Genomic DNA, 57,179 nt, shown 5'->3' with positions numbered 1-57,179 from the left:
CACCACGTCCTCCACTGACCACAACCTCTGGATAGGCACACACATAGTCCTCCAGATCCACTAACACACGGCGTCGCGTGTTTGGAGGAACGATAAGGGGTTGCTGAGCACTCCAAAGCTGTTGCCAAGCTATCGCCTCCTCTATGAGGTGATCGGCCTGACGCACCGGCAGGGAACTCGTTTGTAAAGAGGGCACCGCAGCCACATGCCGCACCCGTCCTCGTTCCCAACACCTCTCCATCATGGGCGGTAAGGCGGCTGGCAACAGCAGGTGCATTGGGGCATGGTCGTTCACGTACCGCCGCGCATCTACCCCTGGCTCCAACGTCTCCACCGGCTGCCATCCCTCGCCTTCACCGCGTTCGAACCCCCAGGAAAACGCCGTACCCTCTAGAAGCAGGTTATCTCCTGTGCCCCAGGCTGCCAGCGGGTCTATGAAGGTATAGCCCCCCAACCGTTTGGCCTCCCACACTGCCCTTCCAGTGCCGATAAGGTCGTAGAACGCCTCCTCTTGTGGGGAGAGTAAGAAGCCATGGTGAAGGCTCATTTGGGCATAGGGCGCCCGCGGCCCCAAAGTCCACACGCGCGCCACCAATATGTGCGGCCCGGCGGAGAGGGTCTCTTCATAGGTCTCGAAGAACCAGTGCTGCACATCGCCTCGCTCGCTTCCCCGACCGATGCGCACTCCATCGAGAAACAGATCGTAACGCTCATCGGCGGTTACGTGGAAGCGCAACGTGGCCGGTTCGTTAAGTTCAAAGCGACACCGATAGGCCACGACAAACGGTGGGGCGCCGGGGTTTGGCAGCGTTATCCACCGGCATGGCCACGTGCCGAAATCGGGCCAACCCTTGTCGGCATGAAGCTGCGCATAGGGATCGTCGAAAAGAGAGATACGTCCCATAAAACCTCCTTGAAGGCTATTCACTGCGAACGATCATCCAGAGGCCCCAAGCGGAGAACAGCACGTTTTGCGACCAAGCGGCCACTAAAGGCGGCAGCAAAGGCGGGCTGCCCTGCGGGCCGGGAGAGCCCAAAATACGGGCTAGGAGCAGCGTGTTCCAGTAGACGAAGACAAGGCAGATGGAGAGCAGTGTACCTCCAAATCCGCCAGAACGCCCAAATCGCATGGCAATGGGAGGGCAGCAAAGCGCCATCACCAGGCAAGAGAAGGGCACCGACAGCTTAAAATAGTAGTCCAAAATAAGCCGATAGTCCGTGATATGCCTTGCACGCTCCGCCGCGATCTGCTGGCCGAGCTGGTGAAGGGTCAGCATCGAGGAAGTGGCTAGTTGTCCCATAGGCATCTGCAGCACCATGCCGTTTTGAAATGCTTGAGGGTCTGCTGGAATGGTGTAACGAACCGTCTGCGGCCAGCTTAGCAATGGGCGATCGGGATGTTCGGGGTCAAAGGAGATAATGAGCGGTCGGTAGAGAGTCCAGACGCCGTTTTGATAGCGCCCGGAAGAGGCGATCGCCACAAACGGCTGTGTGCTGCCGATAAGGCGCGCGCTGGCGTTGATCTCTACATCGTGTAGCTCGATGTAGCCCTTATGGGCTATCATAGAGCCCACTCCCACCACATAGTTCTGGTCGGAAGAGACGAACGATTGGCCGGCTAGAGGAGTAAGCGATTTGAGATGGGTAATCAGCTCGCCTACGACCTCCTGGTAGCGGATAATCGAGGCCGGCACGACCGTCTCTCCAAAGTAGAAGTCCACCACCGAGACCACAAACCCTATAAGAAAAATGGGGGTAAAGATGCGCATCACGCTGACGCCTGCCGAACGCAACACGGTGATCTCGGAATCACGGCTTAGGCGGCTTACCGCCAACGAGGCCCCTACCGCCATAGCGACCGGCATCGTCATATGCACCAGAAACGGAATAAAAAAGAGCGTGATGCGCACGATATAGGCAAGCGGCACCTGAAATTGAAGGAAAACCTGCGCGTTGTTGTAAAGCACGGAGCCGGTGAGCAGCAGAACGATAGTGGCCTGCCCGATGAGGAAGGGCACCGTCATTTCGCGTAGCAGGTAGCGCGCAAGAATGCGCATAGGGATTCTCTTTGTTCAGAAGATATGTTGATCCACGTTGAAGGCATCGCATATCATGCGAAGCTCGTGGGTGGAGAGACCATCGGCAAGCCCGTGGTTGGTCAGGTTCATGTACTCGTAGCGCGCACCGGTTTCCGCATACTCAATGAGGTCGCAAGCGCGTTTTACCGAGACATCGGAGCGCGCTAACACACCATGTTTGCCCCACACTACGATGCGATGATCACGCATCATGCGCACATTTCCCAGCATCAGTTCCGGTGAACCCGGAAGCATAAAGGGTAGAAACCCGATGCCATCGGGAATATTAACGATGGATTCGGGTTGCCAGCGTAGAACATGACGGCTGAGATAGAGCGAATCCTGATAACGGGCAATGTGGCTTAGATAGACGAGATGGAAGGGCTGGGCGTGCACCAGCGCATGGAAATTCAGGTCATTCCGCGTGACCTGGTCTCGATGTACGGCAATATGCGAGTTCAGTTCGGATGTCGGTGTTTTGAAAAGGCGCTCCCGTGCTGTATAGAGCGTCCCTTGTCGTCCTCCCTCCTCAATACGCAGATAGGCGAGGTTTCCGTGCGGGTTACGAATGATCTCGCGCAGCCTTCTACCGGCGCCTGTCACCAAAAAGCCGTGACCAACAAGCTCTGGGGCTGCTGTTGGAAGGGTAAAAGGCTCGCTGATAGGAAATTCGTCTGTGGGGTCTAGTTCCCAACCCAGATAGACGGAAATATTGCCGGCCGAGCCTTCACTGGCTTCGATCTCGGCCAACCGCTGTCCGGCCTCTCCGATGAGGGTCATGAGAGTGGATAAGGAAGGATAAGGTTCTGGAATACGCATACGTCATCGTCCTCAATGATAGTCATTTCATTCAACTTGAAAATCGAACGCGAGGATGTCGGCGGTGTTCGGCAGAATAAGCTTTTGCACGACCTCTTGGTGCGCCGGATGCGGTCCGTAGTTTTCGAGAGCTTGACGGTTAACAAAGCGCACACGAAGCGCGTGCGTGTAGCCTTTCGATCTGCCGGAGAAATCGCGCCCGCAGTTCAGCTCGAGGATGCCCTCAATCTGCTGGGGGAGAGCTCGCAATCGGCGCATCACCTCTTCTATCGTTGTCTCCGAAACGCCCTCTTTCCATCGAAACAGCACGAGGTGTTCGATCACTCTCACTTCCTCACTGAAAGGTTCGACTCTTCTATTTTACCATCTTCTCATGAAAGTTGCGGCGAGCGTCCTACCTTTAGCAGAGCATACACAATAAAATAAATAAAAGAAGTAGATAGTTTCATATAAAACAAGCTTTCTATTTGAGAATAAGCCGATGTCTCTGAAAAAGGGATAACAGATGTGGCTGGACTCTAGCGATAAGCTCGCTGTGATAGACTGTCAAAGGTGGCTAGGAGCGGGGTGTTGGGACTTCTAGAAGGCATATGGTTACATGAGCGTCAACAGATGTCTCGTCTGATATCTACATAGAGATTGCGATCGGTGGTAAGAATATCTTAGTTTACAGGCCTTATGATAGTAAGGCAACCACGTAAATACGTATTGATCATAGTGGGTGCGTCGAAGTCGCTTTGGAAGAGAGGCCTCTGGTACAGACCCTCGTTTGGCTAGGTGGCGTCGGCGAGGTAACCTAGGGAACCTGCTACGGCGCGTGGCTCTACTACCTCTCTTCCGAGTGCTATGCACGGCTTGATTTGAGAGGTAACTTGCTATGGAAAAGGAACGTATTGAGACGATCCGTGTTGTGGCCGACCGTATTGCCGGTGAGATCCTAGCGCAGAACGACAAAAAACTTCTCCAGAATCTCTGGTGGAGTTCGCGCTATGACCATCTACGTGCGCTGCTCATTCGCGCCGGCGTACGCCGCGCAGAAAGGGGGCAACAGCCCCTCATCGGCTTCGAAGAGTTCGTCACTGTTTTTGAGCACGAAGAGGATGTAGAGCGCCCTGATTGGCGTTTGGCGCGCGACCTCGTGTTGATCCGCATCATCGAACAGTTGCACCAAAAAGGGTGGTTCCAGCAGCACCCAGATGCCTTACCAAAAGAGGCCACGCAGCTCCCTGTGCTCGACGAGAGCGATATAAGAGATATGAGAAGCAGGGAAGAGTTGATCGGGTAGTAGGGCGCAGGACCCTGCACCGCTACATTTGCATCTGTTTGGTCAGGCTAGCGGGTATGGCGCGGCTAGCCCTGTTGCTGGTCGGGCCGCTGTACTGGCTATACGGCTCAGCGGAGGTTTACCTGTCGTGCCAGAGCCGAGCCGCCGCCTTTAGGCGCGGTTGTTTGCATGCTAGATCGCCCCCGTGCAAAAATGATGCAGGAAACGCTAACCCCGCGTCGAAATAGAAAAGGGATCGAAACGCTTCTATCTCAGGAGAAGGTACCTATGCCCGATATGTTCGTGAACCTGCTGAAACTGCCACCTGTGGATCCGCTCATCCAAAAACTACGGGAAGAGGGTGTGGTGATTCGCCGAGCGCACCCTTTTGAAATAACGCCCATCCGCAAGTTCATCGAAACTCACTTCTCCATCGGATGGGCCGACGAAGTGACTCCCTGCTACGCCCGACAGCCCGTTACTCTCTTTATCGCCCTCCGTGATGGCAAGGTGATCGGCTTCGCGGCCTATGAAGCTACACGACGAAACTTCTTCGGGCCCACTGGGGTAGCGGAAGCGGAACGAGGAAAACAGATCGGCAAAGCCCTGCTTCTCGCCTGTCTTCACGGTATGCGAGAGATGGGCTACGTCTACGCCATTATCGGCGGAGTAGGGCCTGCAGATTTTTATGCGCGTGTGGCCGGAGCCACCCTTATTCCAGATAGCAGCCCTGGCATCTACACGGATATGATTAAGGACGACGAAAACGAGAGTAACTGCTAGAGAAGCATTAAGGAGAACTGCCATGTATACGAGCGCCCTTAAAGAGTGGGCAGCTGCCGGTAAACATCCCCTTTGGTCTTCTGCCGAACTATCGCAGCAGGCGGCACCCACTTCCACCCTCCGTGCCCTTTTGCCCTATCCCAGCAAAGCGTGTGGAGCGAGCATTATCGTGTTCCCTGGCGGGGGCTACGTTACCCTCGCCCCCCACGAATCGGACCCCGTGGCAGAATGGCTGACCACCCTCGGCGTCGTTGGATTTGTGCTCGACTATCGCCTTGCCCCCCACGCCAAGCACCCCGCTATGCTCGAAGATGCCACGCGCGCTGTACGCACCGTGAGGGCCAATGCCTCCCAATGGGGGCTAGACCCCCATCGCATCGGCGTGCTGGGCTTTTCTGCCGGCGGCCACCTGGCAACGACCCTTGCCACCCACTTTGATGCCGGAACCCCCAACCATGCTGACCCCATCGAGCAGGTCTCCTCACGTCCCGATCTCGTCATCGCCATCTATCCGGTGGTGAGCCTAGTAGAGAGCTACGCCCATGCCTGGTGCCGCAAGTGCCTTCTAGGTGATGACCCGCCGCAAGAACTGCTCGAAGACCTCTCCCCAGAGCGGCGTGTAACCTCTGAAACACCTCCCATGTTCTTGGTGCATAGCGTAGATGATAACGGCGTTCCTCCGGCGCATAGCCTGAAACTGGCCTTGGCTTTAAGTGAGGCGAACGTGCCCTACGAGCTTCATATCTACCAGGGTGGTGGGCATGGATATGGCCTTGCACGGCAAACACCCTATGCGCAGGATTGGCCGTGGCGCTGTGCACGCTGGTTGCAAGAGACCGGATTCACGGGTTTGCGGAGAAAATAGTGTGGCCGTTGAAAACCCCTCTTCTTCAGCTCCTCGATCCTCCTGGCGTGCTAGTGGCCTCACCCCACGAGCCCTTCTTCTAGGGTTGGTATTTACTGCCCTCTGCGACCTTTGGATCCACTGGGCCGAACTCGTTCTGGGTGAAAGAGGCCATACCGCCCTCGCCAACACCAGTATTCCGGTGGGGGCCTTCAACGTTCTCTTCTTTTTGGTGGTTTGCAACCTTCTGCTGTCTAAGTTCTGCCGTCCCCTAGCCCTCTCGAAGGCGGAGCTACTGGTTATCTACGTTATGCTCATCGTCTCCACGGTGGTCTCCTCGTCGGGAGGTATCCACTTCATCATTCCCACCGTTACTGCCGCGTTTTGGTATGCCGACAGCAGCAACCAATGGGCCTCCAAATTCCTCCGCTATATCCCCGGCTGGATCGCGCAAAAAAATCAGCTGGCCCTTAAAGGCTTCTATATCGGCAACGCCCATGTGCCTTGGGCCTTGTGGCGTGTGCAGCTGTTCTCTTGGTGGCTTTTTCTTGCCCTCTTTACCATGGCCACCCTCTGTCTCATGGCAATTCTGAGGCGCCAGTGGGTTGACCGCGAGCGCCTTGCGTTTCCTACAGTGGCTGTGCCGTTGGCCGTTATTCGAGAGCCGGCAAACCTATTGAGCAATGGGGTCTTTTGGATAGGCTTTCTTATTCCCTTCTCCATAGATGTCATGAACACTCTGCACCTCAATCTGCCCGCCTTCCCTTACTTTCCTACGCGAACCACCGACCAGCCCGACCTTCATAATCTGTTTACCTCGCCCCCATGGAGCGCCATCGGATTTACGCCGCTCTCCCTCTACCCCTTCGTCATCGGTATCGCTTTTTTGCTCTCCACCGATATGACCTTTAGCTGTTGGTTTTTCTGGCTCGTGAGCAAGCTGGAGCTGGTGTTTGGGGCTGCTGCAGGCATCAATGCGGGCGCCTCCGGAAGCGCTCAAAGCACTTGGCCCTATACGGGTCATCAAGGAGCTGGAGCTTTCATCGCGCTCACACTCGTGGGGTTGTGGTTCGCGCGGGGCTATCTGAAGGAGGTGCTGCGGATTGCGCTACACGGCGGCAACGATGCGGAGGAACCCTTGCCTTACCGATGGGCGCTTTTGGGATTTGTGATGTGTTTGGTCGGAATGATCGCATGGAGCCTGCACGCTGGAATGCATCTGTTACCGGCGAGTCTCATTGTGAGCTTGGCACTGGTCTATATCCTTGCTGCCACGCGCATCCGCGCGGAGACCGGCGATGCGTGGCTATTTGGGCCTACGGTCACCCCCTACGATGTCATGACCACAACCTTCGGTACCGCCTTTTATCAACCGGTAGACCTTACTATCATGGCCTTTCTACGCAGCGCCATCGCCAGCTACGACCTGCGTTGCATGGCCATGCCCAACCAGCTCGACGCCTTCAAAATGGCAGATGTGGTGGGCGTGGAGAAACGTCGGCTCACCGTGGCCATGGTGATCTCCACTCTGCTGGGCATCTTTATCTCCATGGCCATTGCGCTCATGGTGTGGTATGCGTTTGGAGCCGGAGCAAAAACCGACCCGTGGCGCACCTACATGGGACGCATGCCTTTTGACCAGCTCGCCAACGTGTTGAGCACACCACTAAAACCAGATACGCGAGGTTTTATTGCCATGGGCGTTGGTTTCCTCATTACCACCGCCCTTATGATGATGCGCATGCGCTATACCTGGTGGGTTTTTCATCCGGTGGGCTATGCCATCGCCAACACGCCCACCATGAACCAGATTTGGTTTCCTTTCCTCATTGCCTGGCTCTGTAAGGTGCTTATCCTTCGCTACGGCGGCATAGACCGCTACCGGCGCGCCCTCCCCTTTTTCTATGGTCTGATTGTCGGCGACTTCCTTGCGGGTGGACTAACGACTCTTGTTGGGTGTCTCACGGGTATCAATGTCTACCCTATAAACTGGTGATCAGTCTGCGTACTCCAGTTCCCCGTGTTTGTTGCGCAGAAGCACGCAAGAGGTGGCTTCAGCTGTCTGTAGGACGAGGGTGCTGCCATCCACCATATCTAGTTCTAGGGTGGTACCGGATTGACGTACGGCCTTCACCGTGCCCCCTGTCGGTAGGTTTTGCGGCACCTCGGCAACCCGAACGGTCATCTTCGAGCCGTCGGTAAACGTTATCAGTAGTTGAACGCTTTGAGGCTGTAGGGAGGCTATCGTACGCCCCTGAATAAGGCTCGTCAACTTTTGGTTACGTGCCATCTTTTACTCTCCTCCTGCTTTTACGTATCCCTGTCGAATCGCCTGGTCTTCCGTCATATACTCGCCGCGTTTGGTGTTCCCGTAGTAGCGCGAGCCAGGCAGAAAATATTTTCCAGAACGGGTGTTCACCCACACGCGCACGACTCCATTTGATGGAGTGCTGGGGGCGCCGTCTGCATCAACATCTGGGGTGCTAACCGGGGCTGGAGTGGTGGCCACCGGAGCCGCAAACCCGGCACGCGTTCTGCCTGAGGCCGCTTGCATAAACTGACGGTACTCCTGCGGACTAAGAGGACGATCGGTATGAAAAACCTGCTTATAGGTGGCGATCCAGTCGGTAGCGATATCGTGCTGCGCAACGGCCAAATCCATCTCGCCGCTGCACACCTCCCGATGAAGCTCGTTTTCAAGCTGATCTTTAATGTGAGCGTTCCAAGGACGCGTGATGTAAGACTGCGGCCATAGATTTTTGATGCTGTTGGAGCCGCCAAGCTCCAGGCTGATCAGATGGTCTATCTCATACTCGCCGGGTTGGTGATGATAGATGCCGTATTCCTGATAGACCTGTCGCTTGACCTCTACGGGCACGTTTCTTACCTTACGGGCATACCCCGGCGTACAGATGTCCTGTACCGTAACGGGCAAAGCATCGCCCGGTGTCAGCTGGGGGTTGGGCAAAAACTGTGCGTATTGGCTTCGGTCGGCTTCCACCACTGAATTGGGAAGGCCAGCTGGACTGGAGAGAGGCGTTCGAGGATGTCCACCACACCCTGCCAATAAAAATGCGAAAGCAAGGCTATACGCCCCCCACGCCTCGAAAGGGCGAGCAAGGTTTAGGAAGCCGGTTCTGATTTTTTTCTTGTTTAACCGCACGTCGATCCCCCTTCGTTGACACCAAGGATACCCTAAATTGGTCTCCCTATATTCTATCGCTTCGCTGCCAAGAGGATCAAAACCGATAGGCCTTTTAAGGTAACATGTCCCTATAAAACCTTCTTTCTTTAGAGTGTTTTTATGTTCGATCCAGATGTCATCGCGCTCATTGCAGAAAGAAAGATACAGGAGGCCATCGAGCAGGGCAAATTCGATAATCTCCCAGGAAAGGGCAAGCCGCTAGTGTTGGAAGAGGAGGCAATCGTGCCTCCGCACCTGCGCGTGGCCAACCACGCGCTGCGGAATGTGGGCGCGTTGCCGGAATGGGTTCAACTTTTGAAAGAGATCGTCTCGCTTAAGAGGGAGATAGCTCTGCTGCGCGCGCAGTTGATCACACAAAGTCGGCGACGACGTTTTGTGCTGAGTTCAGCACGAATACGGCCGGCTACGCGCGAGGCGTACCTTCAATGGTGCGTTCAAATGCGCGCTCTTTACCAGCAGCGCCTCTGCGAGGTAAACCTGCTAGTGCTGCGATTCTCTCTTATAGCGCCCCCCTCCCAAGTAGATAGGGCGCTTCCCTATCGCGTTGTGGTGGAGATGGAGGCGTTTGACACCGAGTTCCTTCCCTGTCCCCTTACAGCCCTCCCCGAGCTGTCTTCGGCAATACCTCTCGAGAGGAAAGCGCCCGATATTAAAGAGGGGTTTCTGCGGCGGCTCATGCGAATACGCTACCGCCATCTGCAGAAGCCTTCTAAGTAGGTAGAGAATGAGGAAAGAATTTAAGCTATACTCCGGCTCATTTGCTGGGTTACCTTTGGAGGGTAGGGCGGCCAGCGACCTGTTTAGCAGAGGCCCTATGGTTAGGCGTTCTCTCCTCACCAGCCGTCGAGCGGCCACCCGTAAAGACCTTCTTCGCTAGGATAGAGTCTCCATAAAAAAGTCTATCATTGTGTTATAGAGATGCTCTGCCATTCCCTCTAGGCCGTGGTGTTTATCTGGATAGACCATCATACGGAACGTTTTGCCAGCCTGCTGTAGAGCCTCTGCCAGACGCATGCTATTCTGAAAGTGCACATTATCGTCTGCTGTACCGTGTATCAAGAGAAAATGGCCCGTTAGTCGTTCGGCATAAGTGATCGGGCTTGAGCGCACGTAGCCATCGGGGTTGTCGGCTGGACGTCGCATATACCTTTCAGTATAGATGCTGTCGTAGAGAGTCCAATGAGTTACCGGTGCTACCGCAATGGCCGATCGAAACACGGAGGCTCCACGAAGAATGCAGAGGCTGGCCACATAGCCTCCATAGCTCCAGCCCCAAATGCCGATGCGCTTTGGGTCAACGTAGGGCAGGCTTCCGAGCCATTTCGCCCCTGCGATCTGGTCTTCAACCTCATAGTGCCCAAGATTTTGGTAGACGATCTTTTCAAAATCTCGCCCGCGCATGCCGGTACCTCTTCCATCTACCATGGCGCAGAGGAAGCCTTTTGAGGCAAAAAGCTGTTCAAAACCGTTGCTACCTCCGTAGGCGTCACGCACCGTTTGTGAGCCAGGCCCTCCGTAGACCGACATCACCACCGGGTAACGTTTATTAGCGTCGAAATCGGCCGGTTTAAGGAGAGCCGCATAAAGCTCTAGACCGTCGGAGGTTTTAAAGGTACGCAACTCCCAGCTTCCAAGAGGGATGTTTTTCAGCTGTGGCATAGGGTTTTCGTGCACGGTGGAGACCGGACGTCCGCTAGCTTGGTGGAGGGTTATTTTGGGCGGAGAGGCGATGCTAGAGAAGGTATCGAGGTAGTGTCGTCCATCGGGAGCAAACAGAGGAGAGTGGGTGCCGGCCTCGTCGCTTAACTGCATTATCTCGCCGCCTCCGTCCAACAACACACTGTAGATATGCCGTTGGGTAGGGTTGGGGCGCGCCGCAGTAAAAAAGGCGATGCGATGAAGAGAATCTATACCCACAACGCGATCTACGTCCCAACTGCCGGACGTGAGTTGGCGTAGAAGAGTGCCCTTTACGTCGTAAAGATAGAGATGTTGATAACCGCTGCGGTCGGACGGCCAGAGGAATTGATCGGAGTTCCCTACAAAGAAGACATCGCCAGGCGACTCGACCCAAGTGGAGGAAACCTCGCTAAAGAGCGTTTTCGTCTCGCCGGTAGCTGGGTCGGCCAGGAGCAGATCGATTCGATTTTGATGGCGCGGTATCCGCTGCAGAAGCAGCTGGTGTTGGGGTGTCCATTGCATTTGCGCGATATAGATATCGGGGTCGGAGCCGGTGGAAACCCAGCGTGTGGCAGGAACAACGGCGCTATCTAGTCCATCAAGAGCAATGACCCCTATCTTAACCAACGGGTTTGGGTCGCCTGCCTTTGGGTAGCGCGTGCGCACGGGCTCCATATGCAGGCGGGAATATTGCGGCAGATCGATTTCCGGCACTTGGGTCTCATCTATCTGGTAGTAGGCTATATAGCGGCCATCCGGTGAAAAAGCCCAACCATCTACAAGGCCCAGCTCCTCTTCGTAGACCCATCCAAAACGCCCATTGTAGATGAAGGGTGCCGCAGTGTTGGTGAGACGAAACTCCTTGCCGGAAGCGCACTCCAAGAGATAGATGTCGCCATGGCGCACATAACCGATATGCTTGCCATCGGGAGCCCACTTCACACCATAGTGCTCTTCAGAAGAGGCCAGTACCCGTTCCATTTTGCCGGAGGAAATGTCATAGATAAAAACCTCTCTATCACCACGGTCTGAGCGCCAATGAGGGATACGTGCAAAAAGCAGCCGACTTTCATCCGGCGACCACTGGTAGCCCACAATCTCCAACGTACGTGTCTCGGTTTTTTCGGGATCCGAAATCTTGAGGGCTTCCGGAGGCACTACCATCTTTCGTTCGCCGGTGACGATGTCATAGAGCCACACGGTGGTCGTGGTGGAATCGGGTGCATAGTCTAAAAAGCTAAAGCGGCGGCCATCTCGCAGCCAATGGGGCTGGCGCAGCACGCTAACCTCGAAGATTCGGTCGCGCGTGATGGCCTCTAACGTGAGTACCGGTGCGTTCGTCTCTGCCACAAGATCTCCTCCCTCGATGACAAATTATATTTTTCTTACACCCCAATCTTTCCTGCAGATATCAAAATTCCGAATTGGGCAGAAGAATGAAAGGAGCGAGGAGAGAGATGCGAGAGGCGAGAATCTCTCTCTTCTCTGGCCTCACCTCTTAGGGAAGGGGCAAGGAGGAAGAACAGCTTACTGTAAGGAGTTAGCAACGATAGCGAACTCGCTAGGAGTAAGATGACCGATGTAGATTATGGCGATGGCGCTGCCATCGGGGGCACGTTGAAGCCAGCGTGCCTCCATACCACGTAAAACGGCAGGTGGGCCGTAGCGCGCTCGTGGGTTGGGGCGCAGCACGCGTCGCTCGGTAAGGCTGAAGTAGTTGAGGCCCCGACTGTAGCGCAACACCACGCTAGGGTTATTCGGAGTGTCGGAAAGCCATATGCCGCTTAGCACGTAGCCTTCCGGCAGCTGGGTGGGCCTAAGGATGGGGAAGGGCACATGAGGCTGCGCCGCCTCGATGCTGGGAAACTGCGGACGTTCGGAGGGGAACAGCGGCTTCACGTCGGCCACGCGAGGCAAACTCGAGGGCGAAAACATCTGTGGGGTTACGCCCGCTTCCTCCCCAATAGCAATATTCACCATATAGGTGGCCGAGATCATTCCACGCGCGTTCCAAACCTCCTTGCGCAACACAATACCTGTTTGGCGATCAATCCAGAATTTGCGTTGGGGGATTCCCATCGGTTGTCCAGGCACATTTTCCAAGATGGTGACGATGGCACAATCGCGTCCGGCGACGTTCTCCTCTCCAGTCACCACGGCCTGCAGGCGACCGCTGCGAATGCCTTGTACCAGTTGGCGTATCTCCTTCTGTTCCTGATTTGTCGGCAAAGTCGCCACATCGAGGCGATGCTCACGAGCGTGATAGTCGAAGAAATGCCCTGGTAGAATGAGCATGATGTCGCCGGCAAACTGAGGTGGGGCGAGATATTGTATGCGTATGCGCCCATGCGTATCGGCCCAAATCTGCTGTTCAGAGTATCTGTCGCCGATCTGCGTTCGCTGCAAGCCGGAATAGGGGGCGCTTGGGTGAAACATCTGCTTTAGGAGCGCAATAGCTTGTTGATCTACCTGGCGCGATGGCTTAACAGAAGGCCGAAAGCGGGGTGGGCTGGCTTTTGGGCGGCGGTATTGCGGAACGCGGTAGGGCTTTTGCGCTGTGGCCGGCCTATAGAAAAACAGAGGGCTGCCAAGAAGGGCTAGAACGACCAGCACAAACCCTCTACGACAGAGCCAACGGGCGCCCTTTGCTGAGGGGAGCGGACTCAGCGGCCCGCTCCCCGAACGGTTCTGTGGATGTGTATGGGGGATAGCCATCGTCGCTACTCCGAACCGTTCCCTTCGCTATCCAAGCTAAGTGGGGCTGCAAGACGCTCGGCTGTAGGATCATCTAGCGGGTCGCTGGCAGCGGTAGCTACATGGCGTTCTAATGCCTGTTGTAGATGCGCTGCCGTATTGGTGGTAGCCATGGTGTTAGACGAGGATGTGGAGGTGGGCCGCCCCACCATAAAGAACACCAGAAGCCCCACCGCGGCCAGCCCGGCTCCCACAACGGAGACTCGGCGCAGGCTGAAGGCGCTGCATAATGCCTGCCACCCATCACGCCAATGTGCCAACGCGGAGCGCTGAGTTTGGGGCACGGGGCCGAGTGCATCGAGCTGGGCATGCAGTTTCCGCATAAAATCGTCAGGTGTGCTATGACGTTCTGCCGAACGCAGCGCCCCTACCAAGGCTTTCATCTGTTGTGCCTGCGCCGCACACTCACGACAATCGGCCAGATGGCACTCTACCTCCCAGGTTTGGCGGGCTGAGAGGATTCCATCGGTATAATCCGATAAAAGTCCCTGAATCCGTTCACAATCTCGATGATTCCCACTAGCAAAAGGTCTATTCATTTCGTTCGATCCCCCATCCTATACCCAAATCGATCTTACCCAATTCTATACTGTTATGTTCAAATAAGGCTCCAGCTTTCGCCGAAGCGCAGCACGAGCGTTGAAAAGTCGAGACTTTATCGTGCCTAACGGGCAGCCGGCAATCGCGGCGATCTCTTCGTAGGAGAGCCCTTCTACATCGTAGAGCAGCACCACCATGCGTAGCTTTTCCGGCAGCTCCTGAAGCGCTTTCTCCAACTTTTCGCCTAGCTCTTTATTCAACAAAAGACGTTGCGGATCGAAGGTTGCATCGGGAACGTCGCGCTGAGGGCCCTCTTCTTCCTCTTCGTTGTCAGGAGAAAGCGAAGTTACCAACCCTTGAGTACGCTTCGCACGGCGGCAATGATCAATACAGAGGTTGGTGGCAATGCGAAAGAGCCAGGTGTTAAGACTTGCTCGGCTTTGGAAGGAGTGTAAGCTGAGATAGGCGCGCACAAAGGTTTCCTGGGTAAGGTCTTCCGCATCCGTTGCATGACGCACCATACGATAGATGTAGTTGTAGACCTTATCCTTATAGCGCAGGACGATCTCGTTGAAGGCGGCTCGGTCGTTGGCCTTTGCGCGCTGTACCAGCGCCGTATCTGCGTGCATAACACTCCCCACTGCCGTCATTACCGGTTCACTCCCGTTTCCAATGCCTATGCGTTGTTTCTGTACCTTTAGACGTAGGGGGTACCGGATTGTTCAGCTTTTTATCGTTGTATTGGCGATCGCCTTTCGACTAGCAAACTGCTCGGCCTCAATGTAGGTGCCCGTTTGGAGCTCTAACACGGCGATCTGTGTACGCACACTTGGGTGCAGCAGCGCGTGCAGCTCCACATCCTCTACTGAAGGCGGTTGCAGCTCCTTGGGCAGCTTTTTAGCATAGTCGGTGCCTGGATGAAAGTAGATTTCGTTGGTGGCGCCCTCAAGCCGTTGTAAAAGCTTCACCACATAGTTGAGATGCATGTTACCGCTTTGCAGTTGGCCGTAGACGCGATCACAGTAAAAGAACGACGGCTGCCGATCATTATCGGCAAGAACCGCATGAAGAATGCGGAGGGCACGACGTCGCAGAAGCCTTAGGAAGAGGGCGGCTCCGATATTAAGGTTTACGTGGTCGCCGCCGTTGCGCCAATGGGCGAAGAACTCTTCAAAGGGCAGGCGAATGCGATAGATGTTGTAGGCGCGACATAGGGCGAGAAAGGGGTCGAGAACAGCCGGGTGAAGATGCATATGCTGGTGTCCATCCACATGCGACCAAGGCAGCCCGGTGGCGGCGAAGCGAGCGAACTGCGCCTCCATTTCATGGTAAAGCTCTTTCTGAGCGGCCTTCGAGAGGGCATAGCGCAGACCAACGCGAAGAGGGTCGGCTCCAAAGCGTCCGTTGGAGTTAACGATGTGCGGGATAGATTTGGGGGGCAGCAGCGCATGATCGCAAGAGACCACAATATGCAGCCCTACGCCCAGAGTAGGATGAGTTTGGGCTATTTGAAGCGCCTCGTGAAAACCCGGCTCGGTCACCATGAGGCTAGCGCTGGTAAGAACCCCCTGCGTATGGGCACGCAATACAGCGTCGTTTACCCGAGGGCTTAAGCCGAAATCATCGGCGTTAAGAATAAGAAAACGTTGCATCAAGAGCCCCGGATGGGCGACATTTAGGCTTGAGAGGCAGAGGGTGTGGACTTCGTTTCACGCTCGCGTTGCCGCACCTGTTCTTTACGCTCTTTCAGGTAGTTGAAGAACTCGCGCCCCTCTCGTAGGCGGCGCACAAACATCTGCCGATCGGTAAGCATTTCGGCCACGATGCGCGCGATGGGGCCGGGACGGAAGTAGAACTGGCGATACATGCGCTCAACGGCATCTTCGATCTCTGCGGCGGACATCGTTTCGTACTGAAGAGTGGCCACCTGGATGCCGGAGCCAGCCACCAGGCTATCTCGCGCGATCCAGCCGTTGGCGATGGCTTGGTCGTAAAGCTCGGTGCCGGGGTAGGGCGCTGCGATAGAGACCTGAATGGTGTGGGGATCGAGCTCTTTGGCGAAACGAATGGTCTCCTCCACGGTCTCTTTGGTCTCTATGGGAAGCCCGATGATGAAGGTGCCATGAACCTTAATACCCAGCTTTTTGCAGTTCTTCATGAATTCGCGGGCCATCTCTAGCTTGATGCCCTTTTTGATGCGGTTGAGAATCTGCTGATTGCCGCTTTCAAAGCCCACTAACAGGAGGCGCAGCCCATTATCTCGAAGCTGTTTGAGAGTATCATAGTCCACATGGGCGCGAGCGTTGCAACTCCATGTGAGCTTGAGCCGCTTCATGTGCTTGCTGATCTCCACGGCACGCGCACGGTCTATGGTAAAGGTGTCGTCGTCAAACATGTATTCGCGCACCTTGCTGCCCCAAATCGCTTTGGCCATCTCCATCTCACGTCCCACAACTTCGGGACTTTTCGCACGGTATTTATGACCACCAATGGTTTGCGGCCAGAGGCAGAAGGTACACTTGGCTGGGCAACCGCGACCGGTATAGAATGAGATGTAAGGATGGAGGAGGTAGCCGATAAAATATTTGGTGATATCGAGGTTTTCCGCGTAGACGGGGAAGACGGAGGGCATCTTGTCCCAGTCCTCTATCAGCTCGCGGTCGGGTGTACGGCGAAGTGTGCCGTCCGGCTCACGCCAAGAGAGCCCTTTTATCTCCTCCCAAGGTTTGCCCTGAGCCAGTTCAAGGCAGGTAAAGTCGAACTCATGTCGGCACACGAAGTCGATCACAGGGTTTTCTCGAAGGGTCTGTTCTGGTAGCACAGCCACATGGGCGCCGATGAAGCCGACCTTGAGGTTGGGGTTTTGTTCTTTCATACGGCGGGCGCACTCCACGTCGTTAGGCAAGGAGGGTGTGCTGGTGTGCATAATGACAAGCTCGTAATCCTTGGCGATCTTCAGCACATCTTCCACCGTAATACCGTGAGGAGGCGCATCAATAAGCTTGCTGCCGGGCACAAGAGCGGCCGGTTGAGCTAGCCAGGTTGGGTACCAAAACGAGGTGATCTCGCGTTTGGCTTGATATCGTGAACCAGCACCGCCGTCGAACCCCTCAAAAGAGGGGGGGTTCAGGAACAACGTCTTCTTCACCGTAACGGCTCTCTCCTCTCTATCCCAAAATAGAACTTTTCTCTTTCTCTATTATTTAGCATACCCTTAAGAGCGGGCGAAGCGCAACAAAGCCAGCCTGTCTCCTGGCAGCTGTGTGTGAGTTTCAACCCACATTGGTGCCTGGTGCGGGTGTGTTTCCCTAAGGATAAGGGGCGAGATACATCTCGCCCCTACCGTAGTTGGGTAGACCGTTCTATTTTGCGTTCGGATCGATCTTTTCTATCTGCCGATGCTGCACAATCCACGGCTCAAGCGCTTTCGCAATGGCCAGTTCTACGGCGCGCTGCTCGTGCGGCGTTTTAGGGCCACCGCTCACCACGGTGAAAAGCGAACTGATGAAGAAGGTTCCCAGAGCCTTCAGCACATCCTCTTTAGCCGTATCGTCCATGGATAGATCATGAACGTCGAGAGCAACCGTCCGATTTTTTACGTCTATAATGCGGAAGCTCACCGTGCAGGTGGACTTGGTTTTTGGTCCCAAACCCACCCAAATACTGCGTGAATGCCAGGACGCCATAGGTACCATTACCCAGTCTGCTCCTAAGGCCATACCCACGCGCAGCATGGAAGCCGGAGTGGGCATAAAATCAAACTTTGGCTCGTACTCCTCATTATTGTTGACTTGCAGCCAAGCGGCCGTGACGCGCGCTTCCGGTATCTCTTCAATACCCATCTTATTGAGCAGCTTGTGGAGGAAGTTCTGAGCGGTCTCATGGGAAGTTTTTGTGCCCCACTGAAACGTCCATGGAAATACCGCGATCTTTTCGATCTGTACCGGTTTGACATCGGTGGTGCCGGTAATCGGGATGGGGGTTCCCGAATCGCTCTTTGCATTCTCTGAAGGAGGGGTCGCCCCCGATAATACGGCGGACATGGAGAGAATGCCCGCGACACATAGGACGGTGGTGAACCCCCGTTCGAAAATTGCGAGATGTTTCATTCTGATTTTCTCCTTAAGTTTTGTAGATGCCATTGTCTGTTCTGATCTCCTATCTGTTTTTAGTTTGGGCTTGCGCCCCACACCGGTTCGATGCAACTTCCTATGCGGCCGGCTTGGGGCGGCTTTAAGCTAATGGTTGTACAAAATGGGCTTGTTGGGCAGTCGCCAACCTTTGACGTCTGGCGCTCCTTGCACGGATTGGAGCTTCGTGAGGATATTGCGGAACTGTTCCTCCTTCAACCCCATTCCGTGGCACAAGATGTCGCGCAGGGCGTATTCTGCAGAAAGCCAATTCGGAACCCTTGTGGTGAACTCCCTAATGGGGCAGCCAACGATCTCGCGCGCTTGAGTGTTGGGGGCAGTGAGCGTTCGAACCTCGATCTCATAGGTTGAATCGCTCATTTGGTACACCGCGATCTGAATCTGAAGGCCCGTACTGCCGGTCTCTTTGTGGGCTCCGGCAAGCTCGGCACTGCGAACCTTGACAGGGTAACGTTTGTGCATTCCTTTCTTCTCCTTTTGTTTGTCCGTTGTGCCGCGCGCAGGTACCTCTAAACTGCGCGGGCTCAAAAAGAGCGCAGACGCCCTGTTCGCCTGCATCGTTCTGCTTCCACTAGGCCAGGAAGAAAAGATAAGATTCTCCGAGGTAAGCTTTATAATTACAATGCGCTCGACGTGCAAAAAGAGGAAAATCGGGGTGTAAGGTGCTAAATTGTTAGTAGGAAGTTGCGAAGCTGCCGTAAAGAAGGTAAGACTCTTTGTGCCTCACTCTATGAGGCCTTGCTAGCCAGTAAAGGAGCCTTTTGAGAAAGATGCCGCTAGAAGAGGTCTATGTCCCTCAGATGGGAGAGGGATTGCAAGAAGTGGTTATCATTAAGTTGCATAAGAAGCCGGGCGATGTCGTGAAGCGAGATGAGCCTTTCTACACGATGGAGACCGATAAAGCCTCTCTCGAAGTGGAGTCGCCCTACGATGGTGTTTTGCGCGAATGGCTGGCAGAAGAGGGGGCTGTGCTGCCTATCGGGGCTCCCATCGCCCGCATCGAAGTGCTCGCCACGGCGACGGTAACATCTTCTCCTCTATCTCAGCCCTCAGAGACGGAAAGACAACAACCCCCTACGGTGACGATTCCTCCCCGCACGCGCGCCTACTGCAAGGAACATGGCATTTCTGAAGAGGAGATGCGCCGCATCCCCACACCTACCGGGAAGCTGTTGCCGGAGCATGTGGACGCCTACTTGCAAGCAAAGCAGCTGCAGCCATCGGCGCAAACGCGCAACATCTCTCTGGAAGATGACTATGTCGATCGCCCTCTCAGCGTGCGTCAGCGCACCTTCATTCACCGTCTGCTGCGTAGCCAGCAAACGGTAGTGCCTGCTTCGGCTAGGCGCGTAGTAGAGTGGGGCCGCATTCGACGTTTCGTAGACCGCCTGCGAGCAGAGGAGGAGCTTAGCGAGAACCCTGCCGAGAAGGCGCTAAAACCCACTGCTTTTCAAACGTTTGCCTATTGCGTGGCGCAAGCGCTAAAAGAGCATCCGCGTTTCCGCTCTACTCTCATCAGCGAGGCCACCTTGCGCGAATACCGGCATGCCAATCTCGGTATTGCAGTGGCCCTGCCGGAGGGTGAGCTCGTGACGGCTGTGGTGCCTAGGGCGGATACCCTCTCGTTTACCGACTTCCTACGTGTTGCTCAAGAGCGCATTGAAAGGGCACGTGGCGGGGAGGACCAGGCTGCAGAGACAACGCATTTTCTCTTGAGCTATCTAGGCCCCTACGACATTCTCGATGCCACGCCCGTTTTGGTGGCCCCAGCGGTAGGTGTGCTTTTCATTGGCTCGGCCTATACGCTAGAAGAAAAACAGGTGGCCAATATCTCCTTGACCTTTGACCATCGCATTGTTCAGGGGGTAGATGCTGCGCTGTTTCTACAAACCGTCGCCCGCAACGTCGAGGCCATTGAGGAGATAGTGCTATGAATCTTTCTCAAAAGCTTAGCCGCTATGCCGACCGCTTAACCTACGAGCTTTTGCCGTCTGAGACGGTTCATGCGGTGAAGCGCCATTTTATAGATACGTTGGGCTGCGCTCTGGGCGCCTACGACAGCGAACCGGCCTCCATTGCGCGGTCTGTGGCCGGCACCGTTAGTAGCGCCTTGCCCGCCACCGTCATTGGCGCAGGTCTTAGTAGCTCGCCCGAGATGGCCGCCTTTGCTAACGGGGTCGCCTTTCGCTATCTGGACTATAACGATACCTATCTCTCTAAAGAGCCGGCTCATCCCAGCGATAACTTCGCCGCTGTTCTCGCCATTGCGGAGCCGATGGGGCGCACCGGTAAGGAGTTGATCGTCGCTGCGGTTCTGGCCTATGAAATTCAGTGCCGCCTGTGCGATGCCGCCTCCATTCGAGCGCGAGGATGGGATCATGTAACCTACGGTTCGTTCTCAACGAGTTTGGCGGCCGGAAAGCTGCTGCATCTCAATGAGGAGCAGCTGACTCATGCGCAGGCCATCGCCGCTGTCTCTCATAATGCGCTGCGCCAAACCCGCGTGGGCACCCTCTCGCACTGGAAGGGATGCGCTTTTGCCAACGTGAGTCGAAACGGGGTTTTCGCTGCCATGTTGGCGCGTCACGGTATGACCGGCCCCTCCGATATCTTTGAAGGCGAGATGGGGTTTTGGAGGCAGATATCCGGCCCCTTCAACCTCTCTCTGCCTGATCCGCCTGCACCCCCCTTCAAAATACAAGATGTCTGCATCAAGTTCTATCCCGCCGAGTATCACTCTCAGAGCGCCATAGATGCCGCGTTGTTGTTGCGACCGCAAATCGGCTCGATAGAAGCCATCGAAAAGATCACTATCTCGACCTTTCGGGCGGCCGCCGAAATCATCGGCAGTGAGCCAGCGAAATGGCACCCCACCACTCGCGAAACCGCCGATCATAGCCTGCCCTACTGTGTGGCCGTAGCCCTAAAGGAAGGCCGTGTAACGCTCGACTCGTTCGATGCGGCTCATCTCAATGACCCTGTGCTGCGCGAACTGACCCAAAAGATCGCCGTGGAGGTGGATTCTGCCCTCGATGCCCGCTATCCGGAGGGCATTCCTAACCGGCTACGGATTCGTCTGCGGAATGGGCAGGTGTTAGAAAAGGAGGTAACTTTTCCCAAAGGGCACGCGCGCAATCCCTTAACAGACGAGGAGATTGAGGAGAAATTCCGTCGCTTGGCCGCTCCCGTTCTTTCGGAGGAGCGTATCGCGATGGTGCTAAAACGATGTTGGAACCTCGAAAACGAGACCGATCTCAGCGGTCTTCTGGCCCTATTGACGGTTGAAAACGTATGACGCTCTCGCCTGGTGCGCTGCTACGCGCACGGCTTCAGAAAGGCCTGCTGGTTTTGCCCGGCGTTTTCAACGCCATTACGGCGTTGTTGGCTGAGCAGGTCGGCTTTGAGGCTCTCTACCTCAGCGGAGCTGGGGTAACCAACAGCCTTCTCGGCATGCCCGACATAGCGCTTATTACGCTCACAGAGATGGCACAGCAGGCGCGCTACGTGGCGCGGGCGGTGAAGCTCCCCGTTATTGCCGATGCGGATACGGGCTACGGGGAGGTGCTGAATGTCGCCCGCACGGTGGAGGAGTTTGAGCAGGCCGGCTTGGCCGGCTTGCACTTGGAAGACCAGGTGGCGCCAAAGCGATGTGGCCATCTCGATGGGAAACAGGTGATCCCTGCGGAGGAGATGGTGAAGAAGATCCGTGCGGCCGTCCGGGCGCGCTCCGACCCAAGCTTTTTCCTCATTGCCCGCACCGATGCCCGTTCTGTGAACGGTCTTGAGGATGCCATCGCTCGCGCAAAGCGCTATCTGGATGCGGGAGCCGATGCCATCTTTCCCGAATCGCTGCAGAGTCGAGCGGAGTTTGAGACGTTCGCTAAAGCGATATCGGCCCCGCTTCTAGCCAATATGACCGAATTTGGTAAAACGCCCTATCTCCGTGCTCAGGAGTTTGCCGAGATGGGCTATATCATGGTGATCTTTCCCATGACGGCCTTTCGCGTGATGATGCACGCGGCTCGCGAGGCGCTGCGCACCCTGAAAGAGACAGGTACCCAACAAAGCTTGCTCGACCGCATGCAGACCAGGAAGGAGCTTTACGAGTTGCTGCGCTATGCGGATTACGAACGCCTCGATAGGGAGATCGCCGAAGGCGATAGTTAGGCCCAGGACGTCTTCAAAAGGTTATTGGTGTTACAGAATGGGCTTTTCGGCAGCCGCCAATCTTCGACGTCCGGCGCTCCTTGCACGGATTGAGGCTTCGTTTTCTAGAGTCTCTAGTTTTTAGTAGGGCAGGAACTTGCGGTACGGCTATTCCCCATCAAATCCGTTCCGTGGCATAAGATGTCCTGCAAGGCGTATTCTGTAGAAAGCCTATTCGGAACCTTCGCAGTAATCTCCCTAATAAGGCTGCTCACGATCTCACGCGCTTTGGTGTTGGGGCAGTGAGCGTTCGAACCTCGAAACTAAAAACTTAAAACTAAAAATCCACTTCAAGAAGAGCGTGCTTGCTTGATCGCTTGGCAAAAGGTAGAGGGCGAAGAGGCCCAGTAGGTATAATCTCCTGGCGCACTTTTAGACGAGCCATTGACGTAAGAGAGAAGTAGACCACTGTTTGGGGATGCGGAGGCGAAAGAGAGCGCGGATGATGTCGGACACAACGCGGCGTAAGCTGAAGGCGGCCCTGCTTTCGGTGTTCACGAGCGGGTTCCTCACGGCTCTAAAGCTTCTTGTGGGGCTACAGAGCGGTTCTGTAGGCGTTCTCTCCGAATCGCTGCATTCTGGCACCGATCTCCTAGCCGGCTGCATTGCGCTCTTTTCCGTCACGACTTCCGACCGTCCGCCTGACAAGGAGCATCCCTATGGGCATGGAAAACTCGAAAGTCTGGCTAGCCTCTTAGAAGGAGGCCTTATTCTTTTAGGGGCGTTTTGGGTAGGGCGTGAAGCCTGGCAACATCTCCTTCATCCGGCGACCCTCCATCCGGCAACGACCGACGCCTTAGCCGTGATGGCTCTGTCAACTCTTTCCGATTTTGGGGCGTCGGCCTATCTCAAGCGTACGGCTCAAAAAACCGATTCACCTGTGCTAGCAGCCGATGCCCTTCATCTCTTCTCGGATGCGCTTGCCTCCGCTACCGTGCTCATTGCTCTTACCCTGGTGCGCCTCACCGGTTGGTATCGTCTTGACTCGCTGTTAGGGTTGGCCATTGTGAGCTGGATCATCCTTACCGCCTTTAAACTCTGGTGGGAGGCCTTTCAACTGCTCATGGATACCCGTTTGCCAGAACAGGAGGAGGCGGCTATTCGCCGCATTCTCGAAGCGGACTCGCGTGTCCTAGGGTATCATAAGCTTCGTACGCGAAAGATGGGCTCCCGACGCGACGCTGATGTGCATGTACAGATAGAAGATGAGTGTAGCTTGGTGGAGGCACACGCGCTTACGGAGGAGTTGGAGGATCGCATTCGTGCGGCTCTGCCCTCTATTCACATCAATATCCATATCGAGCCATATCACATGGAAATAGCTCACCAGCGCAGCGCCCATCAGCAGGATGAAGAGCGGGCCCTACAGCAACAGTATCTGCGTCTCGAAGCAGAGACCAATCGGACAAAAGAATAGATTTTATGCGACACTGGTTTCTTTTCATACATCACCTGTTTCTGCTACTTCGCCTGCTCCCGTGGCGCCTTATTCATCTAGCCCTCTCTCTGGGTGCTCTCGTGATATGGGCGGTGGCCTTAGGGCTTCTGGTTTGGGGGCGAAAGTTCTATCGTCAACTCTCTTCCATCCTTTTCACCAAAGAGGAGATGGAGAATCTCCCTACGCTCTCCATCCTTGTTCCGGCTTGCAACGAGGAGGCCACGATCGAGCGCGCCATGCGAAGCCTGCTTGCCTTAGATTATCCCTGTCTCGAGATCATTGCGGTAAACGATCGCTCTACCGATGCAACCGGCCTCATTCTTGAGCGGTTGGCCAAGGAGGACTCACGATTGCGCGTGTTTCATGTGGATCGTTTGCCGGTAGGGTGGCTTGGCAAGAACCATGCGCTTCATGTGGCGAGTGCTCAAGCAAAGGGGGAGTGGCTGCTCTTCACGGATGCCGATGTAGTGTATGCCCCGCAAACGCTTCGTAAAGCGGTGGCCTACGCTCGTCGTCGCCAGATCGATCACCTCGTTTTAGCCCCACGATGTGAAACATATAACTTTTGGGAGCGACTTTTTGTAAGCTATTTTAGCCTCATGTTCAGCTTTCGCACACGCCCTTGGGCTTTAGCCGATGCACGCAGCGGTGCCTATGTGGGGCTGGGAGCTTTTAATCTTGTACGGGCGGAGGCCTATCACCGTTTTGGCGGCCACAAAGCTCTCGCCATGGAGGTGATAGACGATGTGAAGCTCGGTAAAATGATACGCGCCTACGGCTTTCGAAGCGCCCTTATGCAGGGGAGCGATCTCATCTCCGTCCGTTGGGTGGTGGGGTTGCGCGGTATTGTAGACGGGCTTACCAAAAACGCCTTTGCCGGCTTCGATTTCAATTTGCCGCTTACCTTCGGCTCGAGTCTGCTGCTTATCTATATTGCGCTCTATCCGATTCTAGCGCTGATGCTGCCAGGCCATCTCACCCACCTGTTTGGGCTTGGCAGCTTCATCGCAATGATGCTGGGGGCGCGAACCACTCGCGCTGTTTCCGGCGCTGGGACCGAGTACGGGCTTGGCTATCCGCTTGCAGCGCTCTTACTGGTCTATGTCATTCTTCGCTCCACCTGGTGGACTTACCGACAAAATGGGGTGGTTTGGCGTGGTACCCTCTATCCTCTCGATGAGCTACGGCGTGGTGTGGTGTAACGACGGCCGAGGATTTTAGGCACATGTCGGAACTGGCAAAACTTGAAACCGAGGCGCGAAACCCCGCTACCTTTGACCTTGATAGGCTCGAGCCCCTAGCTCTCGTGGAGGCCCTGCATCGCGAAAACTACAAGGTGGCCGAGGCGGTTGAGCCGTTGCTACCGCACATCGCCCAACTGGTGGAAGTTGTGGCCCAACGTCTTACCAACGGGGGACGGCTGTTTTATGTTGGTGCTGGCACGAGCGGCCGGTTGGGTGTGCTGGATGCGAGCGAGTGCCATCCGACTTTTGGAGTGCCTCAGGAGATGGTGCAGGGCATTATTGCTGGCGGGCCGAAAGCCCTTACCACACCCGTTGAAGGAGCTGAGGACGATAGGGAAGCGGGAGCTGCCGAGATACGCGCACGAGGTATAGGGCCTAAGGATGTGGTGGTAGGCATCGCCGCGAGCGGTCGCACTCCCTTTGTGATCGGTGCGCTTGAGGCGGCTCAGGCAAGCGGAGCCGTTACTGCGGCTGTTGTAAATGTGCGTGAGGCCGTTATGAGCCGATATGCCCAGTTCACCCTGGCGGCCATCACCGGCCCTGAAGCGCTTACGGGCTCCACACGGCTGAAGGCCGGCACAGCGCAGAAGATGATCCTAAACCTTATCACCACCGGCGCCATGGTGCGCATGGGTAAAGCCTATCAGAACCTCATGGTAGATCTTAAGGCGACCAATACCAAACTGCGCGATAGGGCCATTCGTATCGTTGTTGAGGCTTCCGGCACCGATAGAGAGCAGGCCGAGCGAGCGCTAGAGGCCTGTGATTGGGAGTGTAAAACGGCCATCGTTATGCTTCGAAGCCGTGTGGATGCCGCCACCGCAAGGGCGCGCCTTCAAGCCGCTGGCGGACGTGTGCGGGAAGCACTGGGCGAATAGATATCTCACGACAGCATCCGTTTAGTTGTGCCTATGTCTCCCTGCTGTTGAAGCGCTGAGAAGCCGCTATTAGGTATTATTAGCATTGGAGGTAAACGACCGCGCTCTAAAGGCGGCGGCTTTGCTCTAGCGCAACAGATAAAGCTGCCTCCAAGCTATATCGCTGGTTTACAGCGGCCCGAAGGGCATAGGGCTGGCCGCGATCCTATCCGTCGGCCAAGCCACGGAATGGGCAGACAAAAGACGCCTGTGTTTTGCAGTGCTTTTTCGCACTGCGTCCGCAAACCGGACAGGTGTGAAGGTAGGGGTGCAGGGCCCTGCGCTCCTACCTAACGACGAAGGGAGGGCGCGCATCCCCTGCGCGCACATTTTATGAAAGGGAGCAAAGATGTCGCCTGGGTGCCTGTGTCTAAAGAGCTGTTCCATGCGACGACTTTAGAGGTCGCTAGGCACCTTCTGGGCGTGTTATTGATACGGCAAGAGCCTCAAGCCCTGCTTGTTGGGCGTATCTGTGAGGTGGAGGCCTATACGCAGGAAGACCCGGCAAGCCACTCTTATCGCGGGCTCACAGGTCGCAATCGGTGGATGTTTGGGCCTCCAGGGCGGGCCTATGTCTATCGAATCTACGGCATGCACCACTGCTTCAACGTAGTGACGGGCGAAGAAGGAAGGGGGGAGGCCGTTTTAATACGCGCTGTTGAGCCGCTTTGCGGACAGGAACAGATGGCACTTCGCCGGCGTCTAAGCGAGAAAGGCGTTATTCTATCGGAACTGCTTACACAAAAACCGTTGCTACGTGCGCTGTGTAGCGGCCCAGCACGCCTGTGTGAGGCCTTCGGAATAGATACCACCTTCAACGGAGTGGATCTGACAGACCCACATAGTCCGCTCTTTTTGGCCAAGGAGCGCGAGCCAGAGGTGGTGAACGCGCCCATTATTGCCACTGGTCGTATAGGGATAAGGCAGGGGCGTGATCGGCAATGGCGTTTTCTGCGGGCCGATAGTCCGTTTATATCGCGCCCTCCGAAGCGGGAAGAGAGAGAAGCCCTATGTTAAGCACGATGTTATTTGCACCGCCCTGGTGGGTTGCGTTTCTCTTAATGGCGCTCTGCGCTGGTTTGGCATATTTGGGGCGACTGCTATCGTGGGATGGGGCGATCGCGGCTGTCCTATGTGGCACCATCATCTACGGTGATGGAGGGGCACGAGCCATTTTGCCTCTGCTTGCTTTTTTCCTTAGTGCCTCGCTTCTCTCTAAATGGGCCAAACCGAAAGCGCGTCTCCACAGTGTGGCACTGGGGGCAAAAGGAGAGCGACGCGATGCGGTGCAGGTGCTTGCAAATGGAGGCGTTCCCACTCTCATAGCCCTCTATTTTCATTTCTATGCGCGTCACCATCTGCCGGCCTATCGCCTAGAGGCCGTCCAACTTCTTTTTCTCAGCAGCATCGCTGCAGTGAACGCGGATACGTGGGCTACGGAGATCGGTACTTTCTTTGGGGTGAAGCCGCGGTCTTTGCGCAACTGGCAGCCCGTGGCACCAGGGATTTCGGGCGCGATCTCTTGGCCAGGCACTTTGGGGGGGCTGCTGGGAGCAATATTTATTCCGCTGGTGTCATGGCCGTTGTGGCACCTTAATGTGGCGGAGTTTGTTTTAGTGACCTGGGCGGGGTTCATGGGATGTGGTATAGATAGTTTGCTAGGAGCGAGCTTACAGGCTCAGTATCGCGATGCGATTACCGGGCGAGAGACGGAGCGCCCTCGCTCGGCGGATGGCCAGCCCAATGCAAAGATTCGTGGATGGCATTGGGTAACCAACGATGTGGTTAATTTTTTTGCAGCTTGTGGTGCTGTGCTCTGTGCCTATTATCTCATTCGAGCGGCAGCCCCACTGTTTCCTCCCTACTAAACTCCTACTGCCCGGCAACCTGGCTTAAGATAAGCAGCAGAAGGGTAGGCGATATCGAGGCCAGAAGGCGTTAGCTTTCTGGGAAGTCGGCAAAGGTGGGCAAGTAGGTACGCCATACGGCATTTTGCCGCCCCAAGATATACTTCGTAAGGCTTATGTAGGGCGTGTAGCGCGGTCTACGTGGAGGGCGAATAAGCCGCATGCCGACCTGATGCGGCAACTTATCCGACTTGCGAATGTTGCAACGACGGCAGCAGGTAACAAGGTTTTCCCATGTGGCTTGACCTCCAGCGCGACGCGGTATGACGTGATCTATGGTGAGCTCTTTGGTCACGGTGCCGCAATACTGGCAGGTATAGTTGTCTCTGGCGAAGATGGTACGTCGAGTGAGCTTAAGCTCGGGCAGGGGGCGACGCACATGGTGACGCAGTTTCACGACCGAGGGAACCGCAAAGGTGCGCTCAGCACCCACAATGGTCTGTCCATCTTCGGTATGCAGGATGTCTGCTTTTCCTAAAAAGACGAGGGCAATGGCGCGCCGTACCGAACAGACATTCAACGGCTCATAGTCACTGTTGAGAACGAGCACCTCTTGGTTCATCTCGGTATTCCTAAATCCTTTCTAATCGGTATTTTTCTTAAGAACTGTTCCCCCTAGAAAACTATAAGACCCGCACCGTCGAGATTTACGGAGCGGGTCTTATTGACTCATATTAAGGCGCATGGCGATGCAAGTGATGACTTAGGTAGCGTAAATAGCGCAGACGATCCGCCCCGGCACGATATCGCGGTTTTTGCGAACCGGTATGTTCCCGCCGACGGTCAGAAGGGCTGTCTAAAGTTGTCGCTTTATAGGCCGCCATCATGTTTTGCACTCAATGCGTACGGTGTTTTTCTCTTAAGAGACAGATCGATAATATCTACGCTCTATTTTCGGCATCTATCTCACTTTTAGTATATCAGACTATAACGAACCTGTCAATAGTTCCCGCTCATCCAACTTAAAGGCGATGCTCCTCAATGGATAAGAGAGGTAAGGAAGTCGGTAAGCTAATCTCCCCCGAGCGGGTTTTGCCCTCCTTAAGAACGCCATGAAGCTCTCCGGGACTGGCAGTCTCTGGATGAATCCGTAGCGGCCGATCATTGGCAATATCAGGGCTATTCGGTTGAGAGAGCGCTCACCGAGTGGGAGGCGCGGAACTAGAAGGCGGAGGCCTAAGGTAACCTTCGGAAGCGAGAAGTACCTGCCGACCTTTCGGCAATCTGTTCTCTAGCAGTCCAACAGTGAGGGCGGCGAGGGCTTCTCCTAAGCCCGTCGAAGGCGGAGCAACCAACCCTTCGCAGCGACCCATCGCAAAGAGAGAACGCATCGTTGGTGTGTCACCATAGCCAACAACCGGCTTGGTGCGTAGCTTAGGGGAAGCCACTAAAGCCCGCTGCAGCTTAGGCATCTGTGAGGGATCGAGGCAGGTAAATCCCTGAAAGGTAACTAGGGATGCGCTTGCCGGTGGCATTTGCGTCGAGTTTTCCACCTCGAGCTGGCCGGTGGTAATAGAGATAAACCCCTCCATCGAGGACAGAGCGGGACCGATGGCCAACACTTTGCCCCCATTTGGCAAGAGGTCCATCATAGCCAGACCGCACATTCGTCCCGCGGAGAGGGCATCGGTTCCCACAAAGCCATCGAAGTCTGAGGTGCCTGCAGCCTGGCGAAGCTTTTGCACGGCCATTGAGACGATTCGACCGTTGTTGGCGTCGCAGAAAACGCAGATCGCTCCTCCTTTGTGGGCTTGGACTGTGATAGCGCTCAAGGATGTGGCGGGGGCTACAACGCAGAGAGCGTTAGGACGAGAGGCCAAAGCGGCCGAAAGATTTGCACTGGTTACGGGGATCACTTTTAGGGCGTGGCATAGGGCTAAAAACCCTTGAGTAAGCGCCGGGAGGTCGAGGCTGGAGCTTTGGGAGGGCAGTACGAGTGCAATGCGCCATGGCATAGGGGCCGGCGGCATCAATTCAAGATCTCTAGGGGGAATCTGAACCGATTCCAAAGGATCTTTCTCTTCGGCCGTCGAGCTTTTGATAGGGGATGTCCAGGTAAGATCGGGCACGACCAACCGATTCACATCGAGGCGACAGCCGGTTAACAGGATAAGAAAGTAGGCACCGGTCAGCAGTCCGATTTTTTTCGGCCAAAGCCAGGCGACATGTCCGCTTTGGGTTATGCCAGGCTTCCGAAAGCGGACATGTCGGTGAAACATGGATTTTTTCCTTATTCGCGTGCCCAGAACATCGCCCCTGGCTTTTCCTGAACCACGGCCACTTTCAGGGTCTGTAGCGCTTTAGTAAGCCCTTCGCGGGTGCTCATCATGCCATCCTCATGCTCAATGGAGAGCACATAGTCGTAACCCACCATGCGGAGGGTGGTAACAAAATCGTTCCACCACTGTTGGCTATGCCCATAGCCTACGGAGCGGAACACCCAACTGCGCTCTGCGATGGCACCATAGCTTTTGACATCGAGATTGCCGTTGATGGCCGAATTGATGGGATCTATGCGCGTGTCTTTGGCATGAACATGAAAGATAGCACCCTTGGGGCCAAGATAGCGCACGGCGTTGAGCGGCTCAATGCCTTGCCACCAGAAGTGCGATGGGTCGAAGTTGCAGCCTATCTGCTCACCGGCCGCCTCGCGCAGCTTGATCACAGTCTCCGGATTGTAGACGATGAAGCCGGGATGGGCCTCAATGGCAAACTTCACGTTGTGCTGTTTCAAGAAGGTGTTCTGTTCCTTCCAGTAAGGGATGGCCACCTTGTTCCACTGGTAGTCCAGGATATCACGATACTCATCGGGCCAGGCACAGGTGACCCAGTTGGGGTTTTTGTCGTCGGGCCCACCGGCAGGGCAACCGCTGAATCCGTTGACCACGCCGACTCCTAGCTTCTCTGCAAGCAACACCGCGTTGCGAAAGGCGTTGTGGTGCTCTTGCGCGATTGTCTTATCGGGGTGAAGCGGGTTGCCGTGTACGGAGATAGCGGATATCTCTAAACCGCGGCTTTCGCACATCTTTAGCAGCCGTTTGCGGGCACCTTCATCTTCGATAAGGGTTTGAACGCCGCCAAGGTCATTAAGATGGCGAGAACCGGGATAAGCGCCGCCACCGAACTCCACCGTTTGAATGCCGGCCTCAGCGATATAATCAAGCGCCTGCTCAATGGGGCGATCGTGGAAAAGAGCCGTAAAAATTCCGATTTTCATTGGGTTTCTCCTCCTTGCAAAAGAGTGTTGGCAAAACCCTATTTCGGCATTTTCGTAGAAATATCCTTCATTCAGCCAGAAAGGAGCAACGAGAGCGCGCTCGATGCTATTTCCAACCGATGAGGTTGGCGTCGCCGGTTTCGTCTCTTGGAGTAACCCGCTGTTGTGTGATAGCTAGAGAGGTGAGCGGCTCTTCGATGAGGGAACCACTAATCAGCACTTTCGCCGTATCCCAAAGCACTTTTGCATCCTGCAGCAGGGAGCGCTGGGTTACATAGTTCACATCCATTTGGCACTTGATGGGCAGCAGCTCTTCGATATAAAACTGCTCGCGCTCCTCCACGTTCACTAGCAGCTCTTCCTCGTTACGAAACATCAGTTGAGTTGGACCCGTGATGCCCGGGCGGACAGCTAAGACAATATCGCGTTGCTCGGGCGGGAACTTCTCCACGAATCGAGGAACCTGGGGGCGGGGGCCTACTAAACTCATATCTCCTTTCACCACGTTGATGAGTTGAGGCAGTTCATCGAGTTTTGTGCGACGTAGGAAGCGGCCTAAAGGGGTGATGCGCGAATCGTTGGCAGCAGTGCAAAGAGGCCCGTTTTGATCGGCCCCGGCATACATCGTGCGAAATTTGTAAAGCTCGAAGATGCGGTTGTGCCGTCCAACGCGTTTTTGCCGATAGAAAACGCCTCCGGGAGAGGAGACATAGACGGCGATTGCGATACAGAGGAGGGGAATGGCCAACAGAACCAACAGAGTCAAACCAACACTAACGTCGAGAAGACGCTTAACGAACTCATATTCGGGCTTGGGGGGAAGCGGATTTTGGCTGTTACTTCTTTCTAACCCGTCCATGCCTGAAGTTCTCCTCTCTCGACCTACTAGGTTCTGACCCGTATTTTTGCGGGGTTTACAGGCACAAATAGCACCTACCTAGGTTGACTTTCGCCCCATGGGTATTTGCTCAGACTGACTACAGTGCAGCGCCTTTAAGAGGGATGCACCATGCGAAGTGTACTAGATACGATCGTTTCTAGGCCACATCCCTAGATTATGACATTTTCCCCTAAAAATTATAGACGTTTCTAAGGCTAGTCGTCAACCTCACTGGCGGCCCCTCCTGCACATTAAGTGGATCGAGGTTCGTAGGCGGAAGATAGAGCCTATTTTTACGCTTTATGGGCGGCTTTTCGGTAAAATATCTTTCCATATGGGGTTCCACAAATATCTTTTGCTGCTAGGTGCCGCCTTTATCGCCGGAGCTGTGAATGCCGTGGCGGGCGGAGGTACCTTGCTAACCTTCCCCGCTCTTCTGTTCTGTGGAGAGCTGGCCAATGTGGCTAATGCTACAAGCACCGTTGCCTTATGGCCCGGCATCTGCAGTAGCCTTTTTGGGTATCGTAAGGAGCTAACCAATGTGGGGCCGGCATTGTGGTTTCTCGGCGTTCCTAGCCTCATCGGTGGTGGACTGGGCGCGTTGCTGTTTGCCCACACCAATAACGCGCTCTTTAGCCATCTCGTGCCTTATCTCATTTTTATGGCTACTCTGCTTTTTATGGCGCAGAACCCTCTGTCTAACTGGATAAAGCGTCAGAGCGAGAGGCGCCAACAGGGCGCTTTGGTAGCAAAGGAAAAGCGCGATATTCCGCTTTCCTGGTATGGGGTAAGCTTTTTTCAATTTTTTATCGCTATTTATGGCGGTTACTTTGGAGCGGGTATAGGCATCCTGATGTTGGCCGGGCTTAGCCTCATGGGCTTTACCAATATTCATCAGATGAACGCGCTTAAAAACATCAATGCCATTCTCATCAACTTTGTGGCCATTCTCGTTTTTATAGTCGAGCGCACCTCACCAGGACAGGGGGTAGGCCCTCACCACGATCGGCTTATCCATTGGCCTATTGCTCTGTTAATGATGAGCGGCTCCATTGCTGGTGGCTACCTCGGAGCTGATACGGCTCGACGTATGGGACAGCAAAACGTGAGGCGGCTCATTATCGTTATCGGGCTTCTGCTTACGCTGTGGCTGCTGATTCATCCGCCCGGGGGCAACGTTCCCGCTGGCCACTAGCGGTTCACGGGAGAGGTTTCTGCAATGATATCTTCTTTCCACACGCAAGAGGGATTTGGGTTACCACCGCCCATGCTAGCACAAGAGATAGCGAATGGCCGTAGTGTCCTGGCCAACGCCTCTCCAGCTCGATTGCGGGCGGAGCTGTACCACGCGAAAGGTAGCCTCAACCGCCTTCTTATTCTGCTTTGGCACAAGGACGAGCGGGTTCGCACGGCTGCCGCCCTAGCGCTCTCAGGCGGCGATGGTCATCGAGCCTACATTCCCAGAAATGGACACTTTGCCGGAGCCTTGCTGCGCCGTCTTACCGGCCAGAACATCGCCCCAACTCCGCAGGAGCGTTTAGAGCAGGTGGCACAAGCCCTCCATGATCTGTTAGAACAGAGCGCGAATGACTTGCGCGGTATGGCCAACATGCACTATTCCTTTCTAAGCTGTGCGCTCTATTTGGCGTTGCTAGGAACGTGTCGAGATACCATGGCGAGCGTGCGAAGGCTGCGTGTGGCTACAGCGCACAAGGGGCTGTGTAGGCTGCTCTATGAGCTAAAGCAACCGAGCGTTATGCGGCGGCTCAATGCGCAGGATGCGGCGGCGTTGGCCAATGAAGCTGCTCTAGCGCTTGCGGCCATGCCCCCGCAGGAGCTGCCGGGTTTCTGGCACGGCCTCATGCAAGGCGAGAAGCGCCGTCGCTTGGCCTATGCCGAAGCTCTGTCCGCCTTTTCCGATCGCCGTGCCGTACCTTATCTTCTCCAGACCTTAGAGGGGGCACATCTCGATATCGTCATCCCGCTTGTGCGCTGTCTTGCCCGACTTGGCGATCCTCAAGCGCTTCCGGCACTGGAGAGACTAGCGCAAGGCCGGAATCGGGCGCTGCGTCAAGAAGCAGCTGCCGCTATGGGGCAGATTTTGCGTGGTCTAGAAAAGCGTCCGAGCCGTCTATTGCTACGCCCTGCTGCCCCACCCGATTTTGAGAGGCAGCTATTGCGCCCCCTAAAAGAGCGGCGCGAGACCTTGTTGGAACCAGAAGAGTTATTGCGTTCGCACCCGCAAGAGGAGCAATAGGGGAGAAGATGGAAAAATCGGGGTGACTGGATTTGAACCAGCGACCTCAGCGTCCCGAACGCTGCGCTCTACCAAACTGAGCCACACCCCGAAAGACCCTATGAAACCGTTGACGATCTTGAAGTATATAGTTTTCATGCCTTCTTTGTCAAGAGGACATGGGGCACTCAAGTTAGCCCTTGAGGTACTTGGCAAACCAATCTAGTGTTCTTTGAAAGGCCAGTTTGGCAGCTTCCGGCCGATAGGTATCGCGGGTATCGTTATTGAAGGCATGGCCGGCCCCCGGGTATTCATAGATTTCGGCTGTTTTATGTGCAGCCGCCAGAGCCTCCTGTAGCTTTTTAACTTCCGAAGGAGGGATCGCCTGGTCCTCTTCACCGAAGTGGCCCATGAGGGGAACCTGCATTTTTGAAACCACATCAATGGGGTATTGAGGCTGATTCGGAGTAGGTGTGCCGGAGATGCGCCCATAGTAAGCCACCACCGCGTTGAGAGTGGGGTCTTCGGCCGCCAAAAGCATAGCGAAACGCCCACCCCAACAAAAACCGACAACCCCTACTTTTTGATTAGATGTGGGTAGCTGACGCAAATAGCGAGCGGCACCCTTAAGGTCATCTAAGATCTGTTGGTCGGGGATTTTATTAACGAATTCCAAAAGCGCTCCAAAGCCGGATGGTGGATGCCCTTCTCGCGTAAACAGATCGGGAGCCAAGGCGTTGTAACCGGCTGAAGCGATGCGACAGGCCACATCGCGAATATGCTCGGTCAAGCCAAAGATCTCATGGATAACGATAACGCTGCCGCGTTTTTGCTCCTCTTTAGGTTGCACGAGAAGACCGCGAAAATGAACGTTTTGTGCTTTGTCCTCTACCTCGATCTCGTGTTTGATCAGATTCGGGTCGTGAAGCCCCTGACCAGGTGCATCTTGGGCGCCGGCCCCCTGTGCCACCACTCCGACAACCATCGCACCGGTTCCTCCCAACAACGTTCGGCGGGAGACCTTGCCTTTCCATTCACTCTGTCGCGTCATGTCGAACTCCTCTATGGATTATGTTGCTCTCTTCGCTGCCCACGATGCTCTCTGTTGAGCATCTCCTCATGCGGTAGGCGTAAGCGTTGCATCTGCTGAAGCTGTTGGTCGTCCGGCCGCGCCTGAACGATCAGCGTGGTTGAGAAAGGCTTACCGTCTCGCTCTGCTCGTATTTGAAGTTTTTGGCCTACGGGTAGTGTTTCGCTGAGGGCTGGAATCTCAAAGCGCCCTCGTAAGGGGCGTCCATCTATAGCGGTAATCCAATCGCCTGGACGTAGCCCCGCAACATCGGCAGGACCGCCGATAAACACGGTGTCAATCTGTATGCCGTGCTCATCCGCCTTTCCCGGTATGAAGCCAAACCAGCCGAGGGGGGGCAGCGGACGAATATCCACAGCGAGTTTGGCCACCTCGGCTTTAAGGGTATCTGCCGGCAGGGCAAAACCGATGGCGGTGATTCTCCCAAGCATAGGGTCTATAGTGCCATTAGGAGGAGGGCCGGGTGCTTGAAATGGGTGAATGAAATCGTTTGGAGGCCCATTTAGCGCCCCAACCACCATGCCTATCACATGCGCCTGGGCGTCAATAACCGGAGCGCCACTGGCGCCTGGCCCAACCACCCCTTGCAGTTGAAGGAGATTGTTGTAGTGGAAACGACCGTCCGGAGAGCGTGCCCACAAGTTATGGGCCGTTACCATACCCAGGGTAGGCACTTGTGAAAAGCCAGCCTGGTTGCCAAACACAAGCACCAGACAACCAGGTGGTGCGGCGCTGTCCTCGCCCCAATCGAGGGTTGGAATGTCGGTGTCTCTGGGCAGGCGAAGAACGGCCACATTATTTTTATAGTCTACATTCATGCCGACGGCAGGCACCCATTTCCCTGAGTCTGTGATAACAATGGGATGGGCCATACAGCCGACTACTTCTGCCGTTGTAACGACTAGGTCTTTTTGAATGAAAAATCCACTACCCGTAAGCCTTATCGGTGGCATATCGTTGGCATAGACTGCATCGGCTTGTGCAGAGGTGGGTTTAGACGACTTAAAATCGCGTCCTTTTGGCGGGGGTGGAGGGCCTGGAGAGAAGAATGGAAAGGAGCCCGGCTCTGGAGAAAAACCTTGCGGAGGAGGAAAAGGAGGTTTGTCTGGGCCACCGAACGGACGTGCCCAGCCACGAATGGTTACCACACAAACGCGGGTTTTAGATATGAGTTGCGCAAGCTCATCGGAAAGCTCTTGCAGGATATGCGTGTCGGTAGACGAGCCTTGTTGAGGGGGAGGGGACTGTGGCGCTGCAAAACTTCGCTCTAATAACAGCGGCCTCCCCAACACCAACAGCGTGAGCAAAGCAACAAACACAAAACGCTTTCGACGCATGGTTGCAAGAGCACCTGCTTTCAAAAAAGTTTAATAGATCGTCTGTCGGTCTGGCGAGTCGGGCTGTAGACTCGTTAGAACAAACTGGGCTTCTGCCGTTGTATTTTGAGTAGCGGAAGGTGCCTTGGCCACCTGGCTCGATGTCATTGCAGAGGCCTCGGACTTACTTGCTAGCACAGGGGCGTTGGAAGTTGGAACGACAGACGAATGACGTTTAAAAGGCTTCGTTGTCGGCACGTTTTTAGGAGCACTGCTATGCTTGTGCGGATGATGTTCTTCCGATTTGGTGCTCTGATGCCTCTTTACAGGTGGCGCTGTTACCGTGTCGTCTTCAGCTGTGGAGATGGTTGGGTTATCTAATCCAAGCAAGCTACTAGCAACGGTGTCGGAGTGAGGAGGTGCGATAATGCTTGGCTCCGAAGTGAGACCGGGTGAGGGAACAGAGGTGCTTGCAAGCCCCGTCGGTTTTGGAGTCCGCTCATGCGGGAGAAGACGCCCGGCCAAAAAGCCCGGTAAAAGGAAAAGCAGGGCGAGCAGCACCACAGGTACCGTGTGCCTTTTGGAGGTTGCCGGAATCAGCTCTTCTTGTACGAGGCGTGCACGCAGGGTATGCCAACCGGAGCGCGGTTCGGGCACTTCGGAGGAATAAGCGATTCGAAGCCATTGGTGTGTCTCTTTCATGCTTTCAAGTTCGACACGGCAGCTTTCGCATGCGGCAAGATGGCGTTCAACATCCTCCATACGCTCTTCAGGCAAGCGCCCTGTAAGATAGTCCCACAACAGCAGTTGGGTGGAGCGGCAAGTTAAATTTTCAAAATCTCGCATGGTTTATCCTCTCCCGTCTCCATTAGGCTTTCAAAAGCGATTCGAGCCTCTCCCTAAAGGCGCGTCGTGCACGAAACAGACGGAGTTTGATGCTGGAGATAGAGCAATCGAGGATTTGGGCTATCTCTTGATAGCTCAAATCCTCAAAGTCACGCAACACAATAACCTCTCGATGTGCCGCCGGCAGGGCGGCCAGCACGCGACGCACGCGTTCTTGGAGGTCTTGTTGCACAATGATATCGGCCGGGTCACGGCCCCAAAGGGAGTTGTCGGGCCGATTGGCGAGCTGGTCGTCAAAGGGAACTTCACGCCGTCGCATGCGTGTTTTATAGCGATCACGACAGAGGTTGCTGGCGATCTTGATGAGCCAAGTCAACAGGTTGCACTCCCCACGAAAATGTGGCAACATACGAAAGGCACGCACGAAGGTTTCCTGCATCACGTCGTCGGCCTCATCGGCATCGTTGAGCATGCGGTAGGCATAGCGATAGACGGCGCGCGAGCAGCGGGCATAAAGCTCTTCAAAAGCCTCCATACTGCCCTCGCGGCATCTTTGCGCCAGCTCTTGTTCTGATAGCCCTGACTTCACTTTTCATCCTCCCAATATCGCAGGCACACTTGGGATCGCAGGCCGCTTACCTGCAGTTCGAAGCACCTTTCAAAATAGATAGACGATGCGGGCCCCTCGAAGTTATCTTGATGTGCCAACTTTTTACGAAAATCTCTTTTCTCTAGCTTGCATAGATGTCCATAATTTTATGCAGCAGCCGAACGGCCTCTGGTTTAGGACGCTGGAAACTATTGCGGCCGATGATGGAGCCAAAGCCGCCCCCTTCACGGATAGCACGTATCTCTTCTAGGAGCTTTTCCTCCGTTTCAAAAGCCCCACCGGAGAAAATAACGATGCGCCGCCCTTTGAAGGCGCAGTCCACCACATGGCGCACCCTGTCGGCTAGCGTCTCAATAGGGATTTTTTGCGCCTCATAGACCTTTCGTGCCGCCTCCTGCTCGATATAGGCGGTTGGCAATTTCACCTTAATAATGTGCGCACCTAGTTGTGCGGCAATATGGGCCGCATAGCCCACCACATCTATGGCGGTCTGGCCCTGTTGGCTTAGCCCGGAGCCGCGCGGGTAAGACCAGATGACCACGGCAAGCCCATGGCGTTTGGCCTCCTCAGCACAGGCACGGATTTGACTGTACATCTCGAGCCGATGGGCTGAACCCGGGTAGATAGTAAACCCAATGGCCACACACCCAAGCCGCAGGGCATCGGCCACACTGGCCGTGAGAGCCTGGTTGGGGTCCGCTTCGTCGTACAGTACATCATGGTCGTTGAGCTTGAGAATGAGTGGAATCTCACCGGCATATTCGCGTGCACCGGCTTCGAGGAAGCCCAAAGGGGCGGCATAGGCATTGCAGCCGGCCTCAATGGCCAGCTCAAAATGGTAGCGCGGGTCGTAGGCCGGTGGGTTCGGGCCGAAACTGCGCGCAGGCCCATGTTCAAAGCCCTGATCTACCGGAAGAATCACCAGTCGTCCCGTTCCCGCCAAACGCCCATGGTTCAACAACCGCGCCAGGTTGGTGAGGGTACCGGGGTTATCGCTGCTGTACCAGCTTAAGATCTCTTTCACACGCTCCGTCATCCTGTTCTCCTACTCGCTCCTTTCTACAGATGCACCATCGCCTCTTTCTGTTAATACGTCTTAAAACTGCATGTTTCCTTCAGGCTGAGGGAGGTATTTTCCGAGTCAAAGGACTTGGATTAGATAACTCAGGGTAGGCGCGTAGCCTTAGTGAAACACAACACCCGCACGTAAAACGTGCGGGTGACGACACGACTATCTATTCGAGATAAACGCTCGCTTTACGCTGAACTTCTTATCATGGGGAGGAGCGAGGTTTTTGGGGTTTGTCTGCAGAGGTTTTTAGATTCAATAGCCGCTGAACCATCTGGACGGCTTGTGACACATCTTGGGCTTGCCCCACATAACGATGGTCTCTATCGAGAATGCGGATATCCGGTATTCCCTGCACTCCAAAACGGGTTGCTACCTTGCCATCGTCATCAGCCAAGAGAGGGTAGGTAAGGCCATGGCGTTTCTTGAAGCTTAGGAGCTGCTCCTGTGTTGGATTAGCCCCTTCGGGAACGGCGATGCCAAGCACCTGCACGCCTCTCTTTTTAAAAGCTTGCCAAATCTCTTTTTCCACATGAGGAGCCTCCTCATTGCAGGTTCCTCAGTAGTAGCCATAAAAATCGAGCACGACGATCTTGTTTTTGAACTGGGAAAGGCTTACCTGTTTGCCTTCCGCATTGCGAAGGCTAAAATCCACTTTATCGCCAGCTTTGTAGGGACTATCGGGTTTGGCCAGTGAACTGAGTGCTAAAAGCATCACCAAAACACCACCCCATAGTGCACCTAAAGTCCCTTTTGAGTAGCTCTTTGTCTGCATGGCTCACTTCCCTCCTATGGCTATCGGTTTGGCTGCATCGGCTGTCGTTTTCGGACTAAAGGCCTCTTTTACCGCTGTCGTTGCCTGCATAATGCTCATGCCGTTGAGGCGGTCTCGCAGGAAGGCGAGAGCGGCCTGCAGCTGTCGGTCGTGGGCTTTATCGTTAAGGCCTTGCCAATTCGGCTCCGGCAGCACCTCGATATCGGGCAGAATGCCGCCAGTACCGGGAATACGGTTGTGATTTTCATCCTGCTGATAATTGATATCGTAGTGCTTTGGGGGGTAGTAGAGCGCGGTGGTAAGCCTGAGACAGGAGCCGTCGTCGAGTTGAAAAAGCGTTTGCACGCAGCCTTTCCCATAGGTGCGCTGCCCGATGATAGTTCCTGCTCCATAATCCTTAATAGCACCGGTAACGATTTCGGAGGCGGAGGCACTAGAATCGTTCACCAAAACGACAAGCGGCACACGATGTTTGTAGGTGGTATCCACGTTTTCGAGTTTTCGGCCCTGCTCCTCACCGTCCCCTTCATGGATGATCACCACGTTATTGTGGAGAGCAGGCACGCTGTTTTTCGGAATAAAGATGGAGGCGATCTCCACAGCCTTTTCCAGCAGCCCACCTGGGTCGGAGCGGAGATCGAAAACAAGGGCCCGCATGCCTTGAGCTTGAAGGGCCGAGAAGGCTTTGTTGAGCTGTTCCAGGCTCTTTTCGTTGAACTCGGAGAGGTAGATGTGACCGATTTTGTATTTTGGATCCTCCATCCAATACTTAACAACAGGCGGTTCCACACGTGCACGAGTGATAGTAAATTCGATGGTCTTGTTTCCACGCGTCACCGTGATGTGCACTTTGGTCCCTGCCGGTCCTTTGATCAGTTTCACCACATCGTTGATATCCATGCCAACAACGGAGGTGTTGTTAACGCGAGTGATGATATCACCCGCTTTCATTCCAACATGTTCGGCCGGGCCGCCTTCGATCACCTCATCTACGATCACGCGTGGTGGGTCGGCTCGGAGCATGGTGCCAATACCCTCAAAATCGCCACGAGTGGTTGTCTCTTGAAACTGCAGCCACTCGTCTGGGTCGAGGAAGCTAGTAAAGGGGTCGTGAAGTGTCAACAGCATGCCACGAATGGCATCGTAGGTGAGTTGGCGGGTTTTGTTTTCGCCTATACTGCCATAGTAGTATTTGCGTAGCAGCGATAGTCCTTCGGCGTACATCGCCTCGGCATCGGCCGAGTTTTTTGCATTCTGTGGGTTTTGCGTGGCATCGTCGCTCTGGAGGAAGCGAGCCGAATGGAACCCTGGTTGAAGGGCAGACTGCGAAAGGCTTTTGCTGGCAAAACCGGCCAACAATGCCAGAAAAACAACACTAACGACTAGAGGACTCACGATCTCTCGTTTCATAGGTTTTTCCTTCACGACCTCTTTGCTTTCGGCCTATTCTGCACGTTGGATGGCCGCATCGGTATCCACTTGGTTGGGCGTTAAAGAGATATCCGGTGTTAGCCCACGGCTTAGGTCGGTACCTGTTGCCGTTAAAAGGTGCGCTGTGGCGATCTCTATGGCGGCCCCATCAGGGAGCGGGGCGTAGAGTTGCAGCACATCATCACCCTCGGTATGGGTGCCCACGATTTGAGCGTGAGCGAGATCATGTAGGGCTGCTGCCACAAACTCGGCGATATTAGCTGTGCCGGCGTCTACAAGCACGGTGATCTTTTGGACAGGGAGCTTTTTGGAAGCCGCTATCATGATGGGCGAGCGGTCATTAGGGTGCTTTTCTATAATTCCAGCTTTTCCGCCACCGGTGAGCTCTCCGATAAGAGTCTGTGCTGCGTGCCATCCGTCAAGATTAGGCGTGTTGATAGCCTCCACCCCTCCTGGGTTTTGACGTAGGTCAACGATCAGTTGTTTGAGGGGGCCTATATTTGCCAAGGCCTGTTGGAAGGCTTTTTCGCTCTCCTGGTTGAAAAGTTGGATGCGCAGATAGCCTATTCCGTCGCCAAGAAGGCGGTAGGATACCGAGGGCACCACGGTAAGTGCGGTGGTAACGGTTTTTGTAAGGGGGGCAGCCTCACCGGGGCGTACAATGGTGAGCTGGTGGGTTTGTCCGATTCCTGTAGTGAGAAGTTCTATGGCTTTAGAGAGGGAGTAGCCATCTTTGAATTTATTGGCAACGACCTCAAGTTCTTTCTGTTTGTCCGCGTCGCTTTTGCCGGTTTCATCTTGAATGCGGTTCACATCGTCGAGGATAGAGTAGGCGATAATCCAGTGCCCATCAATATGGGTAATGCGGTCGCCATCTTGCAGACCGGCCTTTTGCGCAGGGCTATTGGGCATAACATCGGTAACGGTGAGGTAACGATAGTCTACGTCCTTCTGTTTGGTTTGCAGGACATTCAGCACGACCCCGATACCGTAAAAACGGCCTTGCAGAGCATCGGTATGTGCTTGCCCTAACGAAGGTTTCAGGAAGTCCGTTTTGGGATCGTTGAGGGAGGCAAACATGCCTGAGAGGGCACCGTCGCCCAAGGAGGTCTCCGTGCCGTAGCTACGCACGTAGTCGTGCCGCACATGTTCAAGCACACTTTCGAAAACCTCAGCTGGGGGAACGTTTACGTCTTGTAAGGCGAAACGCCCATCTGCTAGCTCGATGCTGGCAAGGTGCCGTCGGTCTGTCGCGATCAGCCGCTGTAGACTCCACAAAGAGGTGTCTGCGTGCGAGGCCATTTGGCGCCCAACCCAAAAAGCGCCTGCCGTTACTCCAACCAAACCCGTAACTGCACCGAGACGGCGCAAAAACTTTTTCACTCGTGCCTCCCTTCACAGTCTTGACAATGGACGCGACGCTGTTAGCTTTACCTGTCCTAAGAGATTAGACTGTAGAAGTAGCTTCATTGTTTAGGTTATTTTTATTATACTCCGGCTTTTGAGTAGAAGTTCTCAGTGTACGGATCGAGACTTTAGGCTTTCAAAAAGGGCACTATAGCGCTGGGCGACCTTCTGACAGGTGAAGTGTTGTACCACATAGTCTCTACCGGCACGCCCCATTTTTTCAGCTAAAGCGCGATCTTCATAAAGCCCTTGCAGCGCAGAAGCGAGCGCTTTGGCGTCTTCGGGAGGGATGCATAACCCGCAGCCTGCCGTCTGAATCACGCGATGCGTGTCGCTTTCTGGGTCAACACCAGCGATAACGGGACGCCCCACCCCCATGATGGTAAAAAGTTTGCTAGGAACCGAATCCTCCGTAAGTCCTCTACGTAATGGGATCAGTCCCACATCGGCTGCGGAGTAGAGCTCTGGTACGCGTTCGTACGGTTGAAGGGGCAGAAAGATCACGTTGTTAAGCCCTAGGGCATGAGCGCGTTCTACAAGGGCCGTTTTAGAGGCTCCATCGCCAACAATGACGATGCGGAGGTCTTGCAGATTTTGAAGGCAGAGAGCTGCTTCTAATAACGTCTCCAGGCCCTGCGAAAGCCCGACGTTTCCGGCAAAAAGCGCCACGAACTTATCATCGAGGTCATGCTCTTTGCTGAAGGCGTTGTGGCGTGGTAGAGGTCGTACAAAGTTCTCATCAATGAAGTTGGGAATGACCTCAACTTTCCACTCAGGAACCCCTTTGCGCAGGAGATTGGCCTTAAAACAGTCTGAAATAACGCTGACCGCAGCTGCTTTTCGATAGACAAAGCGTTCCACCTGTTCAAAAAAACGGATGACCGCTCTGTTTTGCAACACACCAAGGCGAACGGCTACATCAGGATAGATGTCTTGAACGTTGTAGATAAATGGTACGCCTTTAATGCGGCTCAATGCCCACGCGGTGATACCGTTTGTGAGCGGAGGGGAGGGAGCAAGGATGGCATCGAAGCGCCCAATGAGCAATCCTGCAATGCCAGAGGTGAGGTTAAAGGAGAGATAGTTTAGCAGCCTGCCCCAAAAACTTGTCTTTTTCGAAGGCACATAGAGATAGACACGATAGACTCGCATAGAGCCTATTTGCTCTCGCATCCACAGTTTGCCTCGATAGGCTGGCCAGATGCAGTTTTGGTCGTAATGAGGCATACCGGTAATCACGAAAACTTCATGCCCCTGGCGTGTCAGCTCCTCTCCTAAAAGCGTCATAAGAATGGCATTGGTGGCGCTTTCTGGTCGGAAATAGGTTGTCAGCAGGAGAATGCGCACCGGTCTACCCTTTCCTATTCGAGTTGTATAATACGGCTTTATAGAGCGCCAAAGTCTCTTCAGCAGCCTTTTTCCAAGAGAAGCGTGCTACATTAGCATACCCTTTCTGACGTAAAGCCTTGCGAATCGAATCGTCATCAAGGGCTGTCCTTAAAGCGGATAGAAGCGATGTCTGGGAGTGCGGATCGAAGTAGAGAGCGCCTTCACCCGCGACTTCAGGTAAGGATGCCACCTGAGAACATACAACTGGGACGCCAGCCTGCTGCGCTTCTAGGATAGGAAGGCCAAACCCTTCATATTTCGAGGGAAAAACGAAGAGCGTTGCGCCGTCTAAAAGCGCACTTACGACGTCGTCAGCCACATAGCCTGTGCGGATTACTCGATCTCCTAACCCAAGTTGCTCGATTTTTTGTTCTACCTCTGAGCCGGGTGGCGTATGCCCTACTAGCACAAGAGGATAAGAATAGATAGATGCGATTTTTGAGAAGCCTTCCAGTAAAAATGGGATGTTTTTATGTGGGCTAAGGCTGCTAAAGGCTAAGAGATAGGGGCCGTCCAAGCCGAATTGTTGGCGTACCTCCTGCAGTTTCTGCTTCGGACAGGGTGGACGCGCTTTAGGTGCTTCGTGTATCACACAGATCTGTTCTTTCTTAAGGCCGATATGCACTATGAGCTCTTGGCGTGTAAATTCAGATACGGCGATCACGCGAGCAGCCCGCCGTGCTATCCGAGGCACCAAGAAGGCTAGCATAAGGCGTCGGGATGCTTCCATCTGATTTCCAAAAGCGATATAGTTCAGATCGTGAACGGTGACGATGTGAGGGCAGGCAGGCCATAGAGGCCCAACATATCCACAGGAATGCAGCAGCTCAATGCCCTCCCTCTTTATGCGTTGGGGCAGTTGGAGCTGCTCATAAAGATAGCGCGCTCTTCGGCTACTTGCCCGTACGGGGCAGACAACTTTACGAACGTTCGGTGCATCGGTAAGTTGGAGGTTCTCAGCTTCCAAATTGACGAAAAGGCAGTACTCATTGTCTTTGTCAATGGAGGCTAGTCCCTGGATTAACCCCTCCGCGTAGGTCTGCGTTCCGCCCACATGGTTCGGTAGAAGATAGAGCAGATTAATTCCGATACGCATTTTACGAGTGACCCTCTTCATAAGGGGCAGATATCCGTTGTGGGGAAAGGTTTACATCCTGAATGGGGCGACCATGACGCTTACGCCGACGATTCCACAGATAGCGGCCAAAGCAGAAAATCAAAGGGGGGGTTAGGGCGATGCTAAAAGCTGCCACACGCTTAAGCCCCTTCCAGTGAGATCGGATAAGTGGCTCCTTGATAAAATATTTGATGTTATAGAGGCGCTCGGCTCTGCGGGCACAAAGAAAACGCAGTGTGCCGATTCCCATTGCTTTACAAAAGGACGTGCACGCGTCTCGACAGACTTCCGGGCCGTAAAGAGGCTTTAGCCTATCTGTTAACTCGTTCCATCCTCGGAACACCTCCCAATAGCGATCCGACCAGGAAAAAACCTCGGCGCTGCCTACGCGATTACGTACCACGGGCTCCGCAAGCACAAAGAGCGTTTTGCCGACGAGCATCTCCATAATAACACCGACATGGGCGTAATAGGTTCCGATGTAGCGTTCTGGATCTACCTTTCGGAAAGGCTCGGTTCTTAGCACACAGCTTCCGATAAAACCGATCGTCCAGCCATACTGTCGGAAGAATGTCGGTGCCTCCATAGCGGTATCTCGTTCCAAAGGAAGCACCTTCTCACAGAGTACCGTCTCCACGGTAGGATCCACATAACGATAGTTCACCACCAAAAAGGGAAGATTTGTCGCTTTTGATAGCACATCTAAAACGTTGGCGATGCCTGTTGGTTCCATGCGATCGTCCTCTCCCAAAAGCCAAACATATTCGCAGGGACAGAGGTTCGCCGCATGAAGAATGTTGCGATCAAGCCCTAGTCGGGATAGGTTGGGAGAGTAGAAGAGAAGAGGATAGCGTTGTTGGAGGCGTGTTACAACGAGGCGATTAGGCGAATTTGGCGCATCGTCAGCAATAAAAATGGGGACGTTGAAGGGACGTGCCGATTCGATAACAGATAGAAGGCACCGCTCTAGCTGCTCTGGACGCTGGTAGGCCGGGATGCAAACACCCAGCTTTTTATTGCCAGCGCTTCCTAACATGGTGTATCTCCAGTGGCAGGAAGGGAGCTGGGGATGATATTCTCTCTTCCTGTAGGGTGTCTGTAGAGGATACGCAGTCTACAGATAATTTCTACAATACCAACAATGAAACCAAAGAAAAGTACATCGAGAGGAAAGTCGAAGAAGGTTAGGAACGCAGGCGCTGCAATAAGAAGAAACGCGTAAAGTAGCATGCGCGGGGACTGTTGGGTTCGCGTTAGGTCGAGATAAGGCAGTCGAGGGAGCACCATTACGTAGAGAAGAGCCGTCAACACGTTCGTTGGGCTTAACAAGCCCGATAACACCACGCCAATCCAGCCAAAATCGGCGAAGTAGGAGACCGTGGCGAAGGCTGGGGTAAATCCTTTGCTGGCCTGTCCCGGGTAGAAGATATCGTTGATCAGGGTGATGCCGTAGGAATACGGTTTATTTGGATAGAGCGCGCGAGGCACAATACGCCAAAAGCTTGAGAGGAATATCTCTCCATGATAGAGCGGTATTTGACCGTTAAGGTAACGTTGATAGTACATTGCGGCATTAACAAAATAGTCGGAATAGGTAGCGATCTTCTCTATTCCAAGTCCATGCATAGAACTGATAAAAATGTAAGCGAAGAGGGTAGTTGAGATGAGGACAAGTAAAAAGAAAGTTGCTCTGAAGTATCGGAACTTACGCAGAGATAATATGGTGAGAAAGTAGGCGGTATAGAGAAGAATGTAGTCTTTGGTGCCTAACAGATACACCCCAAATAGATAAAGAGGAAGGCGTTTAAAGAGAGAGGTAGAAGAGGTTGTATAAACGGTTCCTAACACCGTAGCAAGTGAGAGAAAAGTGATGCAGAGAGCATACCACTGTCCAGCTCCGGCACGATGGAACTGATAGCCCATTCTAGGGTTGAGAATCCATGGGACTACACCATAACTGTGGCGCGCAAGCAGCACAAAACAGAGGCAAAACAGAGCAAAAAACAGATCGGCGGCGAGGCGCATACGCTTTGGGCGTGCAGCTAGGCCTCCTGAACGCATAAGTCGCTCAAGGTACCCGCGAAATGGCTGGGCCGATAACAGGCGCACCAATAGAGTGAGCATCAAAAAAGCGAGTCCGTCATGCACGTTTTGAACGAGCAGCGCATACTGGAAATAAGGGTTAAAAAGCCCGTCTTTTAAGAGAAAGAGCGGCCCACTGAGAGTAGTCACAATCTCTGGTGGAATAGTGAAGAGCGCATAGATAGTAAGCAGATTGAGTGTCCCCAATCGGAAGTAGATACTGAAGTAGATTGGAGGAAGCAGAGTCAGGAAAAGCCAAAGGAGGAGGTTCCCCACATAAAGCAGGCTCATCATGGGTCATATCGCTCCTTTGGGGCTTTTCCCATACGACCCTTTAAAAAATCTACAACCCCATTCATCATCGCCCGAATCTGCCTTCTCTCCCCTTTTATAAGCCTCAGAACTCCCCAGGGGAGGCGTGTAATGAAGAAGTAGATAAAAAAGAAAACAAGGGCTGCAGGATTTTGTTGGTGCTTGCGCATGAAGTAAAGGCGGTTACGGGTACAGTAGTACACGGTAAGGGGAGACATTTTTCCCCCGCTCGTACTGCTCTCCTTGTGGTAGACAACGGCTTGGGGCACAAATTTGACTTTTGCTCCAAGGCGTACGGCGCGAGTAATGAGGTCTGTATCGTCGTAGTAGATGAAGTAAGCTGCATCATAGGCGCCGATACGTTTCAAGAGTTCACTTGGAAAGAGAGTGGCACAGGTGCTTGTCATCTTCCCATAGACGATCTGTGAGGTATGAGTATCGTCTAGATGGTTGTAAAAAAAGTCTCGATGCACCCCTCGCCAGTAGTCAAAGTCGCCAAAATGGTTATTGATGCGTTTGGGATCGTCATGATAGAGGATTTTCGGAACAACGATGGTATCCGGCTCCGCAGCCGCCACAAGATGAGTAAGAAAATGCGAATCGACTTCCGTGTCATTATTGAGCAGTAACACGTAATCGCATTGCTGCGCAAGACACCACGTAATGCCGGCCTCATTTCCGCCGGTGATGCCCGTGTTTTCTGCAAGGCGTATGAGATGGACATTGGGGTAGTGAGCAGCGACCCAATCGGCAGAGCCGTCGGTGGAGGCGTTATCAACAAGCACAATCTTGACCGAGGGATAGGCGACCGCTGTGAGAGACTGCAGGCATGCAGGCAAATAGTTACCTCCATTATAGTTTACAAGCACGATACCTATGACAGGTAAGGTGCGGGTAGACAGGTGAGCTTCGAGCGGTTGGACGATCGCTTCCGGCTGTTGGTTCATGCTAACCTCGCATCAATCCACGCTGACGCATCTGCTCAAGCGAAGCCTCGTAGCCTTGTGCCTCTTCATGATGGGCTTCTGCCCAGTGTAAGAAGTTTTGTAGCCCTGCAGGAAATGAGCATCGTGGCTCGTAATCGAGAAGCTCTTTGGCCAGCCTAAGGTCTGCGATATTGTGGCGGATGTCTCCTAGACGATAGGAACCTGTTATCTTAATGGCCGACCGATTGCCGAAAAAGTGATTGATGCGTTCGGCAACTTCACGCAACGTTGTCGGCTGACCGCTCCCTACATTCACGGTATAAAGGCCCTCTTGAGAGGTCTTTAAAGCGTTTACAACGGCATGCACCACATCCTCAACGTATACAAAGTCGCGGCTCTCTTCTCCGTCCTCAAATACATAGATCGGCTTTCCCTGCCGTGCCTGCCCTGCAAACACGGCGAGCACGCCTGTATAGGGATTGCTGAGCGACTGTCCAGGCCCGTAGACATTTTGAAAACGCAGGGCATAGGCCGTGATGCCTCTTGCTTTTGCAAAAAGCAGGACCATCTGTTCCTGTATCTGTTTGGTTAAGCCATAGAAGGAGGTTGGTTGATAAGGGGCACCCTCATCGGTTGGTAGAGGACGACAGAATGAGGCGCAGTGTGGACAACGCGGCTCAAAATTCCCGGCGTCCATGTCCTCGACGAGGCGCTCTTTTGGATAGACGACGCCATGGGTTTCGCAGCGATACTTTCCTTCTCCGTAGACCGCACGTGAGGAGGCGACAACAATGCGCTGGATATGGTTTTCTTTGGCGTTCATCAGGTAGTCCATAAGGTGAGCTGTGCCGCCAACATTGACTCCCTCGTAGCGGCTTACTTCGTACATAGATTGTCCGGTGCCTGTTTCTGCGGCGAGGTGAACCAAGGCATCACATCCCTCCAAGGCGCGATGTAGGGCTGCTCGATCTCTCACATCGGCCACAAAGAGAGTGAGGCCGGTGGACAAATCGGCCGGCAGTTTCTGACCATGCGGATGGATTTGAGGGTTAAAATTGTCCAAAACACTCACTTGCCACCCTTCATGCAGTAACCTGCGGCAGAGATGGGTTCCTATGAAGCCTGCTCCTCCGGTTACCAGAACCTTCACGTAGGTTGAACCTCCTTATGGGCAGTAATTTCGATGGCGTCTCCTAGCTTAAGCCGATCGAGTAGTTTGGCAGTACGTTGTGCAATAACGCGCAGCGCATAGTTGTTGAATACCAATCCCTCTGTTGAGAGCTTGCCGTTTTTGCGGTTGAGAAAAATCTGCAGGCTGCCTAGAATACCGGAGTAGTCGGAGTTATAGGTAACTCGTTCGACTACGAAATGGTGTTGTTGAAGGAGATAGGTAAGCGTTCTTACGGAGTAGCTATACGGATGTACGGGCACACCAAGGTACCACCAGTATTTTCTAAAGAGTTGCGCATTCCACCCTGCAATGTTGGGTACCCCGATAAGCAGCTTCCCTTCTGGTTTTAGAATGCGGTGTATCTCCTCTAGGGTCTCATGCGGATTTACAATGTGTTCAAATGAGTGATTGGCACGAATATAGTCGAAATAGTTCGCTTCAAAGTGTGCCTCTAAAAGATTCCCATGACGAATATCAAGCTCTGCAGCGCGGCCTACGGCTACCGCCTGTTCATTAACCTCTACCCCATAAACCTCCCATCCTTGTTGGCGCATTTTGTAGAGAAACTGCCCGCTTCCACATCCTATATCAAGCAAGCGTCCCGGCTTTGAAAACGTGGGGTCTTTCGTACCGATATGCATCATGAACAGGCTTTTAACCAGCCGCTTTAAGCGCATTCGGGCAGTCGGAGTCGATTCAAACTCCTGGTAGGCGTAGTAAGTAGACGGGTATAAACGCGTTAACGCGGCTTCATTCGGCATGGGGTTTAAAAAAACCAGCGTGCAACTTTGGCATCTATCCAGGCGGTACTCACCCGGAATACCATAGTGTCTGTCATGAGTTATATAAAGCGGTCGTAACGCCCTTGAGTTGCAGAGTGGACAGTATTCAAGTGTGATCCAGCCTGCGTCTGTTTCGGTATTATTTGTCATTATTCCCATGTCCACTCTCCGCGATCAGGATCGTAGCGGCGGAGTATGCGAGCTGGTACACCCGCAGCCACACAGTAATCGGGAACGCTCTTGGTGACCACAGAGTTGGCCCCAATAACGGCCTTATGCCCGATAGTCACATTGGGGAGCACCACACTGCCCATGCCCAAAAACGCACCATCCTGAATTTCTACAAAAGAGTCCTCTTGTGGCATTCGCTCGCCTATTTTACGTGGGTCGTGGATATCTTCATAGGGATGGTGAACGTCCACGATAGCACAGTTTCCGGTGATAGTTACCTGAGAGCCTATAACAACTTTGCGATGACAGACAATGTGAACGTTTTGCTCGATATTGGTTCGATCGCCTATAATGAGCAGAGGCTGTTTTTGGGGATCAGTTATAATGGCTTCTAAGCGAGCGCCTTCTCGAATAAGCACATGCTCTCCGATTTGAATGCAGTGAGGATTCAAAATAAGAAGCGGTTTACGTATGGCCGTACCCTTCCCCAGCTTTTTAAACATGGGACGATAGTAGAGCATAGCTTTTAGTTGATAGTAACGATGGCTTAGGCGATAGAGTCGATTCAACCATGGTTCGGCCATAAACACCTCACATTATGGCGTGTTTTGGGGTGAGAAGGTCTCCTGTCGCCCGTCGGTCGGGGAGGCTATTTCAGCGGAAGGTATCGTCTGCAAGATCGTCTCTGCGATTTGCCGATTGCGCTTGGCGATCTCGTCTGCTGTCAACCCCATTTTTGCCTCATAACCCTTTATCGCTTTGAGAAGCGAATAGATCATCATCAGCGCAGAGAGATGCACTGCTTGCCGGCCACCCCTTATTCCCCCTTTTAGAAGGTAATCGCTCCAAAGTGCTTTAAAGGGAAGTAGGAGAAGATAGGGTAGAGGGCGGTCAAGCTCTTCTGGGGCTCGCACTTTCTTCTCGATCTCTGTATATCGCTGGATGGTTTCGAGGTAGGTGGCCGCCGTATTGGAAATAAGATGATGGACGAAGTATCTAGAGGGCATATAATAGACACGTTCTTTGGGGGCCACGATCCGGCCGAATTCGTGGATTTTGTTATTCCGAAAGTCAATGGTGTTTTTCTTGAAGGCCCGTGCGCGGTAGCCGATAGCGATATCGTGACAAAAGGCTCCTTGAAAGTAGTTCTTACGTACCATACAGATCACATCGTAACGTTCCGACCGAATGAGGCGCTCTAACTCCTCCAGTGCATCCGCTGCAACTAGCTCGTCGGCTGCAAGCCAAAACATCCAATCGGTGCGCACGGCAGACTGAACATTATCGCAGGTCTCTTGGTTTTCCATAAAGCCGCCCTCATTGCGGTTTAAAAGCACATCACAGCCCTGCTCTTTAGCGATATCGCGGGTGCGATCGGTACTGTAGTTGTCAACCACAAGAATGCGCCCATAACTTCTGAAATTGCGGATGACTAGAGGAAGGCGCGCCTCTTCGTTGTAAGTGAACACCACGAAGGTTAAATTTGGGATACGCAACCTGTTACCTCTCACTCTATGGTCTTTAACGGAATATCGGTAGGGCGTGAGCGATGCCACTCGTTTCGTTTCTTTACGAAGATCAGTGTGCCTCCTCCAAAGCTTACCACAAGATGGACAAGAAAATAGACTCCCATTACTCCAGTTGCCCCATAGGGCTTTGCAAGAAGAAGGCTGCCGCCTGCAATAAGAATACCAGCGAGCAGAGCAATGCCAAGAAAAGGCTCTTGCTTATGCGCTCGTAGATAGATCCACTCTGCGTTGACAATATGATAAACCACCGTGGTCGCCACTAAGAGTAGTAACGGCAGCGGAGCAAGAAAGCGCGTTCCTAGTCGGGGATAGAAGCGCTGTAACGCCACGGCGGCGCACCAGAAAAGACCTCCGGCGGACAGCTCGATCAGCAGGGATTGCCATAAGGAAGGAAAGAAGATGCCATCGAGTGTATCGTACTCCTGTTTGGAGATCAGCATCCCGAAGGGGGCCGATTTGGTCGTAACCCAGGATAGTGCAAAAGCTGCAATAGAAGCCATAACGGCAAGGCTCATGCCCATCTGCCCCGCCATAACGGGGCCGTGGGTTGCGAACAGAATGGGGTCGAACATCCTCAAAACGGCATAGCTGCTGAGCCAACACACCGCTATTCGCCAGTGAAAAGGAAGGATCTCCGTTTTCCAATTCACGCGCGCATAGGAGGTAGGATGCCTCCATAGATCTTGAATCCATCGCCAATAGGTCCCAAACACCCATAGTCCGCTCCATAGAAAAGCCACCGTGTTGGTAATAGGAGCCGTGTTGATTCCCCAATGAAGCGTTAAGGCTATCCAAAAAAGCACCGTGCCGACGATCGTCTGTTGCATCTGCAGCCGAGCGATCTGGGCGATAAGACCGCATCCTTCTAGAATGCAGAGTAACGGCGTAACGGCCAACGAGCCCGATGTCACTAGCACGATCCAGACCCAGGGAAGTTCCCAATGCACATGGATTCCTGCGCGATGGTAATGGGAGAAGAACCAGATGCCTCCAGGCAGTACAAACAGGAGCACTGCAAGAGCTACAGCTCCATACCAAAGAAGACTAAAGCGTAGGAGGGATGCCAGTCGTGACTTGGCCGTGGAATCGCCCTCTAAAATACCCTCTTCTGTCCATCTTAAGTGGGCAAATTCGTGGCTTGCAAAGGGCACGAGAACCGTAGAGAGACCTAATTCGAAGAAGATTTGTAGGGCAAGGATATCTGCAAATGTAAAGTAGTAGCCTTGTTCTACGGGGGTTAGAAAATGGCTGATGAGGAGAAGAGAGAGTGCCCCGGAAATGAGTGTCCAACCTCTATTGATGGCGGTGTAGGCGATGGCTTGATCGATACCAAGCGCTTTCCAAAGATTGTGTAGCCAGTGCCTCTTGTTTTGCTGCATCAAGGCCGACGCCTTCCCCCTAGGTATCCGTAAGTGCTATCTCTAGAGAATCTATTTCGATTATGTTAGCGCTCGGGCAACGGTTACAATTCCTTCTACAGAGAGGCCATGGACGCTACGAAGTGACTCCTGAGTTCCCGCGTGAGAAGTTGGCTTACGAGGTAGGTGCAGAGCACGAAACGGCACAGCATAGCCCGCAACCGCCAAGACCTCGGCGACTGCAGACGCAAGTCCACCTATCCCGTGCTCTTCAACGGTGACGATTCCTCCTGTCTCAGCTGCAGCGGCTAAGATAGCTTCGCGATCGAGTGGGGCGAGGGTGTGCATGCTTAGAACGCGCGCTGCAATACCGTTTTCTGCCAAACGCTGGGCTGCTTGCATTACCGTCGCCAACATCCCTCCCGTACTGATGAGGGTTACGGAGGAACCATCTTGCATTAAGATCGCCTTTCCTATCTCAAACTTGGGATCAGTTTGATGCACTATGGGTTCACCGGCCTTTCCGAGTCGAAGGTAGCAAGGGCCATTGTACGACACTATGGCGCGAGTTGCTAAACGGGTCTCAACGGGATCGCCCGGAGCGATAACGGTCATCTCGGGTAAAACGCGCATCACGGCGAGGTCTTCCACACCGTGATGTGTATAGCCTTGTGCACCGTAGGCCAAGCCACCTCCCACGGCCACGATCTTTACATTGGCATGGTGGTAGCAGATGTCGTTGCGTATCTGCTCTAGACAGCGCATGACGGGGAAGTTGGCAATAGAGTAGGTAAAAACAATTTTGCCGCACAGGGCCAGGCCTGCGGCCATTCCCGTCATGTTCTGCTCGGCAACACCCACGTTAACGTAACGATTCGGGAATCGATCGCGAAACCGCTCCAATACAGAGTAGCCTAGATCGCCGCAAAGCAGCCAGATACGTTCCTCCTCTTCGGCTAGCTTGCACAGCTCCTCGATAAATGCTGTTCTCATTCGCAGCCTCCAAGCTCATCGAGGGCTTTTCGTAACAACTCCGTGTTGGGGGATCGGTAGTGCCACGCTAGCTCGCCCTCCATATAGCTAACCCCTTTGCCTTTGATCGTATGGGCGATGACCACTGAAGGGCGTCCTGCTTGAAAAGGAAGGGTTTGCAGCGTAGTAAGAATCTGCTCATGGTCGTGGCCATCTATTTCCCGTGCAGCCCACCCAAAAGCCTCCCATTTTGCCTTAAGCGGTTCCAAGTCCAGCACTTCCTGAACGCTGCCGAAGCTCTGTATCTTGTTGTAATCTACAATAGCCACAAGATTATCTAAGCGATGGTGCCCAGCAAACAGGATCGGCTCCCAATTCGAGCCTTCATCGAGTTCGCCGTCGCTCAGCATCACAAAAACGCGATAGTCAGCTCCATCGCGCTTGCCAGCCAAAGCCATTCCGCATCCGATAGAGAGACCATGCCCTAGCGAGCCTGTGGAGACCTCTACGCCTGGCACGTGATGGCTAATATGGCCGGTGAGCGGCGAGCCGTCGGTGCAGTAGGAATCGAGCCATTCCAAAGGGAAGAAACCGCGTTCTGCTAAGACAGCATAAAGAATAGCTGCGCCATGCCCCTTGCTCAGCAGAAATCGATCGCGTTGAGGCCAATTCGGCTCTTGGGGTCGCACCCGCAGAATGCTGCCGTAGAGGCAGGCCAAAAGATCGGCCATGCTTAAGCAGGTACCGATGTGCGAGGCGTTCGCGCGATGTACCATGCGGAGGGCATGAAGTCGGATGCGCCGCGCCAACTCAGCTGTCGTAGCGATTTCGGTTTGCACGATACCACTCCACTGTCTGTTTTAAGCCCTGTTCTAGAGGAGTTTTCGGCTCCCATCCGATAGCTTTTAGCCGACCGATGTCAGCTTGTAGATGCATCACCTGATCTGGACGATAGGGAACCTCTCCAAAACCCAGATTCAGAGAGGGGTCAATGTTATCGCGAATCGTCTCAATAATCGTACGTAAGGGTCTTGCTTCGCCGGATCCAAGGTTAAAAACCCCTCTTGCCTGCTGCTCCCTTAGCACGGTGCAGATCGCTTCGGCTACGTCGCTGACAAAGATATAGTCCCACAGCTGTTCTCCCTTCGTTAATTTGGGGTGTTCTCCTTTTAGCAGCGTAAGGATGAGATAGGGGATCAGCCAGTGAGGGGAGTCCATAGGGCCGTAAGCAGAGAAAAGACGAAGCCAAACGAACCGCATTCCGTAGAAATTACAGAGTCCTTCGGCAAGGTAGCGAAGGGCTAGTTTACTCGAACCGTAGAGGGTTGTGGGGGAAGTAGGCATGTCTTCTGAAAGGATACGGTTGGCGGGCCCATATTCGGCTTGGGAACCGAGCCCAATCCAGTGTTTGCAGCCGGCCTCGGCACTCAGGCGAATGAGTTCGAGACTAGTTGGGATGTTTTCAAAGATCTGAGACACGTCGTTGCGTTGGGTATTGACTACGCCCTGCCATGCAAGATGCACAATGGCTTCCGGTTGAAAAGGTTTTAGCTGAGATGCGAGTGCCTGTGGATGGGTAAGGTCGCCATAAAGAACAGTCACTCGATCTAATAGGTCTTGAATGCGCCACGGATCGCTGGTAGGGCGTAAGAGAATCGCCACGGTTTGCCCTTCCTCCAGTAGTTTGCGCAGGGTGTGCGCTCCAATAAATCCGGTGGCTCCTGTCAGTAGCACCCGCATCCTAGCTTAACCTCTTGAGGTGTTCAAGTGCACGGTGAATGCGCAGATGAGCGGGAGGACGATTGGGGGGATCTGAAATATGAAAGCGAAGCCGATGCACTGTTTTGGCCAAAGCGATGCGCAAATAGTAGAGCCAGTATCTCCATTCAAAATCCTGAGGGAGAGGACGTATGGAGGCATATCCTCGAAGAAACGGCTCGCGCATCTCCTCTCGGTTGAAGGTTCCCCAACTTGCAATATCGAACACTGGGTCGCCGCACAGGACATCTTCCCAATCCAAGATAGCGGTGATCTGCTGTCCATCGGTCATGATGTTATGATGACCTAGGTCTCCATGCAAGAGATGAGACGGTGCACTCTCGAAAACGCCGCATGCCTCTTTTTGGAGAAAACGACTACAGAGAGTTGCTTCCTCGGTGGAGAGAACACCGGCCTCGCTACAGCGTTTTATGTGGGTCTCAAGGTGAAGCAGAAGGTATTCCGACCATGAAGTATGAGTGCCCTGGGGCACCTGTAGCGTGTGCTGCCAAGAAGAGATATCTAGTGGGCCGTAGTTTGTACCAAGAACGGCATGGATTTTGGCCACTGTTTGACCTAATGCAAGTAGAAGTGTAGCATCGAGCGCCTGGGTTTGTGGGTTTTCAAGTTGTTTGAGCGTTTTCCCAGAAGTCGATAAAGAGAGCATATAATCGGAAGGAGGTCTATTCCGATTGAGTTCGATGGCGAGGATGGAGGCGGTTGGCACCTCTTGGCTTAGAAAGTTCTCTGCCCAAGCATCGAATAGAAAGGCAAATGCGGGGGTATGAAGGAGAAAATTGGCACGGAGATAGTAGCATCGGTTCGGCTCGATTGTGATATGATAGACCCCATAGAATGTGCCCTTTTCAGGTAGGGGAGCTATATGCAAGTCGCTCTTGAAAAAA

The 57,179-nt window shown here is 54.0% G+C and carries 56 protein-coding genes, 1 tRNA gene and 1 pseudogene (2 of these 58 only partly in view); 15 read left to right on the top strand and 43 right to left on the bottom strand.

Going from position 1 to position 57,179, the window contains the following annotated elements:
- The 4 genes in view from CCALI_RS08465 to CCALI_RS08450 are tightly spaced (at most 27 nt apart) and all read right to left on the bottom strand, a layout consistent with a single transcriptional unit that may run on beyond the window.
- Window positions 1-904, bottom strand: partial view of an alpha-L-rhamnosidase-related protein gene (locus CCALI_RS08465; RefSeq protein WP_016483063.1) — the beginning only. The gene continues 1,526 nt to the left of window position 1, outside the view; only the first 904 of its 2,430 coding nucleotides appear in the window; the start codon lies at window positions 902-904; its stop codon lies off the left edge, out of view.
- A 16-nt stretch (window positions 905-920) separates the two neighbouring features.
- Window positions 921-2,057: an LptF/LptG family permease gene (locus CCALI_RS08460; RefSeq protein WP_016483062.1), complete on the bottom strand. Its 1,137-nt coding sequence runs from the start codon at window positions 2,055-2,057 to the stop codon at window positions 921-923.
- Window positions 2,058-2,072: 15 nt separating this feature from the next.
- Window positions 2,073-2,897: a class II aldolase/adducin family protein gene (locus CCALI_RS08455; protein ID WP_016483061.1), complete on the bottom strand. Its 825-nt coding sequence runs from the start codon at window positions 2,895-2,897 to the stop codon at window positions 2,073-2,075.
- A gap of 27 nt (window positions 2,898-2,924) precedes the next feature.
- A complete protein-coding gene (locus CCALI_RS08450) occupies window positions 2,925-3,221 on the bottom strand; it encodes a Dabb family protein (RefSeq protein ID WP_016483060.1) in 297 nt (98 codons plus the stop codon).
- Window positions 3,222-3,774: 553 nt separating this feature from the next.
- Here CCALI_RS08450 and CCALI_RS08445 point away from each other — a divergent pair.
- From CCALI_RS08445 to CCALI_RS08430, 4 genes are all read left to right on the top strand, one after another.
- Window positions 3,775-4,182: a hypothetical protein gene (locus tag CCALI_RS08445; RefSeq protein ID WP_044949034.1), complete on the top strand. Its 408-nt coding sequence runs from the start codon at window positions 3,775-3,777 to the stop codon at window positions 4,180-4,182.
- A gap of 267 nt (window positions 4,183-4,449) precedes the next feature.
- A complete protein-coding gene (locus CCALI_RS08440; RefSeq protein ID WP_016483059.1) occupies window positions 4,450-4,944 on the top strand; it encodes a GNAT family N-acetyltransferase in 495 nt (164 codons plus the stop codon).
- 22 nt (window positions 4,945-4,966) lie between these two features.
- Window positions 4,967-5,809: an alpha/beta hydrolase gene (locus tag CCALI_RS08435; protein WP_016483058.1), complete on the top strand. Its 843-nt coding sequence runs from the start codon at window positions 4,967-4,969 to the stop codon at window positions 5,807-5,809.
- Between the two features lies 1 nt (window position 5,810).
- Window positions 5,811-7,784, top strand: a complete 1,974-nt coding sequence (locus CCALI_RS08430; protein WP_016483057.1) for a DUF6785 family protein — start codon at window positions 5,811-5,813, stop codon at window positions 7,782-7,784.
- Here the strand turns inward: CCALI_RS08430 and CCALI_RS08425 are convergent, their stop codons facing one another.
- Both CCALI_RS08425 and CCALI_RS16480 read right to left on the bottom strand, forming a co-directional pair.
- On the bottom strand, window positions 7,785-8,078 hold the full coding sequence (locus CCALI_RS08425) for a hypothetical protein (protein WP_016483056.1): 294 nt from the start codon (window positions 8,076-8,078) through the stop codon (window positions 7,785-7,787).
- Window positions 8,079-8,081: 3 nt separating this feature from the next.
- Entirely contained in the window at window positions 8,082-8,951 is an 870-nt protein-coding gene (locus CCALI_RS16480) for a hypothetical protein (RefSeq protein ID WP_016483055.1), read from the bottom strand.
- 141 nt (window positions 8,952-9,092) lie between these two features.
- Here CCALI_RS16480 and CCALI_RS15150 point away from each other — a divergent pair, with 141 nt between their 5' ends.
- On the top strand, window positions 9,093-9,710 hold the full coding sequence (locus CCALI_RS15150) for a DnaJ family domain-containing protein (protein WP_016483054.1): 618 nt from the start codon (window positions 9,093-9,095) through the stop codon (window positions 9,708-9,710).
- Between the two features lie 156 nt (window positions 9,711-9,866).
- On the opposite strand, the gene CCALI_RS08410 is transcribed toward CCALI_RS15150, so the two are convergent.
- The 8 genes from CCALI_RS08410 to CCALI_RS08375 form a co-directional block, all read right to left on the bottom strand.
- Entirely contained in the window at window positions 9,867-12,023 is a 2,157-nt protein-coding gene (locus CCALI_RS08410; RefSeq protein WP_016483053.1) for a S9 family peptidase, read from the bottom strand.
- Window positions 12,024-12,200: 177 nt separating this feature from the next.
- The gene (locus tag CCALI_RS08405) at window positions 12,201-13,388 is read right to left on the bottom strand and encodes a hypothetical protein (RefSeq protein ID WP_016483052.1); all 1,188 of its coding nucleotides are present in this window, start codon (window positions 13,386-13,388) and stop codon (window positions 12,201-12,203) included.
- Window positions 13,389-13,393: 5 nt separating this feature from the next.
- Window positions 13,394-13,966, bottom strand: a complete 573-nt coding sequence (locus CCALI_RS08400; protein ID WP_016483051.1) for an anti-sigma factor family protein — start codon at window positions 13,964-13,966, stop codon at window positions 13,394-13,396.
- 45 nt (window positions 13,967-14,011) lie between these two features.
- Window positions 14,012-14,596, bottom strand: a complete 585-nt coding sequence (locus CCALI_RS08395) for a sigma-70 family RNA polymerase sigma factor (protein WP_044949032.1) — start codon at window positions 14,594-14,596, stop codon at window positions 14,012-14,014.
- Window positions 14,597-14,689: 93 nt separating this feature from the next.
- Window positions 14,690-15,619, bottom strand: coding sequence for a hopanoid biosynthesis-associated protein HpnK (hpnK, locus tag CCALI_RS08390; RefSeq protein ID WP_016483049.1), 930 nt, complete (start codon window positions 15,617-15,619; stop codon window positions 14,690-14,692).
- Between the two features lie 23 nt (window positions 15,620-15,642).
- Entirely contained in the window at window positions 15,643-17,115 is a 1,473-nt protein-coding gene (gene hpnJ / locus CCALI_RS08385; protein ID WP_016483048.1) for a hopanoid biosynthesis associated radical SAM protein HpnJ, read from the bottom strand.
- A gap of 214 nt (window positions 17,116-17,329) precedes the next feature.
- On the bottom strand, window positions 17,330-18,076 hold the full coding sequence (locus CCALI_RS08380) for a hypothetical protein (RefSeq protein WP_016483047.1): 747 nt from the start codon (window positions 18,074-18,076) through the stop codon (window positions 17,330-17,332).
- A gap of 129 nt (window positions 18,077-18,205) precedes the next feature.
- Window positions 18,206-18,580: a hypothetical protein gene (locus CCALI_RS08375; protein WP_016483046.1), complete on the bottom strand. Its 375-nt coding sequence runs from the start codon at window positions 18,578-18,580 to the stop codon at window positions 18,206-18,208.
- Between the two features lie 308 nt (window positions 18,581-18,888).
- Between CCALI_RS08375 and CCALI_RS08370 the strand changes: the two genes are divergently transcribed.
- The 8 genes from CCALI_RS08370 to CCALI_RS08335 all read left to right on the top strand — a co-directional run bounded on the left by CCALI_RS08370 (window position 18,889) and on the right by CCALI_RS08335 (window position 27,791).
- Complete coding sequence (locus CCALI_RS08370) at window positions 18,889-20,052, top strand: 2-oxo acid dehydrogenase subunit E2 (protein ID WP_016483045.1); 1,164 nt, start codon at window positions 18,889-18,891, stop codon at window positions 20,050-20,052.
- On the top strand, window positions 20,049-21,413 hold the full coding sequence (locus tag CCALI_RS08365) for an MmgE/PrpD family protein (RefSeq protein WP_016483044.1): 1,365 nt from the start codon (window positions 20,049-20,051) through the stop codon (window positions 21,411-21,413). The genes CCALI_RS08370 and CCALI_RS08365 overlap by 4 nt, the downstream gene beginning before the upstream one ends.
- Entirely contained in the window at window positions 21,410-22,285 is an 876-nt protein-coding gene (gene prpB / locus CCALI_RS08360) for a methylisocitrate lyase (RefSeq protein ID WP_016483043.1), read from the top strand. The genes CCALI_RS08365 and prpB overlap by 4 nt, the downstream gene beginning before the upstream one ends.
- Before the next feature lie 481 nt (window positions 22,286-22,766).
- Window positions 22,767-23,741 (top strand): cation diffusion facilitator family transporter, encoded by a 975-nt coding sequence (locus CCALI_RS08355; protein WP_172636644.1) that lies wholly within the window; start codon window positions 22,767-22,769, stop codon window positions 23,739-23,741.
- A gap of 5 nt (window positions 23,742-23,746) precedes the next feature.
- Window positions 23,747-24,964: a glycosyltransferase family 2 protein gene (locus tag CCALI_RS08350; RefSeq protein WP_016483041.1), complete on the top strand. Its 1,218-nt coding sequence runs from the start codon at window positions 23,747-23,749 to the stop codon at window positions 24,962-24,964.
- A gap of 23 nt (window positions 24,965-24,987) precedes the next feature.
- On the top strand, window positions 24,988-25,884 hold the full coding sequence (murQ, locus tag CCALI_RS08345; protein WP_016483040.1) for an N-acetylmuramic acid 6-phosphate etherase: 897 nt from the start codon (window positions 24,988-24,990) through the stop codon (window positions 25,882-25,884).
- A gap of 399 nt (window positions 25,885-26,283) precedes the next feature.
- Window positions 26,284-26,940: a DNA-3-methyladenine glycosylase gene (locus CCALI_RS08340; protein ID WP_052572462.1), complete on the top strand. Its 657-nt coding sequence runs from the start codon at window positions 26,284-26,286 to the stop codon at window positions 26,938-26,940.
- On the top strand, window positions 26,934-27,791 hold the full coding sequence (locus tag CCALI_RS08335) for a DUF92 domain-containing protein (protein WP_016483038.1): 858 nt from the start codon (window positions 26,934-26,936) through the stop codon (window positions 27,789-27,791). The genes CCALI_RS08340 and CCALI_RS08335 overlap by 7 nt, the downstream gene beginning before the upstream one ends.
- A gap of 70 nt (window positions 27,792-27,861) precedes the next feature.
- Here the strand turns inward: CCALI_RS08335 and CCALI_RS08330 are convergent, their stop codons facing one another.
- From CCALI_RS08330 to CCALI_RS08315, 5 genes are all read right to left on the bottom strand, one after another.
- Complete coding sequence (locus CCALI_RS08330; protein WP_016483037.1) at window positions 27,862-28,392, bottom strand: HNH endonuclease; 531 nt, start codon at window positions 28,390-28,392, stop codon at window positions 27,862-27,864.
- Window positions 28,393-28,504: 112 nt separating this feature from the next.
- Window positions 28,505-28,657, bottom strand: a complete 153-nt coding sequence (locus tag CCALI_RS16105; RefSeq protein ID WP_155850515.1) for a hypothetical protein — start codon at window positions 28,655-28,657, stop codon at window positions 28,505-28,507.
- Between the two features lie 312 nt (window positions 28,658-28,969).
- A complete protein-coding gene (locus tag CCALI_RS08325; RefSeq protein WP_016483036.1) occupies window positions 28,970-30,049 on the bottom strand; it encodes a type 1 periplasmic-binding domain-containing protein in 1,080 nt (359 codons plus the stop codon).
- 11 nt (window positions 30,050-30,060) lie between these two features.
- Window positions 30,061-31,047 (bottom strand): sugar phosphate isomerase/epimerase family protein, encoded by a 987-nt coding sequence (locus CCALI_RS08320; RefSeq protein ID WP_016483035.1) that lies wholly within the window; start codon window positions 31,045-31,047, stop codon window positions 30,061-30,063.
- Between the two features lie 106 nt (window positions 31,048-31,153).
- Window positions 31,154-31,906 carry a sugar transferase gene (locus tag CCALI_RS08315; RefSeq protein ID WP_016483034.1) on the bottom strand — a complete coding sequence of 251 codons (753 nt, stop codon included), beginning with the start codon at window positions 31,904-31,906 and terminating at the stop codon, window positions 31,154-31,156.
- A gap of 355 nt (window positions 31,907-32,261) precedes the next feature.
- Here CCALI_RS08315 and CCALI_RS08310 point away from each other — a divergent pair, with 355 nt between their 5' ends.
- The gene (locus tag CCALI_RS08310) at window positions 32,262-33,122 is read left to right on the top strand and encodes a sulfite exporter TauE/SafE family protein (protein ID WP_016483033.1); all 861 of its coding nucleotides are present in this window, start codon (window positions 32,262-32,264) and stop codon (window positions 33,120-33,122) included.
- Window positions 33,123-33,146: 24 nt separating this feature from the next.
- A complete protein-coding gene (locus CCALI_RS08305) occupies window positions 33,147-34,184 on the top strand; it encodes a HEAT repeat domain-containing protein (protein ID WP_016483032.1) in 1,038 nt (345 codons plus the stop codon).
- A gap of 17 nt (window positions 34,185-34,201) precedes the next feature.
- Here the strand turns inward: CCALI_RS08305 and CCALI_RS08300 are convergent.
- The 24 genes and pseudogenes from CCALI_RS08300 to CCALI_RS08185 form a co-directional block, all read right to left on the bottom strand.
- A tRNA-Pro gene (locus CCALI_RS08300) sits at window positions 34,202-34,275 on the bottom strand.
- An 81-nt stretch (window positions 34,276-34,356) separates the two neighbouring features.
- On the bottom strand, window positions 34,357-35,214 hold the full coding sequence (locus tag CCALI_RS08295; RefSeq protein WP_016483031.1) for a dienelactone hydrolase family protein: 858 nt from the start codon (window positions 35,212-35,214) through the stop codon (window positions 34,357-34,359).
- A gap of 11 nt (window positions 35,215-35,225) precedes the next feature.
- Window positions 35,226-36,590 carry a S1C family serine protease gene (locus CCALI_RS08290; RefSeq protein WP_016483030.1) on the bottom strand — a complete coding sequence of 455 codons (1,365 nt, stop codon included), beginning with the start codon at window positions 36,588-36,590 and terminating at the stop codon, window positions 35,226-35,228.
- 30 nt (window positions 36,591-36,620) lie between these two features.
- Window positions 36,621-37,415, bottom strand: coding sequence for an anti-sigma factor family protein (locus tag CCALI_RS08285; RefSeq protein ID WP_016483029.1), 795 nt, complete (start codon window positions 37,413-37,415; stop codon window positions 36,621-36,623).
- Window positions 37,416-37,437: 22 nt separating this feature from the next.
- Entirely contained in the window at window positions 37,438-38,004 is a 567-nt protein-coding gene (locus tag CCALI_RS08280; protein WP_016483028.1) for an RNA polymerase sigma factor, read from the bottom strand.
- Between the two features lie 142 nt (window positions 38,005-38,146).
- Window positions 38,147-39,061, bottom strand: a complete 915-nt coding sequence (locus CCALI_RS08275; RefSeq protein WP_016483027.1) for a class I fructose-bisphosphate aldolase — start codon at window positions 39,059-39,061, stop codon at window positions 38,147-38,149.
- Between the two features lie 238 nt (window positions 39,062-39,299).
- Window positions 39,300-39,641 (bottom strand): annotated as a pseudogene (locus CCALI_RS16625) (peroxiredoxin family protein); the annotation flags it as partial.
- A 12-nt stretch (window positions 39,642-39,653) separates the two neighbouring features.
- The gene (locus CCALI_RS16820) at window positions 39,654-39,869 is read right to left on the bottom strand and encodes a peroxiredoxin family protein (protein WP_044949026.1); all 216 of its coding nucleotides are present in this window, start codon (window positions 39,867-39,869) and stop codon (window positions 39,654-39,656) included.
- A gap of 3 nt (window positions 39,870-39,872) precedes the next feature.
- Complete coding sequence (locus CCALI_RS15145; protein WP_016483026.1) at window positions 39,873-41,279, bottom strand: S41 family peptidase; 1,407 nt, start codon at window positions 41,277-41,279, stop codon at window positions 39,873-39,875.
- A 33-nt stretch (window positions 41,280-41,312) separates the two neighbouring features.
- On the bottom strand, window positions 41,313-42,683 hold the full coding sequence (locus CCALI_RS08255; protein ID WP_016483025.1) for a S41 family peptidase: 1,371 nt from the start codon (window positions 42,681-42,683) through the stop codon (window positions 41,313-41,315).
- 132 nt (window positions 42,684-42,815) lie between these two features.
- Window positions 42,816-44,054: a glycosyltransferase family 4 protein gene (locus CCALI_RS08250; protein ID WP_016483024.1), complete on the bottom strand. Its 1,239-nt coding sequence runs from the start codon at window positions 44,052-44,054 to the stop codon at window positions 42,816-42,818.
- 4 nt (window positions 44,055-44,058) lie between these two features.
- Window positions 44,059-45,192: a glycosyltransferase family 4 protein gene (locus CCALI_RS08245; RefSeq protein ID WP_016483023.1), complete on the bottom strand. Its 1,134-nt coding sequence runs from the start codon at window positions 45,190-45,192 to the stop codon at window positions 44,059-44,061.
- Between the two features lies 1 nt (window position 45,193).
- Window positions 45,194-46,249 (bottom strand): glycosyltransferase, encoded by a 1,056-nt coding sequence (locus tag CCALI_RS08240; RefSeq protein ID WP_016483022.1) that lies wholly within the window; start codon window positions 46,247-46,249, stop codon window positions 45,194-45,196.
- Window positions 46,243-47,589: a hypothetical protein gene (locus CCALI_RS08235; protein ID WP_016483021.1), complete on the bottom strand. Its 1,347-nt coding sequence runs from the start codon at window positions 47,587-47,589 to the stop codon at window positions 46,243-46,245. The genes CCALI_RS08240 and CCALI_RS08235 overlap by 7 nt, the downstream gene beginning before the upstream one ends.
- Window positions 47,586-48,554, bottom strand: coding sequence for a glycosyltransferase family 2 protein (locus tag CCALI_RS08230; protein WP_016483020.1), 969 nt, complete (start codon window positions 48,552-48,554; stop codon window positions 47,586-47,588). Before CCALI_RS08230 ends, CCALI_RS08235 begins: the two co-directional genes overlap by 4 nt.
- Window position 48,555: 1 nt before the next feature.
- Window positions 48,556-49,683 (bottom strand): NAD-dependent epimerase/dehydratase family protein, encoded by a 1,128-nt coding sequence (locus tag CCALI_RS08225; protein WP_016483019.1) that lies wholly within the window; start codon window positions 49,681-49,683, stop codon window positions 48,556-48,558.
- On the bottom strand, window positions 49,680-50,645 hold the full coding sequence (locus tag CCALI_RS08220; protein WP_016483018.1) for a class I SAM-dependent methyltransferase: 966 nt from the start codon (window positions 50,643-50,645) through the stop codon (window positions 49,680-49,682). The genes CCALI_RS08225 and CCALI_RS08220 overlap by 4 nt, the downstream gene beginning before the upstream one ends.
- On the bottom strand, window positions 50,636-51,241 hold the full coding sequence (locus CCALI_RS08215; protein WP_016483017.1) for an acyltransferase: 606 nt from the start codon (window positions 51,239-51,241) through the stop codon (window positions 50,636-50,638). Before CCALI_RS08215 ends, CCALI_RS08220 begins: the two co-directional genes overlap by 10 nt.
- Before the next feature lie 12 nt (window positions 51,242-51,253).
- Window positions 51,254-52,153, bottom strand: coding sequence for a glycosyltransferase (locus CCALI_RS08210; RefSeq protein WP_016483016.1), 900 nt, complete (start codon window positions 52,151-52,153; stop codon window positions 51,254-51,256).
- An 11-nt stretch (window positions 52,154-52,164) separates the two neighbouring features.
- The gene (locus tag CCALI_RS08205; protein ID WP_016483015.1) at window positions 52,165-53,565 is read right to left on the bottom strand and encodes a hypothetical protein; all 1,401 of its coding nucleotides are present in this window, start codon (window positions 53,563-53,565) and stop codon (window positions 52,165-52,167) included.
- Between the two features lie 60 nt (window positions 53,566-53,625).
- Complete coding sequence (locus CCALI_RS08200; RefSeq protein ID WP_016483014.1) at window positions 53,626-54,537, bottom strand: transketolase family protein; 912 nt, start codon at window positions 54,535-54,537, stop codon at window positions 53,626-53,628.
- On the bottom strand, window positions 54,534-55,355 hold the full coding sequence (locus CCALI_RS08195; RefSeq protein WP_016483013.1) for a transketolase: 822 nt from the start codon (window positions 55,353-55,355) through the stop codon (window positions 54,534-54,536). Before CCALI_RS08195 ends, CCALI_RS08200 begins: the two co-directional genes overlap by 4 nt.
- Window positions 55,327-56,256: an NAD-dependent epimerase/dehydratase family protein gene (locus tag CCALI_RS08190; protein ID WP_016483012.1), complete on the bottom strand. Its 930-nt coding sequence runs from the start codon at window positions 56,254-56,256 to the stop codon at window positions 55,327-55,329. The genes CCALI_RS08195 and CCALI_RS08190 overlap by 29 nt, the downstream gene beginning before the upstream one ends.
- A gap of 1 nt (window position 56,257) precedes the next feature.
- A protein-coding gene (locus CCALI_RS08185; protein ID WP_016483011.1) for an aminoglycoside phosphotransferase family protein crosses the window boundary here: on the bottom strand, window positions 56,258-57,179 show its 3' portion. Its footprint extends 191 nt past the window's final position; only the last 922 of its 1,113 coding nucleotides appear in the window; the start codon falls outside the window, past its right edge; it ends in the stop codon at window positions 56,258-56,260.

Origin of the sequence: Chthonomonas calidirosea T49 (genome assembly GCF_000427095.1) — a bacterium.
GTDB lineage: Bacteria > Armatimonadota > Chthonomonadetes > Chthonomonadales > Chthonomonadaceae > Chthonomonas > Chthonomonas calidirosea.
This window is presented reverse-complemented; position numbering and strand designations above follow the sequence as displayed.

Excerpts from the sequence above, each read along its gene's own strand:
- CCALI_RS08375 (WP_016483046.1), bottom strand. The coding sequence starts at position 18,580 with ATGCACAAACGTTACCCTGTCAAGGTTCGCAGTGCCGAGCTTGCCGGA.
- hpnK (WP_016483049.1), bottom strand. The coding sequence starts at position 15,619 with ATGCAACGTTTTCTTATTCTTAACGCCGATGATTTCGGCTTAAGCCCT.
- CCALI_RS08335 (WP_016483038.1), top strand. The coding sequence starts at position 26,934 with ATGTTAAGCACGATGTTATTTGCACCGCCCTGGTGGGTTGCGTTTCTC.
- CCALI_RS08320 (WP_016483035.1), bottom strand. The coding sequence starts at position 31,047 with ATGAAAATCGGAATTTTTACGGCTCTTTTCCACGATCGCCCCATTGAG.
- CCALI_RS16105 (WP_155850515.1), bottom strand. The coding sequence starts at position 28,657 with ATGATGGCGGCCTATAAAGCGACAACTTTAGACAGCCCTTCTGACCGT.
- CCALI_RS08275 (WP_016483027.1), bottom strand. The coding sequence starts at position 39,061 with ATGACGGAGCGTGTGAAAGAGATCTTAAGCTGGTACAGCAGCGATAAC.
- CCALI_RS08395 (WP_044949032.1), bottom strand. The coding sequence starts at position 14,596 with ATGCACGCAGATACGGCGCTGGTACAGCGCGCAAAGGCCAACGACCGA.
- CCALI_RS08230 (WP_016483020.1), bottom strand. The coding sequence starts at position 48,554 with ATGAACCAACAGCCGGAAGCGATCGTCCAACCGCTCGAAGCTCACCTG.
- prpB (WP_016483043.1), top strand. The coding sequence starts at position 21,410 with ATGACGCTCTCGCCTGGTGCGCTGCTACGCGCACGGCTTCAGAAAGGC.
- CCALI_RS08315 (WP_016483034.1), bottom strand. The coding sequence starts at position 31,906 with ATGGACGGGTTAGAAAGAAGTAACAGCCAAAATCCGCTTCCCCCCAAG.
- CCALI_RS08190 (WP_016483012.1), bottom strand. The coding sequence starts at position 56,256 with ATGCGGGTGCTACTGACAGGAGCCACCGGATTTATTGGAGCGCACACC.
- CCALI_RS15150 (WP_016483054.1), top strand. The coding sequence starts at position 9,093 with ATGTTCGATCCAGATGTCATCGCGCTCATTGCAGAAAGAAAGATACAG.
- CCALI_RS15145 (WP_016483026.1), bottom strand. The coding sequence starts at position 41,279 with ATGAAACGAGAGATCGTGAGTCCTCTAGTCGTTAGTGTTGTTTTTCTG.
- CCALI_RS08365 (WP_016483044.1), top strand. The coding sequence starts at position 20,049 with ATGAATCTTTCTCAAAAGCTTAGCCGCTATGCCGACCGCTTAACCTAC.
- CCALI_RS08235 (WP_016483021.1), bottom strand. The coding sequence starts at position 47,589 with ATGATGAGCCTGCTTTATGTGGGGAACCTCCTCCTTTGGCTTTTCCTG.
- CCALI_RS08400 (WP_016483051.1), bottom strand. The coding sequence starts at position 13,966 with ATGAATAGACCTTTTGCTAGTGGGAATCATCGAGATTGTGAACGGATT.
- CCALI_RS08380 (WP_016483047.1), bottom strand. The coding sequence starts at position 18,076 with ATGAAACATCTCGCAATTTTCGAACGGGGGTTCACCACCGTCCTATGT.
- CCALI_RS08240 (WP_016483022.1), bottom strand. The coding sequence starts at position 46,249 with ATGTTAGGAAGCGCTGGCAATAAAAAGCTGGGTGTTTGCATCCCGGCC.
- CCALI_RS08205 (WP_016483015.1), bottom strand. The coding sequence starts at position 53,565 with ATGCAGCAAAACAAGAGGCACTGGCTACACAATCTTTGGAAAGCGCTT.
- CCALI_RS08295 (WP_016483031.1), bottom strand. The coding sequence starts at position 35,214 with ATGACGCGACAGAGTGAATGGAAAGGCAAGGTCTCCCGCCGAACGTTG.
- CCALI_RS08350 (WP_016483041.1), top strand. The coding sequence starts at position 23,747 with ATGCGACACTGGTTTCTTTTCATACATCACCTGTTTCTGCTACTTCGC.
- CCALI_RS08405 (WP_016483052.1), bottom strand. The coding sequence starts at position 13,388 with ATGGCTATCCCCCATACACATCCACAGAACCGTTCGGGGAGCGGGCCG.
- CCALI_RS08215 (WP_016483017.1), bottom strand. The coding sequence starts at position 51,241 with ATGGCCGAACCATGGTTGAATCGACTCTATCGCCTAAGCCATCGTTAC.
- CCALI_RS08455 (WP_016483061.1), bottom strand. The coding sequence starts at position 2,897 with ATGCGTATTCCAGAACCTTATCCTTCCTTATCCACTCTCATGACCCTC.
- CCALI_RS08305 (WP_016483032.1), top strand. The coding sequence starts at position 33,147 with ATGATATCTTCTTTCCACACGCAAGAGGGATTTGGGTTACCACCGCCC.
- CCALI_RS08355 (WP_172636644.1), top strand. The coding sequence starts at position 22,767 with ATGATGTCGGACACAACGCGGCGTAAGCTGAAGGCGGCCCTGCTTTCG.
- CCALI_RS08220 (WP_016483018.1), bottom strand. The coding sequence starts at position 50,645 with ATGGGAATAATGACAAATAATACCGAAACAGACGCAGGCTGGATCACA.
- CCALI_RS08325 (WP_016483036.1), bottom strand. The coding sequence starts at position 30,049 with ATGTTTCACCGACATGTCCGCTTTCGGAAGCCTGGCATAACCCAAAGC.
- CCALI_RS08310 (WP_016483033.1), top strand. The coding sequence starts at position 32,262 with ATGGGGTTCCACAAATATCTTTTGCTGCTAGGTGCCGCCTTTATCGCC.
- CCALI_RS08245 (WP_016483023.1), bottom strand. The coding sequence starts at position 45,192 with ATGCGTATCGGAATTAATCTGCTCTATCTTCTACCGAACCATGTGGGC.
- CCALI_RS16820 (WP_044949026.1), bottom strand. The coding sequence starts at position 39,869 with ATGCAGACAAAGAGCTACTCAAAAGGGACTTTAGGTGCACTATGGGGT.
- CCALI_RS08460 (WP_016483062.1), bottom strand. The coding sequence starts at position 2,057 with ATGCGCATTCTTGCGCGCTACCTGCTACGCGAAATGACGGTGCCCTTC.
- murQ (WP_016483040.1), top strand. The coding sequence starts at position 24,988 with ATGTCGGAACTGGCAAAACTTGAAACCGAGGCGCGAAACCCCGCTACC.
- CCALI_RS08370 (WP_016483045.1), top strand. The coding sequence starts at position 18,889 with ATGCCGCTAGAAGAGGTCTATGTCCCTCAGATGGGAGAGGGATTGCAA.
- CCALI_RS08285 (WP_016483029.1), bottom strand. The coding sequence starts at position 37,415 with ATGCGAGATTTTGAAAATTTAACTTGCCGCTCCACCCAACTGCTGTTG.
- CCALI_RS08330 (WP_016483037.1), bottom strand. The coding sequence starts at position 28,392 with ATGAACCAAGAGGTGCTCGTTCTCAACAGTGACTATGAGCCGTTGAAT.
- CCALI_RS08425 (WP_016483056.1), bottom strand. The coding sequence starts at position 8,078 with ATGGCACGTAACCAAAAGTTGACGAGCCTTATTCAGGGGCGTACGATA.
- CCALI_RS08435 (WP_016483058.1), top strand. The coding sequence starts at position 4,967 with ATGTATACGAGCGCCCTTAAAGAGTGGGCAGCTGCCGGTAAACATCCC.
- CCALI_RS08445 (WP_044949034.1), top strand. The coding sequence starts at position 3,775 with ATGGAAAAGGAACGTATTGAGACGATCCGTGTTGTGGCCGACCGTATT.
- CCALI_RS08440 (WP_016483059.1), top strand. The coding sequence starts at position 4,450 with ATGCCCGATATGTTCGTGAACCTGCTGAAACTGCCACCTGTGGATCCG.
- CCALI_RS08290 (WP_016483030.1), bottom strand. The coding sequence starts at position 36,590 with ATGCGTCGAAAGCGTTTTGTGTTTGTTGCTTTGCTCACGCTGTTGGTG.
- CCALI_RS08200 (WP_016483014.1), bottom strand. The coding sequence starts at position 54,537 with ATGAGAACAGCATTTATCGAGGAGCTGTGCAAGCTAGCCGAAGAGGAG.